This window comes from Bradyrhizobium sp. 61 (assembly GCF_023073075.1).
Taxonomy (GTDB): Bacteria; Pseudomonadota; Alphaproteobacteria; order Rhizobiales; family Xanthobacteraceae; genus Bradyrhizobium; species Bradyrhizobium barranii.
In genome coordinates this window covers 111825-167483 of the sequence record NZ_JADPIU010000050.1, presented here as the reverse complement: position 1 = coordinate 167483, position 55659 = coordinate 111825, and the positions used below count along the sequence as shown (strand labels likewise).

Sequence of the window (55659 nt, the reverse complement as noted above, 5' to 3'; positions counted from 1 at the left end):
GGCGACGACTGGGTGATCAACGGCCAGAAGATCTGGACGTCGGGGGCGCATTATTCCGACTACGGCATCCTGCTCACGCGCACCGATCCGACCGTGCCCAAGCACAAGGGTCTCACCATGTTCTTCCTGGACATGAAGAGCCCGGGCGTCGAGGTACGGCCGATCAAGCAGGCGAGCGGTGCATCCGACTTCAACGAGGTCTATTTCACAAACGTCCGCATTCCCGATCATCAGCGTCTCGGCGAGGTCGGTGACGGCTGGAACGTCTCGCTGACCACGTTGATGAACGAGCGCAGCGCGATCGGCGCGGCCGTCTCGACCGGTTTCCCGGAGCTGTTCGAATATTGCTCCAGCCTGATGCTCGACGACGGCCCGGCGATCGAGGATCGTGCGGTGCGCTCGAAACTTGCGAACTGGGCGGCGAAGGCGAGCGGGCTGAAGTACACCAGCATGCGCGCGATCTCGGCGCTGTCGAAGGGCGACCGCCCGGGTCCGGAGAATTCCATCGGCAAGCTGGTGGCGGGCTCGATGATCCAGGACGTCGCGACCTACGCGCTGGACCTGCAGGGTGCGAGCGGCGTGATCAGCGGCGAGGATGCTGAACTCGTCGGCCGTTTCCAGGCGATGCTCTTGCGCGCGCCGGGCACGCGCGTCGAAGGCGGCACCGACGAGATCATGCGCAACATCATCGCCGAGCGGGTGCTGGGCCTGCCCGGCGATATCAGGGTCGACAAGGACGTGCCGTTCAACAAGATCCCGACGAAGGGAAGAGGTTAGAATCGTAGGGTGGGCAAAGGCGCGTAGCGCCGTGCCCACCAATTCTGTCGAGAACGAGGGAAGGTGGTGGGCACGCTTCGCTTTGCCCACCCTACGCACCGAGCAAGAATTGAGAGGTTCGCCATGAATTTCGACGACACCCCGCAGGAAGCCGCTTTCCGCGAGACCGCGCGCAAATGGGTCGAGGCCAACGCGCCGAAGGAGCTACATGCTGAGCTGTCAAAATCCTCGCTCGGCCGCATCCGGCTTGCCAATCACGACATCGTCGATGTTGGCAAGGCCTGGCAGAAGAAGAAGTTCGAAGGCAATTGGGCCTGCCTGCACTGGCCGAAGGAATATGGCGGCCGCGACGCCACGCCGATCGAGAAGGTGATCTGGCAGCAGGAGGAGGGCGTCTACGGCAAGTTGACGCAGCCGTTCCAGATCGGCGAGGGCATGTGCGGCCCGACCGTGATGGCTTTTGGCAGCGAGGACGCCAAGCGCCGCCATCTGCCGAAGCTCGCCTCCGGCGAAGAGATCTGGTGCCAGCTGTTCTCCGAACCGTCCGCCGGCTCCGACGTCGCGGGCCTGCGCACGCGCGCGGAGAAGAAGGGCGACAATTGGGTCGTCAACGGCCAGAAGATCTGGACCTCGGGCGCGCATTATTCCGACTTCGGTCTGTTGATCGCGCGCACCGATCCGAATGTGCCCAAGCACAAGGGTCTCACCATGTTCTTCCTGGACATGAAGAGCCCGGGCGTCGAAGTGCGGCCGATCAAGCAGGCCAACGGCATGCAGGAGTTCAACGAGGTCTATTTCACCGATGTGGTGATATCAGACAGCCAGCGCCTCGGCGCCGTCGGCGAGGGCTGGAGCGTGTCGCTGACGACGCTGATGAACGAGCGGATGTCGATCGGCTCGCGGCTTGCGACCGGCGTCCCTGAAATGTTCGAGTTCTGCTCCAATCTGATGCTCGAGGACGGGCTCGCCATCGACGATCCCGCCGTGCGCTCGAAACTCGCGGGCTGGGCGGTGAAGTCGAGCGGGCTGAAATACACCAGCTACCGCGCGATCTCGGCGCTCTCGAAAGGCGATCGGCCGGGGCCGGAGAATTCGATCGGCAAGCTCGTCTCGGGCATGATGCTCCAGGACATCGCGACCTACGCCATGAACCTCCAGGGCGCGGCCGGTGTTCTCACCGGCGCGGACGAGGAGACGGTGCAGGGCCAGTTCCAGCAGATGCTGCTGTCCTCGCCCTCGATGCGCATCGCCGGCGGCACCGACGAGATCTTGCGCAACATCATCGCCGAGCGTGTGCTGGGATTGCCGGGCGACATCCGCGTCGACAAGGACGTGCCGTATAACAAGATCCCGACGAAGGGTCGGTGATCCAGCCGATCGCTGTATCGCGTAGGGTGGGCAAAGCGAAGCGTGCCCACCATATGCAGATGCGCCGGGGTAAGTCTGTCGGTGGGCACGGCGCTATCGCGCCTTTGCCCACCCTACGAGGAGCGCGAGCTAATTCATGGATGCAAAAGTGAGCCAGACCCAGGACCGCATCGGCGTGCTCGAAGAGCTCCTCAACGAGCGCTACTCCGTCCGTGCCTTCCTGCCCAAGCAAGTCGACCGTGCGACCATGGAGCATGTGCTGGCCACCGCGCAGCGCACCGCGTCCTGGTGCAACAGCCAGCCCTGGCAGGTCATCATCGCCAGCGGCGAGGCCAAGGAGCGTTTTCGCCAGTTGATCTACAAGGAGGCCTCAGGCGGCCTCGGCGACGACTACGACTTCACCCCGCCGCGCGAATATGTCGGTGTCTATCTCGAGCGCCGCCGCGAGAGCGGTTTTCAGCTCTACAACACGCTCGGCATCGCCCGCGGCGACAGAAGCGCCTACGCAAAGCAGGCGCTGGAGAACTACAATTTCTTCGGCGCGCCGCATGTCGCGATCATCCACACCAACGAGCCGCTCGGCATCTACGGTGCGATCGATTGCGGCGCCTATGTCTCGAATTTCATGCTGGCCGCGCAGGCGCTCGGGCTCGGTACCATTCCACAGGCGGCGCTGGCGCGCCACTCCGGCCTGATCCGCCGCCACTTCAACCTGCCCGACGATCGCCGCGTGGTCTGCGGCATCTCGTTCGGCTATGCCGACGACGCCCACAAGGTCAACAGCTACCGCACCTCGCGCGCGAGCGTCGCCGACACCGCCACGTTCGCGGACGAATGAGCCCGTCTCGCGCCCGCCATCCGGCTTTCACACACGCGTAAAGGCGGCCGCAGAAACGGCCGCCTTCACATTCGTCTCGGTCCGGTTGACGCGGCCGTTATCCGCCGCTGCCGCCGATCACGGCGCGCACGGTCTCGTCGGGCCCGAAGTCCTCGGCACCATCGACATAAAGCAGCGCAGCGAGCTTCGAGCGCGCACGATTGACGCGGCTCTTGATCGTGCCGACGGCACAGCCGCAGATCGAAGCTGCGTCCTCATAGGAGAAGCCGGAGGCGCCGACGAGGATCAAGGCCTCGCGCTGGTCCTGCGGAAGCTTCTCGAGCGCGCCGCGGAACTCCTCGAACTCGAGATGCGCGTTCTGCGACGGCTGCGTCTTCAGCGTCTTGGCATAGTTGCCCTCGGCATCCTCCACCTCCCGCCGCCGCTTGCGATAGTCGGAGCGGAACAGGTTGCGAAGGATCGTGAACAGCCACGCCGGCAGGTTTGAGCCGGGCTGGAACGAGTCGATGTTGGCGAGCGCACGCAGAAGCGTTTCCTGCACCAGATCGTCGGCGCGGTCGGCATTGCCGCTCAGCGAGATCGCGAACGCGCGCAGACTTGGCACGGCCGCGAGGATGTCGTCACGCAGGGAGTCCGTGAGAGGCATTAATCCCTCCCATTGTTGTCGTTGGAGCCCCCAGCCCCATTCTCGTTTTGAGATCCGCCTCCCGGCGCATCAAGCTTCTTGATCAGTTCCGCGAACCGGTCCGGAACCCCCTGCCGCACCACGTCGTCGTACATGGCGCGCAGCTGGTGGCCGATCCGGGACTGAATCTCCGGAGTGAGGCCTCCCTTGCCGGGGGTCGTGCTTTTGCTGGCTTGAGACTTGAGATCTTTCATGACCTGTTCCACGTTTCCCCGAGTTAAGTAACTGTAAAATCGAGAAGTTCTCTCAACCGGGAGCCGTTCCCTGAATAGGCACAATTCCAGGTTCGACAAAAAGTTCCCAGATAAGCGGAACTTTTCTTGGCGTGAGGCGTAGACAGCCCAGCAGGGGAACCCGGGCCTCCCCGCTTGTTGCCTGGTTCGTCAAGGTTGGCCCGAAGATGAATGGAGTGGGGATGTCCCGTTCGCAGCTTGTTGCTGAACACTTGCCGTTGTTGCGCCGGTACGCGCGCGCCCTGACGGGCAGCCAGGCCTCCGGTGACGCCTATGTCGCAGCCATGTTGGAAGCGATGCTCGGAGATCCGTCCGTGCTCGACGAGAGCCATGGTCCGCGCGCCGGCCTGTTCCGGCTGTTCACCCAGATATGGAATTCGGTCTCCGTCAACGACGATGCCGAGGTGACGACCTTGCCGATGCCGCCGGAGCGGCGGCTGTCGAACATCACCCCGCTGCCGCGGCAGGCGTTCCTGCTGCTCTCGCTCGAGGGATTCTCGGAAGAGGAAGTCGGCTACATCCTCGGCACCGACGTCGCCGAGACGCGGCGGCTTGCTGATGCCGCGGGACGCGAGATGGCGGCCGAGATCGCGACCGACGTGCTGATCATCGAGGACGAGACCTTCATCGCCATGGACCTCGAGAGCCTGGTGAAGAATCTCGGTCACAATGTCGTCGGCGTCGCGCGCACCCATGCCGATGCGGTGGCGCTGGCCAAGAACAAGCGGCCGGGCCTGATTCTCGCCGACATCCAGCTCGCCGACGGCTCGTCGGGCCTGGACGCCGTCAACGAGCTGCTCCGTACCTTCGAGGTGCCGGTGGTGTTCATCACCGCCTATCCGGAGCGCTTCCTGACCGGCGAGCGCCCCGAGCCGGCGTTCCTGATCTCAAAGCCGTTCCAGCCCGCGATGGTGTCGGCGGTGGCGAGCCAGGCGCTGTTCTTTCAGCGCAACTCACGCAACCGCGCGCCGAAGGCGCCGGCGGCGTAAGCAAGCTTCCATTGGAACGGAAAATGGCGCGCCGCAAAGCGCGCCATTTTTTCGTTCGCCCACCCCTGCTCAACAACCTCGGCAGATGCTGTTGAGCTTGGCCTTCAACTTGGGTTCGTCCGCCCATGGCTCGACCAAGCGTTGCACTCCGTCGAGAGTCATGAAGATGGTCATCCGCTGGAGGTCGTCCTTGGCCTCGGAAGGCGGCTTCGGAAATGGTTCGCTTCGCTCCACCATTTTGAGAGCTGCCGCATCCAGGGGCGGGGAGCCTGTGCTTTCCACCAAAGCGTGCGAGATCAATTGGCCTGAGCGATTGATCACGAATGTGACGCCGGCATTGCCTATCTGACCCATCGCCTCCGGAGGAAGCACCCTGTGGCGCCAGACATGTTCAGTGGCCGCCTTGCGCCAGGCGGCCATGGCATCGTCATCCGTGAGCACGGGACTCGGCCTTAGCACTAACCCGGAAGGCTGCATCAGGAATTGACGGCGGTCGAAGACAATCGGCACTGTCAACGTGAATGACTCATCCTTGAGCTCCGAAGGCGGCGCCGGAAAGGGTTGGGCACGGGCGACGATCTGCAGCGCGGCAACGTCGAGCGGCCGAGAGCCGGTGCTCACGGCCAGAGCCTGCGAGATCAACCTGCCAGACCGGTCGATGACGAATGTGACCCTGGCTTCGCCGGTTTGCCCTAGTGCTTCAGCCGGAAATTGCCTGTAGCTGGCTATGTGGGCCGACAGCCTCGCCTTCCAGGCCGTCGCGCGTTCGGTCTGCACATCTGTCTGTGCGTGTATGGGGAAAACCGCCAACCATCCGAGAAGCGCGGCCAACAAGGGGAATTTCATCTGCATCGGTGCGGATACTAATCTCGGTCAGGTTGATTGCAAGGCTCGTTACCCGTATCGCGTTCACGCGGCTGTGGGCAATTCGAAGGGCCGGGAAGCCCGCTTGACGGCGGTCAAATTGCCTCGTTCATACGTCGGGTCGATGACATCAGTCGCGACCTCGAGCCGCCAGGAGATTTTTCATCATGGACCAGCAACTCCTCGATCGCCTCGCCATCCGCGACCTCGTCGAGAACTGGGCGGTGTGGCGCGACGCCGGCGACTGGGAGCGTTTCGCCACGGTCTGGCATGACGAGGGCTGGATGTCCGCCACCTGGTTTCAGGGGCCGGCGCGGGATTTCATGCGGGTCAGTCAGGAGGGGTTTGCCAAGGGCGTGCGCATCCTGCATTTCCTCGGCGGCACCAGCATTGATCTCGCAGGCGCGCGCGCCATTGCGCAAACCAAGATGACGATCTCGCAGCGTGCCCTGGTGCATGACGTGCTCTGCGACGTCGTCTGCACCGGTCGCTTCTACGATTTCCTGGAGAAGCGGCATGACCAATCAGGTATTGGCCAATGGGGCATCGTCCGCCGCCAGCCGATCTACGAGAAGGACCGGATCGATCCGGTCGATCCCGCCGCGACGCTTCAACTCGACCAAAAAGCGCTCGCCGCACTGCCCGAAGGCTACCGCCACCTCGCCTACATGCAGGAATTGATCGGCTACAAGGTCAAGCGCGACATGCCGGGCCTGATCGGCACTGAAGTCGAGAAGCTCTATGGCGAGGGGCGGGACTGGCTCGCGGGGAAGCCGAAGTGAGGCTCAGACAAAAGTAAGGCGCGACTGGCATCACCACAGTCGCGCCCTACGTCGCCGGCTTATGGGGCAGGGGGGAATAGCCGGCTGTTGAGACGACTCTCGGGCCTGAGAGTCGTTCCAGGCGGGTGAAAATTTTTTTGTGCGGCCTTTTTATGCGCCCTACCGTGAATTTCGCACACGGTTAAGTGATCTTAACGGCTGAGAACTGCCGGTCCTCCCATCGCGTTGTTCCCGTGATCGCCATGGGGCGAGGGATCGACAGCCATGTTGCAGATGCAAAAGGTATTTTTGGGTGTTGTCGCGATTGCCGCGACGCTTGGTGCCGTCCAGGTCGGTGCCGTCCAGCTGGCCTCTGGCCATGATCTGGCCGACCGCTGGCAGGCGGTCGCCGACAGGCCCACGCAAGATGCGGGTCACAACGTCAACCGTTCCGGCAAGGCCGACCGGTTCGCCGACGTCAAGCAGGCCCCGGTTCCCACCCGCACCGTGTCGATGCGGCTGAACGATCTGGCCGAGACGTCGGTGCTGCTGCGGGTCCGCGCGGTCATCGAGACCGGCAACGCCAAGCCGCCGGTGCTGCTCCAGAACCGGAAGCAGGGTCCCAAGAGGCCGACGATTGCCTGCGAGCCGATGGTCAGCTCCCTGACCGAGGTCGCAAAGCTGCTCCAGCCCGGCCGCTGTGTGACCTGATTCTTCTTCGCCGCCCCTGGCCGCCACGGACAAATCGCCTTCCCGCCGGGAGGGCGATAGTTCACGTCCACTTGATCCCCTATCCCCTCGCGTTATATCCCGGGTTTCTTTCCCCTTTGATTGACCGGGTAAACGCATGACGACGTCAGATACGGCCGCGCATACGCAGCCTTTCCAGGCCGAGGTTTCCGAGCTTTTGCACCTCATGGTGCACTCCGTCTATTCCGAGACCGACATCTTCCTGCGCGAGCTCGTCTCCAACGCATCGGACGCCTGCGACAAACTGCGCTATGAAGCCATCGCCAGCCCGGCGCTGCTGGGCGAGGGCGACGCGCTCAAGATCCGGATCATCCCCAACAAGACGGCCGGAACGCTCACGATCGCCGACAACGGCATCGGCATGGAGCGCCAGGAGCTGATCGACCATCTCGGCACCATTGCCCGCTCCGGCACCAAGGCGTTCGTCTCGAAGCTGAAGGAGGCCAAGGACGGCCTCGGCCTGATCGGCCAGTTCGGGGTCGGCTTCTATTCCGCCTTCATGGTCGCCGAGAAGATCGTCGTCGTCAGCCGGCGTGCTGGCGAGAGCGACGTGTGGAGCTGGACGTCCTCCGGCGGCTCCGGCTTCGAGATCGCGCACGCAAGCGATGAGGAAGTGGCGCGCGTGGCACGCGGCACCGAGATCGTCCTGCACCTGAAGGACGACGCCAAGAAGTATCTCGAGACCTACGAGATCGAGCGCATCGTCAGTGCCTATTCCGACAACATCCTGTTCCCGATCGGGCTGGTGCCGGAAGAGGGCGAGCCGCGCCAGATCAACTCGGCGAGCGCGCTGTGGCAGCGTTCCAAGTCCGAGCTGACGGCCGAGGACTACAAGAAGGCCTATCAGCAGATCGCCTCCGCCTTCGACGATCCCGCGATGACGCTGCACTACCGCGCGGAAGGCCGCTATTCCTACGCCGTGCTGCTGTTCGCGCCGTCGACGAAGCCGTTCGACCTGTTCGAGCCGAACCGCAAGGGCCGGGTGAAGCTTTACGTCCGCCGCGTCTTCATCACCGACGATGCCGATCTGCTGCCCGGCTATCTCCGCTTCATCCGCGGCGTGGTCGACAGCGAAGATCTCCCGCTCAACATCTCGCGCGAGATGCTCCAGAACAATCCGCAGCTCGCGCAGATCCGGAAAGCCGTGGCGACCCGAGTCGTGTCCGAGCTGGAAAGCCTTGCCGACAAGGACCCGGAGAATTTTGCCAGGATCTGGGACGCCTTCGGCGCAGTGCTGAAAGAAGGCATCTACGAGGATTTCGAGCGGCGCGAAAAGCTGCTGTCCTTGTCGCGCTTCACCACCACCTCGGGCGAGAAGCGTTCGCTGAAGGACGTCATCGCCGGTTTCAAGCCGAACCAGACCGAGATCTATTATCTCGTCGGCGACAGCATCGAGCGGCTGAAGTCCAATCCGCGGCTGGAAGCCGCGACCGCGCGCGGCATCGAGGTGCTGCTGCTGTCGGATCCGGTCGACGCCTTCTGGACCTCGATGCCATCGGAGTTCGACGGCAAGCCGCTGAAATCGCTGAGCCAGGGCGATCTCAATCTCGACCTGATCCCGCGCACCGACGAGGCCGACGAGGCGAAGCAGGACGAGCCGGCCGCAGACGAGGCCGCCACCATCGCGGTGATCAAGGCCGCGCTCGGCGAGCGCGTCAGCGACGTCAAGGTCTCGACGCGCCTCACCAGCTCCGCCTCCTGTCTCGTCGCCGACAGCCAGGGCCCGAGCCGCGAGCTCGAGCGCATTCTGTCGCAGCAGAACCGCGGCATGCGCACCAAGCCGATCCTCGAGATCAATCTGCGCCATCCGCTGGTAACGGCGATCACCAGGGCGCAGGCCGGCTCCAGGGCGGTCGACGATCTCAGCCTGCTCCTGCTCGAACAGGCGCAGATCCTGGACGGCGAATTGCCCGAAGACCCTGCCGCGTTTGCGGCAAGGCTCAACCGGCTGGTCCTGCAGGGGCTGGGCGGGTAGCGCGCGCAGCGCACCCTGCTCACCTTGCCGTCATCCGCCGGAGGAACAGTCGCCTCCGGCGTGGTGTTATGCCATAGGAGGACGTCGGCATCAGATCCGACGCCGCCATCGATTCGAGGATGTCTCCATGCGCCTGCCTGTCCTGACCCTCACCGCGATTGCCACGCTGTTCGTGGCGGCAGATGCCGACGCCCAGACCTATGATCCACGCTATCCGGTGTGCATGCACGTCTATACTTCGGGCGGCCGGGGCGGTGGCGGCGACTATTACGACTGCTCCTTCACCTCGATCCCGCAGTGCCGGGCCACGGCGTCGGGCCGCGCGGCGAGCTGCGATGTCAATCCCTATTACGCCTACAACGAACCGCCGCCGCCCCCGCGCAAGCGTCACAAGAAGGTGCAGTAGTTGTTCGCGATGCGGCACGCAGCAACATCCCTCATGCGTTTCTCATCCGGCCTGATCATCACCGTCGGCGCGCTGACCGCAGCTGCGCCGTCGCATGCGCAGACCTTTGATCCCAGCTTTCCCGTCTGCATGCACGTCTATTCCGGCGCGAACGGTGGCGGCGGGGAGTGGTACGATTGCTCCTTCACGTCGCTGCCGCAGTGCCGCGCCACGGCGTCGGGCCGCGCCGCGACCTGCGATCTCAATCCGTATTATCCGGTCAACGTTGCGCCGCCGCGCCTACGCTACAGGCGAGGCGGCTAGCGCCCACCGCCCGTTCAGCTGCGAATCCGGCGGAGCATGCAGAACTAGGTGCCGTGAGGCGCCTAGTTGGCAGCGGCGACGATCGCGTCGGTCAATTGCCACGTCATCTTGTCCGTGGTCCAGTCGCTGGCGTGCAGCCTGTCATCATCGCCCGGGTCGACCATGCGGTCGAACGAAATCCTCGCGACATCGTACCAGCCCTTCATCAGCCCGAAGCGACGAAAGACGTTGACGCCCTTCACATCCGCGATCTCGCTGATCGCCTCGACCATGGCCTCCGTCTTTTTGCGCTTGGCCGGTGTCAGCAGCGCCGGCACATATTGAAGGTCCATCAGGATCACGTCGATCCGCTCGGCGTCGAGCAGCCGGTCGACACCTTCGCGGATGGCCTTCTTGGTGTCCGCGAACGAGGGGCCGCCGGCTTGCCACACCGAATTGGTGCCGACCTGCCAGATGACGAGATCGGGATTCAGATCGAAGACGTCATGGTCGAACCGCTTGAGCTCAGCACGGGCCTCTTCGCCGCCGACACCCCGGTTGATCACTTCGACCGCGACATTTGGAAATCGTATCCGAAGATTCGCCAGCAGCCGCTGCGGATAGGGAGCGATGCCTCCTTCGCCCGCCGTGGTCGACGAGCCGATCGCAACCACCCTGGCCTGCCCACCCTCCACGCGGCCGGCGAAATTCTTCAGGCGCTGATCGAACGGCGCGGCCTGCACCGGAAACTCTGACGGATCGTGAGCCACGGGACGTCTCCCTTTCGTAGCCATGACAACGCAGGGTAGAAAAGCATAGCCCGTTTACCAGGGGGCGCCTAGCCTCGGTGAGGCCGGATCGCTACCCCGTCCTGACTCCCGACAACTTCGACCACCTTGCGCCAGCGGTCGGTCTCCGCCGTCTGCATGCCGCCGAACTCGCCCGCGTCGGATGGCTAGAGTTAATCACGTACTAACCTGGCTTTACCTTGTCTCTTAACACCTGGGCAGGGCGTGCGAGCTAAGCTTGAGGAAACAGCAGATACGTTCCGAGAGAATGGACGGCATGACCACCCGCGTCATTGAGCAACCGAAAGTCGCGCGCGCACCTTCGGCTTCAAAGATCTGGCTGAAGGCGATCGAGCTCACCGCGCGCATCGAGACGCTGCCGGGCCGGCTGTTCGCCGACGTCGTCGACGATTGGGCGCAGCGTCAGCCCGCTCGCACCGCGCTGGTCGCAGATGAGACAACGATCGACTACGCAGGCCTCTCGAAGCGCATCAACCGCTATGCGCGCTGGGCGCGCTCGGCCGGCGTGGCCAAGGGTGATGCCGTCGCGCTGATCATGCCGAACGGCATCGACTATGTTGCCGCGTGGCTCGGCATCAGCCGGGTCGGCGGCGTGGTCGCGCTGATCAACACCAAGCTCGTCGGCCAGTCGCTCGCGCATTGCGTCGATGTAGCCAGGCCGTCGCACATCATCGTCGCGTACGAGCTCATGGAAGCGTTGGACGGCGCGTCGCCGCACCTGAAGACAGAAGCAAAAGTCTGGACCCATGGCGATGCCCGCAGCGAGCGCGCGATCGACGTCGCACTTGCCGCGCTCGAGGACGGGCCGCTCTCGCCGGACGAGCATGGCGACGTGACGATCAACGACCGGGCCCTGCTGATCTACACCTCCGGGACCACCGGCCTTCCGAAGGCGGCGAGCATCAGCCACCGCCGCATCCTCAACTGGGGCTTCTGGTTCGCCGGCCTCACCGGCGCCAGCCCGCAGGACCGGCTCTATGACTGCCTGCCGCTGTTCCACTCGGTCGGCGGCATCGTCGCGCCGTGCAGCATGCTCGCCGCCGGCGGTTCGGTGGTGATCGCGGAGAAATTCTCGGCCTCGAACTTCTGGCCCGACATCGTGCGGCACGATTGCACGCTGTTCCAGTACATCGGCGAGCTCTGCCGCTACCTTCTGAAGGCGGCGCCGTCCGAATACGAGAACCGTCACCGCCTGCGGCTCGTCTGCGGCAACGGCCTGCGCGGCGACATCTGGGAGGATTTCCAGAACCGCTTCGCCATTCCGCGCATCCTCGAATTCTATGCGGCGACGGAAGGCAATTTCTCGCTGTTCAACGTCGAGGGCCAGCCGGGTGCGATTGGTCGCGTTCCGCCATTGCTCGCGCATCGCTTTCCGGCGGGGCTCGTCAAGCTCGATCCTGATAGTGGTGCACCGCTGCGCAACGAAGAGGGCTTTTGCGTTGCCTGCGCCAGGGGCGAGGCTGGCGAAGCCATCGGCCGCATCGGCACCGCGGATGAAGGCGGCGGCCGCTTCGAGGGCTATACCGACGCCGGCGAAACCGAGAAGAAGATTTTGCGCGACGTCTTCGCCAAGGGTGATGCCTGGTTCCGCACCGGCGATCTGATGCGGCTCGACGACAAGGGTTTCTTCCATTTCGTCGACCGTATCGGCGACACCTTTCGTTGGAAGGGTGAGAACGTCGCGACATCGGAAGTCAACGACGCCGTGCGCGATTTCACCGGCGTGATCGATGCCACCACCTATGGCGTCAGCATCCCCGGCACCGACGGCCGCGCCGGCATGAGCGCCATCGTCGTCAACGAGGGGTTTGACATCGAGGGGCTACCCGCCCATCTCGCGCAGCGTTTGCCGGCTTACGCCCGCCCCGTCTTCATCCGTATCTCGCGCGAGCTCGACGCGACCGAGACGTTCAAGCAGAAGAAGGGCGAGCTGGCTCGCGAGGGCTTTGATCCGGGGCTGATAAGCGATCCGCTGTTCATGCTCGACCCGAAATCCGGCGCCTACATCGCCTTGGACGCGGACGTGCACGCAGGGATCATCGATGGCGCGATCAGGCTCTAGCCGCACGAAAATCCGCCAGATAGGTCCAATTTTATCTGAATTGTCCAAGAAGCCATTTACTTCTGTCGGGTAAACAACACGGGCCTTGGGGAGGCGGTCATCAAGAGCCGCTGCAACACGAACCATCAATAACAAGAGTGAGCCAGCCATGTCGGTAAGGTCTAAGGTCATCGAAGCGATCCAGCAGATCGCCAAGGAGCAGCACGTCACGCTTCCTGCACTCTCGGACGATCTGTCCCTGCACGAGACGGGTTTCGATTCCCTCGCCTTCGCAATTCTGGTGGCGCGCCTCGAGGACGAGACCGGCGTCGATCCCTTCACCATTTCCGAGGACGTAGCGTTCCCCGCCACCGTGGGCGATTTCGTGCGGGCCTACGAAAATGTCCCCGCGTGAGATTTTCGCGCTTCGCGACTATCTGAGCCCGGAGCTCAAGGGCCGCACGATCTCCGATACCCATCATGTGGTGTCGCTGACGGATGTCCTGGGGCATACGGTTCTGGGCGGCCGCCTGCGTGAGCTGGCGGGCCGCTCTGTCCTGCTGAAGCTGTCGGACCAGCTCAAATCGGGCCTCGCCATGATCGAGCTCGATGGTGTCGCGCGGCGCATGCTGCTGTGCCCGCCCGATCTCAATCCGGCGCATCTCGATGCGCTGATCGCGGACGCCGAGATCGATGCCGTCGTCACCGACGAGCCCGCGCAATGGGCCGCAAAGGCGGTCGTGCTCGTCGTCACCGCGCAATTGCCGCTTCAGGCCGCCACGCCGGCCAGGACCGAACGCGCCACCGAATGGCTGATGCTGACGTCCGGCACGTCGGGCGTACCAAAAATCGCCGGCCATACGCTGGAAGCATTGACGGGCGCCATCGTCGCCGAAGGCCCTGCGCGCGGACCCGCGCCGGTCTGGGCGACATTCTACGATATTCGCCGCTATGGCGGCCTGCAGATTTTCCTGCGCGCGGTTCTCTCCGGCGGCTCGATGGTGCTGTCCGATCCGCATGAAGTGCTCGGCGACCACGTCGCGCGCCTGAACGCGCGCAACGTGTCGCATATCTCCGGCACGCCCTCGCACTGGCGCAAGCTCTTGATGAGCGGCTCGGCCGCACAGTTCGCGCCGGGATACGTCCGTCTGTCCGGCGAGATCGCCGATCAAGCGGTGCTCGACGGGTTGAAAGCAGCGTTCCCCAATTCTTCCGTCGGTCACGCCTATGCCTCGACCGAGGCGGGCGTCGGCTTTGCCGTCAATGACGGGCTGGAGGGCTTTCCGGCCGATTATCTCGGCAACCGCAACGGTGTCGAGATGAAGGTCGTTGACGGCTCGCTGCGCATCCGCTCGACGCGCACGGCGCATGCTTACATCGGCCGCAATGCGGCCGCGCTGACCGATGACGACGGGTTCGTCGACAGCGGCGACATCGTCGAGTTGCGCGGTGACCGCTATTATTTCGTCGGCCGCCGCGGCGGCATCATCAATATCGGCGGGCTGAAGGTTCACCCCGAGGAGATCGAGGCGGTCATCAACCGCCATGCCGACGTGCGGATGTCGCGGGCGAAATCGCGCCGCAGCCCGATCACCGGCGGCATCGTCGTCGCGGACGTGATCCTTGCCGACGGCACCGATCAGGCGCGGGTGAAGGAGATCCGCGACCAGATCCTGGATCGGTGCCGCGCGCAGCTCGCTTCTCACAAGGTGCCGGCGGTGATCCGCTTCGTCGAGGCGCTCGACGTCACTCCGGCCGGCAAACTGGCGCGCACCGATGCATAATGTCCTCGTCACCGGCGGCAGCCGCGGCATCGGCCTTGCGATCGGCAAGCGGCTGGCTGATGCCGGTTATAATGTGATTGCGGCGGCACGGCGCGAGAGCGAAGAGCTCAGGGCGGCGATCGGCCTCTCCGAAGGGCGCCTGCATTTCCGCGCCTGCGATCTCGCCGTGATCGACGCGATCCCGGCGTTCGCGAAGCTTATCCGCGACGAGTTCGGCCCGATCTACGGCCTCGTCAACAATGCTGGCCTCGGCACCGAAGGCCTGCTCGCCACCATGCACAATTCCGAGATCGAGGCGCTGGTGCAGCTCAACGTGCTGTCGCCGATCATCCTCACCAAATATGTCGCGCGCCAGATGATGGCGGACGGTGCCGGCCGCATCATCAACATCTCCTCGATCATCGCGACCACGGGCTATAACGGCCTGTCCGTCTACGGCGCGACCAAGGCCGCCGCCACCGGCTTCACCCGCTCGCTCGCGCGCGAGGTCGGCAAGCTCGGCATCACCGTGAACGCGATCGCGCCTGGTTTCATCGACACCGAGCTAACCCACAATCTCTCCGACGAAGGACGCAAGCGCATCGCCGGCCGCAGCGCGCTGCGTCGCCTGCCGGAGACCGACGATGTCGCGCGCATGGTGGAATATCTGCTCGGTGAGGGCGGCCGCAACGTCACCGGCACCGTATTCACGATCGATGCCGGGAATACGGCGTAAGCGGAACTCCGCCGCCACGATTGAGTTGATCCGTCGCGATGACATCAAGCCGGATTTGGTCGTAAGATGCCCCGCAATCGATTGGCTTACGTCAATCGATCTGCCCTAATCGAGAGGGAGCAGTCGATGGCCACTTCAAACATGACCGCTTCAAATCAAGCTCGGATCGAGGAGCCTCGCGCGAAGCCGGACGATGTCCATTGCCCCCCGATGACGCATCAGAATTCCGGCGGACACGGTCATGAAATGTATCCGCAGCAATTTGTGCGCCTGGTCGGCTGCCACGACCTCTCTCTCGACGCCCTGCGCAAGCGCGAGGACGAAAAGCTGCACTAGGCGTTCACTTCGGCAGGTCAATCCGCTCGCGTGAAAATTCCGGCGGCCCTTCGGTCAGGCGGCGTATGCGGCGTTCGCGTTCGTCCGTTGGCAATGCGGGGTCGAGCAGCCGCTCGATCTCGTGCACGGCCAGCGCCTCGATCCTGGTGGCGTCGGATGCGACCGGCTGGGCCGACGAGAATGCCGGGGGCGCGACCTTCAGGCCCAGTTCGACCAGCTTGCAGATCGCAGCCGAACGCGACAGGTGATGAGCTTCAGCCCAGGCGTCGACGGCCGCGGTCAGTGCTTCCGGCATCTTCACCGCGCTGAGCGGATCGAGCCCCGTGCGCCGGCGCACCGGAGCCGTCGAGTCCTTGTTGCCGAAGTCGGGCACTTCGATCATCCCATGTAATCTCTGGATATGCCCCTACCATAGCCGCTCTTCCGGCCGGCTGTTTGACGCCGATCAATGACGGACTGCGGCATTTGCAGCGTGGCGCGATCTTGTTGTCGGGGTGCATTTCGGCCAATGATCGGGAATCGAAAGAGGAGCGCCGGCCGGCGAACCCGGATCGATCCTGCCTCGTATCTTCCTCGGACGCGCTTCCCAACCATCCGGCATCACTCGATGACATCAGGCGAATCCTTCTACGGCAGCATTCCCGTCTTTCGCGGCTTCACCAGCCTGATGGACCCCGCGCTCTATTCGCCATTACCTGACGACTGGAGCATCGGCGTTGCCGACATCGTCGATTCCACCAAGGCGATTGCGGCGCAGCGCTACAAGGCGGTCAACATGGCCGGTGCCGCCGTGATCGCGGCGGTGACGAACGCATTGGAGGGACGCGAATTCCCCTTCGTGTTCGGCGGCGACGGCGCGAGCTTTGCGGTCGCGCCTTCCGATGTCGAGACCGCCCGCGACGCGCTGGCCGCGACCGCGACCTGGGTGCGGGAAGATCTCGATCTCAAGATGCGCGTCGCGCTGGTGCCGGTGAGTGCGATCCGCGCGCAAGGGCTCGACGTGCGCGTCGCACGCTTCGGTCCGTCGGCCAATCTGTCCTATGCGATGTTTTCCGGCGGCGGGCTCGCCTGGGCCGACGCCGCCATGAAGCGCGGCGAGTTCGCGGTCGCCGAGTCGCCCGCCGGCACGCAGCCCGATCTTTCCGGCCTGTCCTGCCGCTTCGAGGTGATGCCGTCCGCGCGCGGCCTGATCCTTTCGGTGCTGGTGATGCCGGCGCGCGGTGCCGATCCGCAAGCCTTCCGCAAGGTGATCGAGGACATCATTCATCTCGTCGAGCGCAGCCCGGATGGCGGCCGCCCGGTGCCGCCGCAGGGGCCGCCGCTGAAATGGCCGCCGCAGGGGCTGGAATTCGAAGCCCGCACCAGGCGTGGCGGCCCGCTGATTGCGCGTCGCGCCAGCGTCCTGGCCTACACGCTGTTCGTCTATCTGATCATGCGTTTCGACCTCAACGTCGGCGGCTTCGTGCCAAACATCTACAAGCGCCAGGTGGTCGAGAATTCAGACTTCCGCAAATACGACGATGGCCTGCGCATGATCCTCGACTGCACCCCGCAGCTCGAGCGCGCCTTGAGCGACCGTCTCGCGGCTGCGGCGCGCGAGGGCATCGTGCGCTACGGCCTCTATCAGCAGGACGCCGCGATGATGACCTGCTTCACGCCGTCGGCGTTGCGCAGCGACCACGTCCATTTCATCGACGGTGCGCGCGGCGGCTACGCGTCGGCGGCGACGGCGTTGAAGGCGATGATGGCGGGCGCGAGCTAGCGTCCCGCGCGCGTCCAGGTCTCGCCGCCGCACAGCGCGCCGACGCAGCCTTCGACCCGCAGCGAATCCGCACCAGTCACGGAGACGTTGCTCGCATAGGTGCTGCCGTCATCGGCATTATAGATCTGGCCCGACCATTTGTTCGGCCCTGAGGGCTCCATGCTGCTGAACAGCGGCAGGCCGATCATCGCGCGTTTGGCGAGCGCAGGATTGGGATTCTTGCTGTCGGTCGCAGGCTGGCCGGTCGCGGTGTCATAGGGCTCGCGCAGCCAGACGATATGGCCGCAGATGCCGCCGCCGCATTTGCTGATCTTGACGCGCGCATCGCCGGCCTGGGTCAGCCAGGTCCCATCGGCGCTCTGCGCGTGGGCGGCAGTCGCACCAAACAGCGTAGTCAGGATGACGGAAAGGATGGCGAATCTGCCGAACATAGAGAGCCCCCGAAAATGGAGGCGCCTCAATAGCAGTCCGGCAGGATAGTGCAACGCTGGATGGAATCACATTCCTGCGTTTATCTGCCCGCTTATTTGCCTGCGCTCATTTGCCCCAGCGGGCGAAGGCGACCGAGGTTGCGGTCGAAAGTCCGAACACGACCATGGCGCCGCCGACCAGTGCGAACAAGGTCCAGGCCGGCGCCTGCGCCGTCATGAGACCGACGCCGCCGATCGCGACGATCAGCAGCCGCGCCGTGGAGGCCAGCACCGGACCGCCGACGCGCGCTGCGCCTTGCGAGGAAAAATACAGCGACACGCCCATGCCGAAGAACACGAAGGCCGGACCGGCCCAGTGGAAATAGCTGTGCGCCGCCGCGGTGACGCCGGGATCCCCGGTGAAGAGCGATACCCACAGCGCCGGATCAAGCGCGATGACGAGGCCGATCAGGCCGACGGTCAATCCCGAAGCCGCGGCCGCGGTCCAGGCGACACGCCGCGCGCGTTTCACATGTCCGGCGCCCATCGCCATGCCGACCATCGGCACCGAGGCGATGCCGAAGGCGAAGGTGATCGGGATCAGCAGGAATTCCAGCCGCGAGCCGATGCCGTAGCCGGCCAGCATCTCGGTGCCGAAGGTCGCGAGGATTTTTGTGAAGATCAGAATCGTGAGCACGGTCTGGAGTGGCGACAGGCAGGCGACCGCGCCGACCTTGAGGATGTCCAGGAACATCGCGCGTTCGAAATGGAAGGCGCGGACCTTCAGCGGCAGCCGGCTGCGGCCGGACAGCAGATACCAGAGGAAGAAGATCGCCGCGCAGGTGAAGGCGATCAACTGGCCGGCGGCGACACCGGGCATGCCGAATTGCTTCACGCCGAACAGGCCGAGCCCCAGCGTGCCGCCGAGCGCGATCTGGAGCGCGCTCGCCCCGATCAGAATCATCGAAGGCAGGCGCATGTCGCCGGTGCCGCGGATCACCGAGGCCAGTGTGTTGACGAGCCAGATCGCGACCGCGCCGGAGAACAGCATTTGCGAATAGCCGCTGGCTTCCTCGAGCACGCGCTCGCGTCCGCCGAGCAGCGTGAAGAAGCTGCTGCCGAAGGCGAGCATCATCACCGTGAAGAACAGTCCGCCGCAGAGGCCGATGATGGCGGCATGCAGCGCCAGCGTCGCGGCGCGGTCACGATCGCCTGCGCCGAGCGCGCGGCTGATCGCGGACGAAACGCCACCGCCCATTGCGCCCGCGCTCATCATCTGCGTCAGCATCGCGAACGGAAACACCAGCGCGATCGCCGCCAGCGGAATGGTGCCGAGCCGGCCGATATAGGAGGTCTCGGCAATCGCAACCAGCGTGCTGCCGACCATCGCGATCATGTTGGGGATCGCGAGCCGCAGCAGTGTCGGCAGGATCGGCGCCGTCAACAGGCTCGCAATGGGGGAAGCGACCGGTGCACGTGGCGGCGCGGCGTCTGCGGAGGCGTCGATCGTCATGTTCACCGGGCGGAATATTGGATGACGATCGACATCTTATCGGGCGCAGCATCTTCGCGCCAGTCCTCCCCTCACGCAGGGCTCACCAGGGCAGGCCGCATAGGTCGATGGTGCCCAGCGTCGGCGCGCGGACGATGTTGAAGACGTACGGCGCCATGTAGTCGAAGCGGATCCGACCCTCCGGCTGCTCGCAATAGACCTCGCCCTTGAAGGGCAGCCAGCTGCGGGCTTCGTAGAACGCAAAATTGTTCGATTCGGAGAACAGCAGCCCGAAACGGACCGCCTCGTTGGCGCGCATGGTGTGGATGGCTGCGTCGATCGCCATGGTCGCGTAGCCGCGGCCGCGCCGGTCCTCGCGGGTGCAGACCCCGCCGATGCCGCCGATGTGAACCTTCTGTCCATTCCAGGTGACGGTACGGAAGTAGATGCCGACGTGGCAGACGAGGCCGTCCTCGGGCGTCTCGATCAGCACGCGAAGGTCGGCATTGGCCCATTTAACGTGGCTCCACGACGGCTTCTCGGCGGCGTCGCGTCCCCAGACCGCACTGAGCAGGGGCTGTGCGATCCGCCACGAAGCGTCGCCGTTCAGGATGTCGATCTCGATGCTCATTGCCTTCTCTTTCGCATCTCCGCGCCGTGGTGCGTTCGTTCTGCCATAAGCGCCTCAAAGGCAATGATATTTTACGGCCTGTCGAAGCGCGCCCCACGATGCGTCGATTTTATGCAATCCGGCCAATCGGCCGCATCACGCATTTTCGCAAATTGGCGGTATTTAACGGCGGTGGAACCTTCTATAAGAGTCCCCGTTAAGCCAGTTCCCCATCAGTCGCGGACAACAACCCATGACCTTTACGCTGCCCCCACTCCCTTACGCCTATGACGCCCTCGGCCAGTTCATGTCGAAGGAGACGCTGGAATTCCACCACGACAAGCATCATCAGGCCTACGTCACCAACGGCAACAACGCGCTTAAGGGCACCGAATGGGAAGGCAAGTCCCTTGAGGAGATCGTCAAGGGCTCGTTCGGCAAGAACCCGGCCGTATTCAACAATGCCGGCCAGCACTACAACCACATCCACTTCTGGAGCTGGATGAAGCCCAATGGCGGCGGCACCAAGCTGCCGGGCAAGCTCGAGAAGAAGATCAACGAGGACCTCGGCGGCTTCGAGAAGTTCAAGACGGACTTCCAGGCGGCCGGCGTTGGCCAGTTCGGCTCCGGCTGGGCCTGGCTCCAGGTCAAGAACGGCAAGCTCGAGATCGCCAAGACCCCGAACGGCGAGAATCCGCTGGTGCACGGCGCCACCCCGATCCTCGGCGTGGACGTCTGGGAGCACTCCTACTACATCGACTATCGCAATCGCCGTCCGGACTATCTGAAGGCGTTCGTCGAGAACCTCGTGAACTGGGAATACGTCGAGTCCCTGTTCGACAAGGCCTGAGCCATCACACTTTCCGGGTGCGGCGTCGCCGCTCCGGGATGACGAACTCGAAAAGGCGGTCGCATGCGCGGCCGCCTTTTTGCTGTGCGGAATTCGGTTGCTGCTTCGCATGGGCCTGCGCGAGGTGCGCATCGCTTCCCGTCATCGTACTGTTTGCATCGCGTGGGCGGCGCCCTTAATCAGGATGGGCATCACCCTCGAGCCCACCGAGCCCGTTGTCAGAGCCTTCCCCGAACAATCCGGCGCCTGCCGAGGACGCGGAGTCCGAGCCGCGGCCGGGGCGTGTGCGCAAGCCGATCGGCTGGTCGACCATCATCATCGCGGTGCTGGTGGCGGTGAGCGCGGGCCTGGTCTGGCGGCGTGATGGCACAGACGGTGTCCTGGAGATTCTCACGCACGACCTCTCGCTGTTCGGCGGCATCCTGCCGCGCGTGCTGGCGGGCTGCTTGCTCGGGGCCTTCATCTCCGAAATCCTGCCGCACGAAAAAGTCTCGCGCTCGCTCGGGCCGAAATCCGGCCTGATGGGCCTTTTGATCGGCACCGCCTTCGGCGCGATCCTGCCGGGCGGACCCTTCACCGCCTATCCTGTGGCGAGCGCGCTGCTCGCTGTCGGCGCCGATTTCGGCGCCACCATCGCCATGGTCGTGAGCTGGACCCTGATCGGGTACGGCCGCGCGGTAGCCTGGGAAATCCCGATCATGGGCACCGACTTCACGCTGTGGCGGATCCTGATCTCGTTGCCGCTGCCGGTGCTCGCCGGCGCGCTCGGCCGCTTCGTCTATGTCCGGATCTATCCGCAGCCGGCCGCGAAGGACGACGAGAATTGAGCGCCGCGCTTCTGATCGACATCCTGCTGTGGGGCTCGGTGTTCGGCGTCGGCCTGATCGCCTTCCGCCGCGGCCCGCCGGTGTTCAAGGCCTCGCTCCGCGAAGGCTCCATGGACTTCATCAACATCGTGCCGCGCATTGCGCTCGGCGTGATCGGCTCCGGCTACATCGCCGCCATCATCCCGCAGGAGGTGATCACCGGCTGGCTCGGGCCGGACAGCGGCTGGCTCGGGGTTGCGACCGCCGTGGTCGCCGGCGCCGCCACGCCCGGCGGACCCGTGATCGGCTTCTCCATCGGCACGGTGGCGCTGAAGTCGGGCGGCGGGGTGCCGCAGGTGGTTGCCTACGTCGTCGCCTGGGCCTTATTTGCCTTCCAGCGGGTGATTTTATGGGAAATCCCGTTCATGCCGGCCCGGTTCGTCTGGTTCCGCTGCGCCGTCTCGGTGCCGTTCCCGTTCGTCGCCGCCGCCATCGCGATGGTGATCGGCAAGCCCTGAGCCGGCCGTGGACAGGGGTAATGTTATAATATAACGTCGCTGGTATGGTTCCCGCCGCGTCCCACGCTCATCACCACGACCACGTTCATGGCCAGTCCCATGACCATTCTCATGGCGACGGGCATTCGCATGGGCACGATCATACCCACGCCCATGTCCATGATGCGGCCTCGCCCCATCCGGCCCAGGACGCGCCTTGGTCGATCCTGCGCATGACCATGGCCGGCCGCCTCGCGGCCGCGCTTGCCGTCTGCGCCGTGCTCTGGGGCGTGGTCTTCCTGGCGATGAGGTGACCATGGCGGCCGTGCACTTCCATAATGTCACGCTCGGCTACGACCGGCATCCGGCCGTGCATCATCTCAACGGCGAGGTCGCCTCCGGTGCGCTGGTCGCCGTGATCGGCCCGAACGGCGCCGGCAAGTCGACGCTGTTGCGCGGCATCGTCGGCATCCTCCGGCCGCTCGACGGCAGCATCCATCTCGGCGGGCTCGATAGCCGCGATATCGCCTATCTGCCGCAGAGCGCGGAGATCGACCGCAGCTTCCCGATCTCGGTGTTCGACTTCGTCGGCACCGGGCTGTGGCGCGACGCGGGCCTGTTCGGGGGCATCGGCAAGGCTGCGCGGGAGAAGATCCTGCGCGCGATCGCTTCCGTCGGCCTCAACGGCTTCGAGAACCGCCCCATAGGCACGCTCTCGGGTGGGCAGATGCAGCGCATCTTGTTCGCGCGCGTGCTGCTCCAGGACGCGCGCCTGATCGTGCTCGACGAGCCCTTCAACGCCATCGACAGCAAGACCACGGCCGATCTGCTCGCGCTGGTGAAGCACTGGCACGGCGAGGGCCGCACCGTGCTCGCCGCGCTGCACGACATGGAAATGGTGCGCAACCATTTCACCGAAACGCTGGTGCTGGCGCGGGGCCCCGTGGCCTGGGGACCGACGGCGGAGGTGCTGACGCCGGAAAACCTGCTGGTCGCGATGCGGATGTGCGAGGCTTTTGACGATAGTGCCACGGCTTGCGCCGAGGACGGACGCTCGCGGGCGGCGTGATCACAGATGATCTATGACGCGCTGATCGGCCCGTTCACCGAATTCGAGTTCATGCGGCGCGCGCTTGCCGCCGTGATCGCGCTGTCGCTGGCGGGCGCACCGATCGGCGTGTTCCTGATGCTGCGGCGCATGAGCCTCGTCGGCGACGCCATGGCGCATGCGATCCTGCCCGGCGCGGCCGTCGGCTTCCTGCTCTCCGGCCTCAATCTGTTCGCGATGACCGCCGGCGGCCTGGTTGCAGGATTTGCGGTTGCGATCCTCGCCGGCGTGGTCGCGCGTTCGACCGGGCTCAAGGAGGACGCCTCGCTTGCGACCTTCTATCTGGCCTCGCTGGCGCTGGGTGTGACCATCGTCTCGATCAAGGGCACCAATATCGACCTCTTGCACGTGCTGTTCGGCAACATCCTCGCGATGGACGACCAGACCCTGCTGGTGGTGGCCTTCAACGCCACGGTGACGCTGCTGGTGCTCGCGGTGATCTATCGCCCGCTGGTGATCGAGAGCGTCGATCCCCTGTTCCTGCGCACCGTCAGCCGTGCCGGCGGCCCCGCGCATCTCGCCTTCCTCGCGCTCGTCGTGATCAATCTCGTCAACGGCTTTCAGGCGCTCGGCACCTTGCTGGCGGTGGGCCTGATGATCCTGCCGGCCGGCATTGCCCGGTTCTGGTCGCGCGATCTCACGGTCATGATCTGCATCGCCGTCGTCGCTGCCGCCGTCGCGGGCTATGCGGGCCTCGTGCTGTCGTTTCAGACCCGCGTGCCGTCGGGTCCTGCGATCATTCTGGTGGCGACGGTGCTTTACATCGTCTCGGTCCTGTTCGGCCGCGTCGGTGGTATCGTCCGGCAGATGTTTCCCGGCCGGCATCTGGAAGCGTGACGATGCGGCGTCTCCTGCTTTGTGTGCTCCTGCTGATCGCCTCGCCGCTGCATGCGGCCGAGCGGCTCAACGTCGTCGCGAGCTTCTCGATCCTCGGCGATTTCGTCCGGAACGTTGGCGGCGATCGGGTCGACGTCACGACGTTGGTCGGCCCCGACAGCGACGTCCACGTCTACACGCCCGCGCCAAGCGATGCGAAGCGGATTGCGGATGCAAAGCTCGTCATCGTCAACGGGCTCGGCCTCGAAGGCTGGCTGCCCCGTCTGGTGCAGTCCGCAGGAAGCAAGGCGCAGGTGGTCACCGTGAGTGCCGGCATCGTACCGCTGAAGCTCGGCTCGGCCGCGGATCCGCATGCCTGGCAGTCCGTCCCCAACGCCAGGATCTATGTGAGCGACATCGCCAATGCGTTGGCCGCGACCGACCCTGACGACGCCGAGTTCTTCCGCGCCCGGGCAAAGGCCTATCTGGACACGCTCGAAGCGCTCGACCGCGAGGTGCGGGAGGCCGTGGCGAAAATCCCACTGGGCCGGCGCAAGGTGATCTCCACCCACGACGCCTTCGGCTATTTCGCCGCCGAATATGGTGTCCAGTTCGTGGCCCCCTTGGGGGTCTCCACGGAGACCGAGCCCAGCGCGCGGGACATCGCCGCCATCATCGGCCAGATCAAGGCCCAAAAGATCCCGGCCGTGTTCCTGGAAAACATCAGCGATGACCGCCTGATCCGGCGGATCGCGGCCGAGACCGGGGCCAAGGTCGGCGGGACCCTGATTTCGGACGGTTTGACCGGCGAAAAGGGGCTTGCACCCACTTACATTGATATGGTCAGGCACAATATAAAGGCCCTGACCAGCGCGCTTGACCACTAGGGCAGGGGGCCACCCCGCCTCGCGTCGCGCGGAAAAGCCCGACCCGGAGTTGTCATGTCTGAAGCGTCCCAAAAAATTCCCGTGACCGTGCTGACCGGCTATCTCGGCGCCGGCAAGACCACGCTGCTGAACCGCATCCTGTCGGAAAACCACGGCAAGAAATACGCCGTCATCGTCAATGAATTCGGCGAGATCGGCATCGACAATGACCTCATCATCGGCGCCGATGAGGAAGTGTTCGAGATGAACAACGGCTGCATCTGCTGCACCGTGCGCGGCGACCTCGTGCGCATCATGGACGGCCTGATGAAGCGCAAGGGCAAGTTCGACGCCATCATCGTCGAGACTACCGGCCTTGCCGATCCCGCGCCCGTGGCCCAGACCTTCTTCGTCGACGAAGACGTGCAGAAGAACGCGCGGCTCGACGCGGTCGTCACGGTCGCCGACGCCAAATGGCTGTCGGACCGGCTCAAGGACGCGCCCGAGGCCAAGAACCAGATCGCGTTCGCCGACGTCATCGTGCTGAACAAGACCGATCTCGTCACCAAGCCGGAGCTTGCCGAGGTCGAGGCCCGCATCCGCGCCATCAACCCCTATGCCAAGTTGCATCGCACCGAGCGCTGCTCGGTCGCCCTGGCGGACGTGCTCGACCGCGGCGCCTTCGACCTCGACCGCATCCTCGACATCGAGCCGGACTTTTTAAATGCCGATGATCATGACCACGACCATGATCATCACGGCCACGACCATCACCACCATGATCACGGCCACGGCCTGAAGCACTATCACGACGAGGACATGCAGTCGCTCTCGCTCAAGACCGACAAGCCGCTTGATCCGAACATGTTCATGCCCTGGCTCCAGAACCTGGTGCAGGTGGAGGGCGGCAAGATCCTGCGCTCCAAGGGCATCCTTGCCTTCCACGACGATGATGACCGCTATGTCTTCCAGGGCGTCCACATGATGCTGGAGGGCAACCACCAGCGGAAGTGGAAGGACGGCGAGCCGCGCGAGAGCCGCCTCGTCTTCATCGGTCGCGAATTGCCGGAAAAGGCCATTCGCGAGGGCTTTGAGAGCTGCATCGTCTCGTGATGAAAGAGTTTACGCCGGCCCCCGATTCCGCCTCGATCGTCTCCGTCACCGATCGCGTCAAGCCTGTTACGCTCGGGATGGGCGTGACCTCGGTGTATTTCCTTGGGCCCCGCGCCGCCTTCGTCGGCGGCGAGGAGAATGTCGCGTTCGTCGACGCCAAGGGCGAGATCACGACGGTCGCCGTGCATAGTAGCGGCATTCTGTCGACCGCCTCCGATGGCAAGCGCCTCGTCATGGGCGGCGACGACGGCAAGGTCGTGTCGCTCGACGCCAAGGGTGAGGTGACGCTGCTCGCCACCGACCCTAAGCGGCGCTGGATCGACGCGGTGGCGCTGCATCCCGACGGGGCCTATGCCTGGTCGGCCGGCAAGACGGCCACCGTCAAGAGCGGCAAGACCGAGGAGAAGTCGCTCGAGGTGCCCTCGACCGTCGGCGGTCTCGCGTTCGCGCCGAAGGGCCTGCGGCTCGCGATCGCCCATTACAACGGCGCGACGCTGTGGTTTCCAAACATGGAAGGCTCCGCCGAATTCCTGCCCTGGGCCGGCTCGCATCTCGGCGTCACCTTCAGCCCCGACAACAAATTCCTGGTCACCACGATGCACGAGGCGGCGCTGCACGGCTGGCGGCTTGCCGACAACAGGCACATGCGCATGACCGGCTATCCCGGTCGCGTCCGCTCGATGTCATGGAGCGCGGGCGGCAAAGGGTTGGCGACTTCGGGTGCCGACACAGTCATCATCTGGCCGTTCGGCAGCAAGGACGGCCCGATGGGCAAGGAGCCCGCGATGCTCGCGCCGCTGCAGGCGCGCGTGTCGGTGGTCGCCTGCCATCCCAAGAACGACATTCTCGCCGCCGGTTACAGCGATGGCACCGTGCTGATGGTGCGGCTCGAGGACGGCGCCGAGATCCTCGTTCGCCGCAATGGCACGCCTCCGGTCGCCGCGATTGCCTGGAACGCCAAGGGCACGCTGCTGGCCTTCGCCGACGAGAACGGCGACGGCGGACTGCTGGAGCTGTGAGGCCGATTATCCACGGCCTCTCCCCGTTATGTTATTTTTTGTTAACGTGTAACATAACCGACAAGCAGCCTCTGTAGGGTCGCAGATGCAGAGCGCGCGGCGTGCAATTTCGAATTGCCGCCGCGCGATCGAATGTGCCTGGCGCCGGTTTGTCCGGGGCCAGTGTGCATTTCGAATCCTCGCATCAACACGCGCCACCGCAGGGAATTCAGATGCCCGTCATCCCCGATCTTCCGACCATCACCAGCATCACAGCGACCGATCCGACCCAGACCGACGCCGGAACGGTGCACTACACCGTCACGTTCTCGAAGCCTGTTCTTGGCGTCACGATTGATCAGTTCAGCCTTGCAACGAGTGGCAGCATCGGCGGCGCGGGCATCACCGACGTGACACCGGTCGCCGGCAGCAACCTTTCGAGCTATACGGTCACGGTGAATACCGGATTCGGCTCCGGCTCGGTGGCGCTCCAGTTCACGGGAAGCAACGTCCACGATACCAATGGTTACTATGTCGGACCGTACCAATCCGAATCGAAGCTGACCGTAAACAGCCCGACGTCCTTCGCGATCGGCGACGTCAACGGAGACGGGAAGCTGGACGTCGTAATGGGGACAAACTTTTTCGTCAACCCGAGCTACGTCAGCGTGGCGCTGAACGACGGCACCGGTCACTTCTCCTCAGCCTCGAACACCTCGAGCCCAGGCCTATTGCCCTTGCTGGCGCTTGCCGATCTGAATGGCGACGGCAAGCTGGACATCACACGGGTCACCCTCGACGGTACCGTGACTGTTCGTCTCGGCAACGGTAACGGCACGTTCGGGGCCAACACGAGCTATTCCGCCGGCAGCGGCGTCTATCAAACACCTAAAGTGATCGACGTGACCGGCGATGGCGTGCTCGACATCGTCGTCGGCAGCACGGTCCTGCCAGGAAATGGCAACGGTACGTTTGGGACTGCCATCACCACGAATCTCGGCGTCGGCTCCATCGCCTATGGCGACTTCAATAGAGACGGCAAGCTCGACCTCGTGACGAGGAATTCGACCAATCTGGCAATAGCGCTGAGCTTCGGCAATGGTGACGGCACGTTCCAGGCTCCGTCGTCCCCGGTCGGGACGGCGACATCTGTCCTCACCGGCGATTTCAACGGTGACGGCAAGCTCGACATGGCGGCCGTCAGCAGCGCCACAATCTCGATCCTGCTCGGCAACGGCGACGGCACTTTCACCTCGTCCGGGACGACTCTTCAGGCGGCGGGTACGATCGGATCCGGCGCGGTCGCCGACATCAACGGCGATGGCGTGGCTGATCTCGTGGTCGTCGGAACCAACAACACGCTCTCGACCTTCTTCGGTCACGGCGACGGCACGTTCGGGCAAGTGAGGATCTCGCCGCTCGACAAGACCGCCGGGCAGATCGGCGCCGGTGACCTGAACGGCGACGGCAAGGCCGACGTTCTGGTCGGATATCAATTCGGCACCAATCCTTTCACTCAAAGTTCGGGCACCGATATCCTGCTGACCGGTTCATCCAGCGAGACGGGACCGGCGTACACGATCGTACGGACGTCGCCGGCTCTGACCATCACCGACGGGGACGTCACCCTCGGCGCCGACGGCAACAATTACATCAACGCGGCGCATTTCCATGGTGGGGCGACGACGTTGGCCGGCACCGGCAATGCCGGCGACACCATCTCGGTCACCGACGCCATGACTCACGCAGTCGTCGGCACGGCCACGGTCGGCCAGAACGGCACGTGGAGCCTCGGCGTGTCCGGCCTGCAGGACGGCACCACTTACAGCTATGTCGCGGCTGCGACCGACTCCCACGGCAACAGCAGCGTCGGCCCGGCGTTCACCTTCACGGTCGATGCGACCGCATCGCTCGGGATCACGGGCATCAATTTGTCGGCCGACTCGTCGGTGTCAAACCCGAAGGTCACCCTGCAGGGGACGACCGACGTGCCGGCGCAGGTGACCGTCTCGATCGGAGGGACCGACGTGATCGTCTCCAGCGCGACCGGATCGTGGCAGTTCAATAGCCAGGTCGTGCCATACGGATTGACGACGATAACCGACAAGCAGTCCCTGTAGGGTCGCAGATGTAGAGAGCACGGCGTGCAATTTCGAATTGCTGCCGCGCGATCAGTTGCGCTTGGCGTCGGCCTGTCCGGAGCCGGCGTGCAATTCGAATCCTCGCATCAAGCGCCACGCCAGGGAATCCCCATGCCACTCATCCCCGTTCTTCCGACGCTCGTCAGCATCACAGGCACCGATCCGTCGTCGACCGACGCGTCCGTCGTGCACTACACCGTCACCTTTTCGAAGCCGGTGTCCGGCGTCACGGTCGATCAGTTCACCCTCGCCACGACGGGGAGCATCAATGGTGCCGGCATCACGGACATCACGCCGGTGGCTGGCAGCAACGGCGCGAGCTACACGGTCACGGTCAACACCGGCTCGGGCAGCGGTTCGCTGGGGCTGCAACTGACCGGCACCAATGTGCACGATTCCAGCGGCTATTATGTCGGGCCGTTCCAGTCCGAAACGCAGATGAGCGGTCCGCGCTTCAGCATCATCAACACGGCGGCGGTCGGCGACGTCAACGGCGATGGCAAGCAGGATATGGTGTACATCCGAACCGTCAGCGCTTCTGCATACTTTCTTGATGTCAGGACCAATGACGGCACGGGCCAGTTCACGCAAACCTCGCTGACCGGCGCCTCGGAGCTGGAATCGTCGATTCGACTCGGCGACGTCAACGGCGACGGCAAGCTGGACGTCCTGATGGGCAACATCTTCACCGGGACGCTGGACGTCAGGCTGGGCAATGGCGACGGCACGTTCGCGGCGGCGACGAAGTATGCGACGGGTGGCAGCACTGGCGGCAATATCAGGGCGTTTGCCGACTTCAACGGCGACGGCAGGGCCGACGTGATCATGTCGAACAACATCGGCACGTCGCTGCTGCTCGGTAACGGCGATGGTTCTTTCGGATCGCCCATTGCCACGAATGCCTCCAACGCCTTCGCGAGCGGAGATTTCAACGGCGATGGAAAGATCGATCTGCTTGTGCAGGACTCGTCAAGTTCGCCGGTTGCCGTGCGGCTTGGCAACGGGGATGGCACGTTCCAATCCCCGATCACGGCCGGCACCTCATCCAGAACGATCAGCGGCGACTTCAACGGCGACGGCAAGCTTGATCTTGCACTCGGAACCAACAACTCGATTGCGATCCTGCTCGGCAACGGCGACGGCACCTTCGCGTCGCCACAGACCTTCCTGACACCGGCGCCCATCTGGAACTTGGCGGCCGCGGACTTCAATGGCGACGGTAAAACGGACCTCGCCGTGGTCGCTAGCAGCAACAATACGCTTTCGACCTTTTACAGTCGCGGTGACGGCACGTTCGGCCCGGCGGTGACGTTGCCGCTCGCCTCGGGCGCCAACGGAATCACCGTCGGTGACCTCAATGGAGACGGAAAAGCCGACGTGGTGGTGGAGTGGACAACGAGCAACTCCTCGACCGGCGAGGATGTTTTCCTCACCGCGCCGAATTCGACCACCACGCAATATACGATCAGCCGCACGCCTCCGGCCCTGACGATCGTCGATGCGGACGTGACGCCGGGTGCGGACGGCAACAATTACATCAACGCGGCGCACTTCCATGGCGGGATGACGACCCTGTCCGGCTCCGGCAATGCCGGAGACACCGTCACGGTCACGAATGCCGGCGACAATTCCGTCGTTGGCGTCACCACGGTTGGCAGCGATGGCAGTTGGAGCCTCGGCGTGTCCGGCCTCCAGGACGGCTCGACCTACAGCTACGCCGCGACCGCCACGGATAGCCAGGGCAACCACAGCAATCCCGGGCCCGCATTCACCTTTACGGTCGATGCGACCGCGCCCGTCCTCGCGATCACGAGCATCGAAAATTCCGATGCAACGCCCTTTTCGATCACCGTCCGGGGCACGCTCGACGTGGCCGACGCGACCTCCGCGCTCACCTTGTCGTTTGGTCCAACGGATCACGCGGTCACCAGCGCCGCCGATGGCACTTGGCGGCTGGACAATCTGTCTCCGGCAACCGGACTTTCCTATGTGACGGCCCGTCTGCGCGACGCCGCCGGCAATACCGGCGTGTCGCAATCGATCCCTCTCGCCTTTGGCTACACGCTGGCGAGCGGCGCCTCACTTGAGAACGCGATCGTCGCGGCGGCCTCCTCGTCCTTCAACCCGAGCCTTGTTGTCCGCGGCACCTCGGTCGGGGCGACCGTCTTGCGCAACGGAATCGAAGAAGACTACGGCATCTCGACCGGATCGGTGGTCAAGAACGGCGGCCAGCAGCATGTTTTTGGCACCGGCACGACCGGCGCGATGATCGAAGCCGGCGGCTATCAGGACATCCGCGCCGGTGGGCGTGCGACAGATACCCTGTTGTACGGTTTCGGGCAGGTCTACGCTAACGGCACCTCGGCCCACGCCACGATCAAGGCTGGCGGACAGCAGTCCGTTGCCGCCGGCGGCCGCGACGTCAACTCGACGATCGACGGCGGAACGCAATATCTGAGCGGAACGGCGACGGGCACGACGGTGGGCGCCGGCGGCAATCAATACGACTACGGCACGGCGAACGGCGTCGTGGTCCAGAGTGGCGGCTCCCAGCACGTCTATCAGGGCGGTAGCGCCGCCGGAACGACGGTCGCGGCGGGTGGCTACCAGGATGTTTATCAAGGTACCGTCACCGATACCGTGCTCGACGGCAATCAGCAGGTGCTCGGCAATGGCCACGCTGCCGGCACCGTCATCAATGCCGGTGGGCGACAATATGTCGGCTCCGGTGGGGCGACAACGGGCACGACGATCGCAGCCGGCGGCTTCCAATACGTGGACGCCGGCGCCACCGACGGCAGCGCGACGATCAATGGCGGCTTTCAGTTCGTCGCAGGTGCTGCGACCGCAACGACCGTCAGCGGCGGTGGCGAGCAGGATGTGGGGGCGGGCGGCAACGTCTCGAACGCGCATCTGGATGGCGGCAGCGAGCATGTCTACGCTGGCGGCCTGCTCCAGAACGTCGATTTCGGCGGCTCCGGCGGCGCAACGCTGGTGCTGGACATGCCGGCGGGCCTGACCGGCTCGATCGCCAATTTCGGCGCCGATGACTCCATCGACTTCCGCAACACCGTGATCAGCAGCCTCGATGTCGACAGCGCGAACAATCTGACGGTCACGACCGACGGCGGCCAGAGCTACTCCTGGGCTCTGCTGGCGCAATACTCGGCCTCGTCCTTCGCGCTCTCGGCCGACGGCAATGGCGGCACAGTGCTGAGCTATACGCCGCCCCAGCAGACGTTGCTCGCGGCCGCTCACTAAGGCGGAGAAAACAAGACGACCGGGCATCGGCTTCCACAGCCGGTGCCCGTTCAAATTGACCTCGTCGGCACTCTCGCATAGATCGTTTGCCAACCCGTGCGAGGGACCATGCGGTTTTTGACGACCTTCCAGATTGCTGACTTCGCGGACACGCTGGTCAGCCTGTTCACGGCCTTCGTGCTGGGCACCCTGATCGGCGCCGAGCGGCAGTACCGCCAGCGCACCGCGGGCCTGCGCACCAACGTGCTGGTCGCGGTCGGTGCTGCCGCCTTCGTCGATCTCGCGATGCACCTGACCGGTGCCGACGGCGCGGTCCGCGTGATCTCCTATGTCGTATCAGGCATCGGCTTCCTCGGCGCCGGCGTCATCATGAAGCAGGGCATGGACGTGCGCGGGCTCAACACCGCGGCGACGCTGTGGGCCTCGGCCGCGGTCGGCTCCTGTGCCGGCGCCGACATGGTCGCGCAGGCGGCCGCGCTGACCGTGTTCGTCATCGCCGGCAACACCATGCTGCGCCCGCTGGTCAACGCCATCAACCGCATTCCGCTGAACGAGAAGGCCTCGGAGGCGACCTACTACTTCAAGCTCGCCGTGGCGGCCGACGCCCTGCCCGACATGCGCGACCGCCTCGCTGAAAAGCTGGAGGCCGCGAAATATCCGGTGGCCGATATCGACGTGGTTGAGATCGGGGATGACATTCTCGAGGTCGTCGCAAAGCTGGTTGCGACCGCAGTCGATCCGAACGAGCTGAACGCGGTGGCGACCGATCTCCAGCACCTGCCGGGCGTGCGCCACGCCACCTGGGAAGTCAGCACCTCAGACTGAGCGCGGCGTTTTGGCGCGCGAAGGCACGGTTCCCGCCTCGTCCGCCATGGAACCGCAGTCGGGCAAGTTCGTTGATCCCGCGGATAAAGGCGGTGATCGACATGCCCGGCCCAAATGACAAGCGCAGACTGAAACGCGACCTGATGATCGCCTGCTCGCTGTTCGCAGCAGGCGCCGTGGTGTCAGGTCTATCGCTGGCGCAGATCCGGGCCGAAAGCCGGACGCAGACGGCGCAGGCGACGCAACCGCTCCAGGGCACGCCGTCCAGCGATCAGGACAAGACGCCCGCGCAGGCCAAGCCCGGTGGCGACCGGCCGACCACGCCGGCCCCCGAGCCCGCGCGCCCCGATCCGCAGACGCAGGGTGCGGCGACCAAGCCGGCACTGCCGGCGGCGCCCGCGGAGAAGATCGCGCCCCCGATCAAGGAGAAGTAGCCCGGCGGCCGGCGTATTGTGACGCGCATTTGATCTCGCCTCGGCAACCGGCCCGTTCCATAATCTGTCGCGCCAACGACAGATGGGGCCTCCCATGAAGATCGAAGACGTCCGCCGCACCGCCTATTCGATGCCGCTCACCAACCCGGCATTCCCGCCGGGGCCATATCGCTTCTTCGACCGCGAATATTTCATCATCACCTACAGGACCGATCCCGAAGCCCTCGCCGCCATCGTGCCCGAGCCGCTTGAGGTGGCGGAGCCGGTGGTGAAATACGAATTCATCCGCATGCCCGACTCGACCGGATTCGGCGACTACACCGAAACCGGGCAGGTGATCCCGGTCCGCTTCAAGGGCGAGGAGGGCGGCTACACCCACGCGATGTATCTGGACGACGAGGCCCCGATCGCCGGCGGCCGCGAGCTGTGGGGCTTTCCGAAAAAGCTCGCAAGGCCCAAGATCGAGATCGAGAGCGACGTCCTGGTCGGCTCGCTGCATTACGGCTCGGTCCTCTGCGCTTCGGCCACGATGGGCTACAAGCACCGCAAGGTCGACCACGACACGGTGCTGAAGTCGATGGCGGCGCCGAACTTCATCCTGAAGATCATCCCGCATGTCGACGGCAGCCCGCGGATCTGCGAGCTGGTGCGGTTTCATCTCGATGACGTCGTGCTGAAGGAAGCTTGGACCGGCCCTGCCGCGCTCGGGCTGTTTCCCCACGCACTCTGCGACGTCGCCCGCCTGCCGGTGCGCGAGGTGGTCTCCGCGCTGCATTTCAAAGCGGACCTGACGCTCGGGCTCGGTAGCGTGGCGTTCGATTACTTGGCGAAATAGGTCGGCAAAAAGAAATGCCCGGCACAAGGCCGGGCATCGCTATCAACCGGAAGCGCTGAGAGGTCAGCGCACCAGGACATTCCGGAACTGCCAGGGATCGCTCGTGTCGATGTCTTCCGGGAACAGTCCCGGACGATCCGTCAGCGGCGTCCAGTCGGTGTAGTAACCCTTCACCGGGCCGAGATACGGCAGCTGGATCTCCAGCAGACGATCGAAATCCATCTCGTCGGCTTCGACGATGCCTTCGTTCGGGTTTTCCAGCGCCCACACCATGCCGCCGAGCACGGCGGAGGTCACCTGCAGGCCGGTGGCGTTCTGATAGGGCGCGAGTTGGCGGGTCTCTTCGATGGAGAGCTGCGAGCCGTACCAATAGGCATTGTTGTCGTGGCCGAACAGCAGCACGCCGAGCTCGTCGATGCCGTCGACGATCTCGTTCTCATCGAGGATGTGGTGCTTTTCCTGCATCTTCGCGGCGCGGCCGAACATTTCGTGCAGCGACAGCACGGCATCGTCAGCCGGATGGTAGGCGTAGTGGCAGGTCGGCCGGTAGACCGCCGTGCCCGATGCGTCACGCACCGTGAAGTAATCGGAGATCGAGATCGACTCGTTGTGGGTGACGAGGAAGCCATACTGCGCGCCGCGGGTCGGGCACCAGGTGCGCACGCGCGTGTTGGCGCCGGGCTGCATCAGATAGATGGCCGCGCCGCAGCCGGCTTCGTGGGTGCGCGCATTCTCGGGCTTCCATTTTTCATGGGTGCCCCAGCCGAGCTCGGACGGCTGAACGCCTTCCGACAGGAAGCCTTCCACCGACCAGGTGTTGACGAAGACGTCAGGCTCTTTCGGCGACTTGGAGCGCTGGGTGTCGCGTTCGGCGATGTGGATGCCCTTGATGCCGGCCTGCCGCATAAGGTCCGCCCACTCGGCCTTTGTCTTCGGCTTGGGGGCATTGAGCTTCAGATCGGCGGCGACATTGAGCAGCGCCTGCTTGACGAAAAAGGAGACCATGCCGGGATTGGCGCCACAGCAGGAGACGGCCGTCGTCGAGCCGGCGGGGCGCGCCTTCTTGGCGGCCAGCGTTACTTCGCGAAGCGCGTAATTGGAGCGCGCTTCCGGGCCCTTCGAGGAATCGAAATAGAAGCCGAGCCAAGGCTCGTTGACGGTGTCGATATAGAGCGCGCCGAGCTCATTGCAGAGCTCCATGATGTCGGTGGAGCCGGTATCGACCGAGAGATTGACGCAAAAGCCCTGGCCGCCGCCTTCGGTGAGCAGCGGGGTCAGCAACTCGCGGTAATTGTCCCTGGTCACGGCCTTCTGGATGAAGCGGACGTTCTGCTTCTCGCAATGCGCCTTGCGTCCCTCGTCCTTAGGATCGATCACGGTGACGCGCGACTTGTCGTAATCGAGATGCCGCTCGATCATCGGCAGCGTGCCTTTGCCGATGGAGCCGAAGCCGACCATGACGATGGGACCAGTGATCTTCGCGTAGATCTGCGAGGGGTGGCTCATGGGATGGTTTCTCCGGAACGTGCTGGCAGACAAAGGGTGGGGGGGGGGTGGATCAGGCGCTGCGGCGCTTGGCGGTGACTTCGATCTCGACCTTCATCTCGGGCTTGGCGAGCGCGCTGACGACAAGCAGTGTCGCAGCCGGCCTGATGTCGCCGAGAACCTCGCCGCAGACGGCGAAGTGGGCATCGATGTAGCTGGCGTCGGTGACGTAGTAGGTCGCACGGACGATATCGGCCATCTCGAATCCGCCCTCCTTCAGGGCGGCTTCGATGGTCTTGAAGCAGTTGCGTGACTGGCTCGTGACATCGGCCGGCATCGTCATCGTCGTGTAGTCATAGCCGGTGGTTCCGGCGACAAAGGCGAACTCGCCGTCGATCACGGCGCGGCTGTAGCCGACGGTCTTCTCGAGGGGAGAGCCGGTGGAGATCAGGCGACGGGACATGGTCGTGGGCCTCGACTGAAGGGGGTGTTTGGCGGGTTAAAGGGCGTTTCTCAGGCCCGCGCAACCCCAAAGGAACGGGCACGCGCGAGCATCGCCGCGGAACGCGGCTTAAGTCGTCGCCATCATGGCAATCCCTTAGGCCGCGTGCGCCTGGAGGGCGCGAACTACCCTCCGTTTGGGCAGGGCCGTGCCGGTCGGCACGATCATCCCCTCAACGCCATCCAGCGCACCGGCCTGGAATTCGATCGCCAGCAGGCGATCGCGCTCGAACGGGCCGGGCAGCATCAATGCGCCGGTCTTCTCGGGCGAGAAGCCGAAGCGGGCGTAATAGGGGGCATCGCCGAGCAGGATCACGGCGGCATGCCCGCGTGCCCGGGCGGCGGCCAGCGCTTGATGCATCAGCGCGGCGCCGATCCCGAGCTCGCGGAAGGCAGGGTCCACCGCCAGCGGTCCGAGGACCAAAGCGGGCCTGCCTCCGGCGCTGACGTGCCACAGCCGCACGGTTCCCACGAGTGTCCCCTCGCGCACAGCCGACAGGGCAAGGCCTGCGGCAGGTGCACGTCCGTCGCGCAGGCGCTGGCAGGTGCGGTCATGGCGGTTCTCGCCAAAGCTTGCATCCAGCAGCGCTTCACGGGCGGCGACGTCGGCAGCACGTTCCGCACGGATCGCGAACGGAGCGGCTTTCGAAGTGAGGGCGACTTGTGGCTTCCGAAAAGCAGTCATGGCGCGTCAGTCCCCGCTTGAACCCGCGTGCGAGAAGCACGCCGGCTCAAGACGTCGTCAGAATGGCAATGTCAGGAAGGGAGCCGGCGGACCGGCTCCCGGGTTCGTCAGGCCTCGGAAAAGAGAGGCTGCTTAGATGTGGTACGTCTTCAGCGGCGGGATGCCATTGAACGCCACCGCCGAGTAGGTCGACGTATAGGCCCCAGTGCCTTCGATCAGCAGCTTGTCGCCGATCTCGAGCGTGACGGGGAGCGGATACGGGCTCTTCTCGTACAGCACGTCGGCGCTGTCGCAGGTCGGGCCTGCGAGCACGCACGGCGTCATGTCCGCGCCGTCATGCGGGGTGCGGATGGCGTAGCGGATCGACTCGTCCATCGTCTCGGCGAGACCGCCGAACTTGCCGATGTCCAGGTACACCCAGCGCACCTCGTCCTCGTCGCTCTTCTTCGAGATGAGCACGACCTCGGATTCGATGATGCCGGCATTGCCCACCATGCCGCGGCCCGGCTCGATGATGGTCTCCGGAATCTGGTTGCCGAAGTGCTTGCGCAGCGCGCGGAAGATCGAGCGGCCGTAGGTGACGACCGGCGGCACGTCCTTCAGGTACTTGGTCGGGAAGCCGCCGCCCATGTTGACCATGGAGAGGTTGATGCCGCGCTCGGCGCAGTCGCGGAACACCTGCGAGGCCATCGCCAGCGCACGGTCCCACGCCTTCACCTTGCGCTGCTGCGAGCCGACATGGAAGGAGATGCCGCACGGCTCCAGGCCCAGGCGCTTGGCAACGTCGAGCACGTCGACAGCCATTTCCGGGTCGCAGCCGAACTTGCGCGACAGCGGCCATTCGGCGCCGGCGCAGTCATAGAGGATGCGGCAGAACACCTTCGCGCCGGGAGCGGCACGGGCGACCTTCTCGACCTCAGGAACGCAGTCGACCGCGAACAGCCGGATGCCGAGCGCGAAGGCGCGCGCGATGTCGCGCTCCTTCTTGATCGTGTTGCCGAAGGAGATGCGGTCGGGCGTCGCACCCGCGGCCAGCGCCATTTCGATCTCGGCGACCGTCGCGGTGTCGAAGCAGGAGCCCATGGACGCCAGCAGCGAGAGCACTTCCGGCGCCGGGTTCGCCTTGACGGCATAGAACACGCGGCTATCGGGCAGCGCCTTGGCAAAGGTCTGGTAATTGTCGCGCACGACCTCGAGGTCGACCACGAGGCAAGGCTCGGTGTCCCGGCCCTCGCTGCGGCGGTTGCGCAGGAATTCCTGAATACGTTCGGTCATAGCACTCTCCCAAACGGCCCAGCGACGGGGATCCGTTCAAAAAATGTCGTCGGATGAGAGCGCTCCGGCCAGATCACGCGATGGAGGCGTGACGAGCCAAAGACTCACATCAGACTGTGCTGCCGTGGATTGGTTGGGAATTTCCCGCCCGCACACCTGGCAATGAAGGACAAGCCTTTTCAGTAGCCCGCGCCGGCGTTGGACTGCCGGTAGAGACCAAAAAAGCCCGATCCGTCGTTGCTTTAAGTCGCGTCCCCCGTTGAGAGCGGGGTGCGCCGGTTCGCCTCCGGCTGCCAGTCACGGTTGCAAAAAGTGAAGTCACCTTCGACTAGGCATCTCTTTGAGAGAGATGCTGGACGCTCCGGGTTTGCTTCCTCGTCCGACCTTTCGGTCTCGCGACTTCCGCACTTCCGAAGAGCCCCTCGGCTTCTTCACCCCTTGGCGGCTGTCCGGCCTCTTGTCCGGATACCTACCGACTGACACACGACCACAGGCACGTGCGAAATTGGGCAAGAGCGCACATAAGCGTTTTGACTCAGCTTCGCAAGAATTTTTTTAGGCTGAGGACAGAATTGCCTAACATCTGCTTGCGCAGTGTTGCGCGAGCGGCGCGGAAGATGAACGCGCGTTAAGTTTTCTCAGCCGTGCGCGCGTCTTGCGCGCGCGAGGAAGCGTCAGCGGCGCTTCGTGAACGGCTCGACGCGCTGAGCCGCGCGGATGAACGCGGTCATCACGAGCACGCCGAGCGCGAACAGCACAGCCTGTAGGATGTGCGTGCCCTGCTCGCCGAGCCCGAACAGGATCGCGAGCGCCCAGCCGCCGGCGAACGCGGCGCCGAACACCTCGGCGCCGATCAGGATGGCCGCGCTGACGACAGTGATGACGCTCGGCCAGACGATCTGACGGGAAGAGGAGACAGGCGCGTTCATGAGCTTTGGGGTCCGTGGCTTCGAGGGCCGCAATCTCCCCGAAAAGGCGGCCGGGAGCAAGGGCAAATGGCCCAAAAAAGCCCCATCGCGTGCTATAGCTGACCCCAACAATCGAGCCACAAAAACCGGGACTTGCGATGTCAGACCCCCGCCAAACCACGGACCCCGAGACCAACCCGCTGCTGAAGGCCTGGGTGACGCCGTTTGCGACCCCGCCCTTCGACGAGGTCAAGCCCGAGCACTTTCTGCCGGCCTTCGAGCAGGCCTTCGCCGATCACTCCGCGGAGATCGCGGCGATCACCAACGATCCGGCGGCCGCCGACTTCGCCAACACCATCACGGCGCTGGAGCGCTCCGGCAAGCTCCTCACCAAGGTCGCGGCGGTCTTCTACGACCTCGTCTCGGCGCATTCCAACCCGGCCATCCTGGAGATCGACAAGGAGGTCTCCTTGCGGATGGCGCGGCACTGGAATCCGATCATGATGAACGCCGTGCTGTTTGGTCGCATCGCCCATCTGCACGAGAACCGCGCCAGTCTTGGTCTTTCGCCCGAGCAGCTCCGGCTGCTGGAGCGCACCTACACCCGTTTCCACCGTTCCGGTGCCGGCCTCTCCGAAGAGGCGAAGGCGCGGATGGCGGAGATCAACGAGAAGCTCGCCCAACTTGGCACCGGCTTCAGCCACCACCTGCTTGGCGACGAGCAGGAGTGGTTCATGGAGTTGGGGGAGGCCGACCGCGAGGGCCTGCCGGAGAGCTTCGTCGCAGCCGCCAAGGCTGCGGCGGAAGAGCGCGGCATGGACGGCAAGGCCATCGTCACGCTGTCGCGCTCCTCGACCGAGCCGTTCCTGAAGAGCTCGGCCCGCCGCGACCTGCGCGAGAAGGTCTACAAGGCCTTCACGGCGCGCGGCGACAACGGCAATGCCAACGACAACAACGGCACCATCGTCGAGATCCTGCAACTGCGCGAGGAGAGCGCCAAGCTTCTGGGCTATCCGACCTTCGCCGCCTACCGGCTCGAGGATTCCATGGCCAAGACGCCGGATGCGGTGCGCGGCCTGCTGGAGCGGGTCTGGAAGCCGGCGCGTGCGCGTGCGCTCTCCGACCGCGACGAGATGCAGGCGCTGATCACGGAAGAGGGCGGCAATTTCAAGCTCGCGCCCTGGGACTGGCGCTTCTATGCCGAAAAGCTCCGCCTCCAGCGCGCCAATTTCGACGACGCCGCGATCAAGCCCTATCTCACGCTCGATCACATGATCGCCGCCGCCTTCGACTGCGCCACCCGCCTGTTCGGCATCACCTTCGAGGAGCGCAAGGACGTTCCGGCCTGGCACCCGGACGTCCGGGTCTGGGAGGTGAAGGGGCCGGACGGCAAGCACAAGGCGCTGTTCTACGGCGACTACTACGCCCGGCCGTCGAAGCGCTCCGGGGCGTGGATGACCTCGCTACGCGACCAGCAGAAGCTCGACGGCGAGATCGCGCCGCTCGTCATCAATGTCTGCAACTTCGCCAAGGGCGCGAACGGCGAGCCCTCGCTGCTCTCGCCCGACGATGCCCGCACCCTGTTCCACGAGTTCGGCCACGGCCTGCACGGCATGCTCTCCAATGTGACCTATCCGTCACTGTCGGGCACCGCGGTGTTCACCGACTTCGTCGAGCTGCCCTCCCAGCTCTACGAGCACTGGCAGGAGCGGCCCGAGGTGTTGCAGCAGTTCGCCCGCCACTACCAGACCGGCGAGCCGCTGCCGGACGACCTGCTCCAGCGCTTCCTCGCCGCGCGAAAGTTCAACCAGGGCTTTGCCACGGTCGAGTTCGTCTCCTCGGCGCTGGTCGATCTCGAATTCCACACCCAGCCGGCTTCCGCCGCGCAGGATGTTCGCGCCTTCGAGAAGAAGGAGCTGGAGAAGATCGGAATGCCCGAGGAGATCTCGCTCCGCCACCGGCCCACGCAGTTCGGCCACATCTTCTCCGGCGACCATTATGCCTCCGGTTACTACAGCTACATGTGGTCGGAGGTGATGGACGCCGACGCCTTCGGCGCCTTCGAGGAGGCCGGCGACATCTTCGATCCTGCGGTGGCAAAGCGCCTGCACGACGACATCTACTCCTCGGGCGGATCGGTCGATCCCGAGGCCGCCTATGAAGCCTTCCGCGGCCGCCCGCCGGAGCCCGACGCGCTGCTGCGCCGGCGCGGCCTGCTCGACGGCGCGAAGGCAGCCTGATGGGCATGCGTGCCCTGTTCGGCCTGTTGCTCGCCGCTGCGATGACGTTCGCAGCCGGCGCGGCGAGGGCGCATCCGCATGTCTGGATCACCGCGACCAGCGAGCTGCTCTACGCGCCTGACGGCTCGATCACCGGCGTCCGCCACGCCTGGACCTTTGATGACATGTTCTCGGCCTATGCCCTGCAGGGGCTCGAGAGCAGGACCAAGGGCGCCTATACGCGCGAGGAGCTCGGGCCGCTGGCGCAGACCAATGTCGAGTCGCTGAAGGAATACGCCTACTTCACCTTCGCGCGAGCCGACGGCAAAAAGGAGCGATTCCAGGAGCCGGTCGACTACTTCCTCGATTACAAGGATACCGTGCTGACCCTGCACTTCACCTTGCCGCTGAAGAACCCGGTCAAGCCCAAGCAGCTGGTGCTCGAAGTGTTCGACCGCTCCTACTTCATCGACTTCCAGATGGCCAAGGACAATCCGGTCAAGCTGGTCGGCGCGCCCGCCGGCTGCCAGATGAAGCTCGATCGTCCCAACGACGGCTCCGCCGCCGCGCAGAAGCTCAACGAGCAGACCTTCCTGAACGGTGAGAACTCGAATTTCGGCATGATGTTCGCCAACAAGATCACGGTGGATTGCCCTTGAAGCCGCAACTCTCCCCGTTCGCACGCGGGCTGCTTGCCTGCGCTGCGGCTGTCGTCGTGCTGGGTGTGGCGGACGCCGCGCTTCACGATCTCCTCGCGCAAAATCCGTTCGGTGCACCACGCCCGGCGCAGGCCGCGGAGCCCGAGGCCAGCGGCGTCATTGGCTGGCTGTTGGCAAAGCAGTCGGAATTCTATCGCCAGATGTCGGCGACCATCCGCGCCGCCAAGTCCGACGGCTCGGCGGTGTGGACGCTGCTCTTCATCTCCTTTGCCTATGGCATCTTCCACGCCGCCGGCCCCGGCCACGGCAAGGCGGTGATCGCCTCCTATCTCGTCGCCAACCGCGAGACCGCGCGGCGCGGCATCGCGCTGTCGTTTGCCTCGGCGCTGATGCAGTCGCTGGTGGCGATCCTGATCGTCGGCATCTCGGCCTGGGTGCTGAACGCCACCGCCAAGACCATGTGCAAGGCGGAAGGCGCGATCGAGATCGCGAGCTACGGCCTGATCGCGCTGTTCGGCCTGCGGCTGGTCTGGGTCAAGGGCCGCACGTTCATCCGCGCGCTGCAGGCGGTCCAGCCGGTGCCGGCGATCGCCGGCGTGCCGCATGACCATCATGATCACGGCCATCACCATCACCATGATGCCCATGATCATCACGACCACGACCACGATCACGGTCACGGTCACGATCACCATCATCACGACCATGGTCACGCCCATCACCACCATGCGCACGACCACGTCCATGACGAGCATTGCGGCCATTCCCACGGTCCGACGCCGAGCGAGCTCGCCGGTCCCGGCGGCTGGCGGCGCGGGTTCGCTGCAATCCTGACCGTCGGCATCCGGCCCTGCTCGGGTGCGATCCTGGTGCTGGTGTTCGCGCTGGCGCAGGGCCTGTTCTGGGCCGGCATCGCCGCGACCTTGCTGATGGGGCTCGGCACCGCCATTACGGTCGCGGCCATCGCCGTTGTCGCCGTCTCCGCCAAGGACATCGCCGCCCGCCTCAGCGCCGGGCGCGACGGCGGCGGCGCGCTGTTCATGCGCGGCATCGAATTCGGCGCCGCCGGCCTCGTGCTGCTGTTCGGCGCGGGCCTGTTGTTCGGCTACGTCGCCGCCGAACGGACGACGTGTTTCTAAGGTTGCTCTTTCCCTCCCCCCTTGTGGGGGAGGGTGGCTCGCCGCGTAGCGGCGAGACGGGTGAGGGGTATCTCTCCGCGAGCAAACCTCTCACGATTAAATCGTGCGGAGAGATACCCCTCATCCGTCGCGCTACGCGCGCCACCTTCTCCCACAAGGGGAGAAGGAAGAAAGATCACACCGGCAAGAACCGCTTCAGCGCCGGCATGAAGAAGATCCCGAGATTGATCGCAAAGCCGATGCTCCAGAGGATCGACCGCAGCGTCGGGCGGTTGCCGAGATAGGTCAGCACGTAGGCGATCCGCACGATCAGGAACAGCACGGCGAGCTCGTCGATCAGCCGCTGCGGCGAATCCCGGAATTCGGCAAGCAGCACCGCGAAGGCGAGGAACGGAAAGGTCTCGATGCCGTTCTGGTGGGCACCAAGCGCGCGCTGCGCCAGCGCATCCTCGAAGAAGGCGGGGTCGCGCGGCCGGGAATTGTCGAAGATGCGAAACCGCGTCCATTTGATCGAGACGATCGTCGCCAGATAAAGCAGCAGCGCTCCCAATACGCAGAATTCCGCGAGTGTCATCAGCCCCTCCCCGCTTGGGCGCGACCCTAGCGAAATCGACCTCATCTTGACAAGTTCGGAGCAACGCGCGACGCAACTGATCATGACGACAATTGCCCCCATCGCAGCGCAAAAGCCCGCCGTCCGGTCCAGCCTGCGGCGCGTCGGCGTGCTCCTGGTCAATCTCGGCACGCCCGATACGGCCGATGCGCCCGGCGTGCGGGTCTATCTCAAGGAGTTCCTCTCGGACGCCCGCGTCATCGAGGACCAGGGGCTGGTCTGGCAGTTCGTGCTCAACGGCATCATCCTGCGCAGCCGTCCCCGCACCAAGGCGCTGGACTATCAGAAGATCTGGAACAATGAGCGGAACGAGTCGCCGCTGAAGACCATCACGCGCTCGCAGAGTGACAAGCTTGCGGCCGCACTGTCTGACAGCGACCACGTTGTCGTGGACTGGGCGATGCGCTACGGCAATCCCTCGATCAAGTCCGGCATCGACGCGCTGATCGCGAAGGGGTGCGACCGCATCCTCGCCGTGCCGCTCTATCCGCAATATTCCGCCTCGACCTCGGCGACGGTCTGCGACGAAGTGTTCCGCGTGCTCGCCCGCTTGCGTAACCAGCCGACCCTGCGGGTGACGCCGCCTTACTACGAGGACGAGGCCTATATCGAGGCGCTAGCGATCTCGATCGAGACGCATTTGGCGACGCTGCCGTTCACGCCGGAGCTGATCGTGGCGTCCTTCCACGGCATGCCGAAATCCTATGTCGACAAGGGCGATCCCTATCAGTCCCACTGCGTCGCCACGACCGAGGCGCTGCGCCGCCGGCTCGGCATGGACGAGACGAAACTGCTGCTGACCTTCCAGTCGCGCTTCGGCAATGACGAGTGGCTCCAGCCCTACACCGACAAGACCATGGAGCGCCTGGCCAAGGAAGGCGTGCGCCGCATCGCGGTGGTGACGCCGGGCTTCGCCGCCGACTGCCTGGAGACGCTGGAGGAGATCACGCAGGAGAATGCCGAGATCTTCAAGCATAATGGCGGCGAGCAGTTTTCCGCGATCCCCTGTCTCAACGACAGCGATCCCGGCATGGACGTGATCCGCACCCTGGTGCTGCGCGAGCTTCAGGGCTGGATCTGATGGTGTCTCCCATGAACCGCCGCGAGACTTTGGCGCTTCTTGGGACGATCGCCGCGCTGCCGGCCTCGGTGCTGGCGCAGCAGCCGAACGCCACGCGGCGGCTCGGCGTGCTCTCGGTCACGGCCGCGGATGACGCGATCGGGCAGGCCCGCAGCACGATCCTGGTCGAGACGCTCGCCGCCCATGGCTGGAAGGAGCACGACAACCTCAGGATCGATTGGCGCAGCGGCGCCGGCGACCGGGCACGCATCGCGCGCCTCGCCGACGAACTCGTGGCGCTCAAGCCGGACATCCTGCTCGCGGTCGGCACGCCCTCGGTCGAGGAGCTGCGCCAGCGCACCACGGCGATTCCGATCGTGTTCGCCGTCGTCACCGATCCCGTCAGCCAGGGCTTTGTCAAAAACCTCGCTCATCCCGGCGGCAACATCACCGGCTTCACCGATTACGACGGCCCGCTCGCCGGCAAATGGCTGGAGATGCTGACGCAGGTCACGCCAAAAGTGTCCCGCGTCTTCGTCGTCTACAATCCTGCCACCGCGCCGTTCGCGCCCCTGATGTTGCGCACGATCGAGGACGCCGCACGGACGCTTCACGTGACGGTCGAGGCAGCGCCGGTCCATGACTCCGGCTCGATCGCCGCGCTGGCTTCGCGGAAGGACGGCGGCCTGCTGGTGCTGCCGGACTTCTTCACCATGGCCAATCGTGCCCAGCTCCTGGCTGCAATCGGTGAAGCCCGCGTGCCGGCGGTGTTTTGGAGCCGCACCTTCGTCGACGAGGGCGGGCTGATGTCCTACAGCACCGACAGCGCCGAGCAGCTCCGCCGCGCTGCCAACTACATCGATCGCATCCTGAAGGGCGCGCAGGCAGCCGACCTGCCGGTCCAGAATCCCACCAAGTTCGAGCTGGCGATCAACCTGAAGACGGCGAGGGCGCTGGGGTTGACGATGTCGCCCTTGCTGCTTGCGCTCGCCAACACCGTGGTTGAATAGGGGCGCCGAAGCTACCTTCAACTGGTGATTCCGGAATTCCTGGGGCAGAATGACGGTGGGGATGTTGCCGCGAGCGATGCGGCTCGAACGGGGCGGGCGCGATTACATGCGGGGATTGTTGCTTGTAGCCGTCGTGGCCTGCGGACTCGCTGGCTGCAACACGACCGGGGACGTAGCGTCGACCATGTATCCGGAAGCGGTGCGGGCCGGCGGTGCCGTCAAGAGTGATACGGCCATTGTCCTGGTCGCAAACGGCGGCAGCGAGACGATCAACTATCTTCAGTTCGTTCACAACGGTTTTCCCGCGATCAATGCGCGAGGGATCAGCCTTGCTCCGGACGGCTTTGTTGCGATTCCGGTCGCTGTCGGAACGACGGGGCTTGAGCTGCAAAACTATACGACGACGGGGCGCCCAGGCACCTATCTCCCGAATGGCGCGTCGATGGGATTCGTGCCGGTGCATACGCCCAAGATCGATCTTCCCGCCCCCGGACTGTATTACGTTGCGACCGTCTTTCCGGGGCAGCAACGCAGTTTCGAGACAAGGCCGACGGCCGCCCAACTGGCGAAGCTGCGAAAGGAGCGGCCCGAGCTCGCCGCGCTGAAGCCGGTGAATTTTACATGGTCCAACTAGGACACCGGTCGTTGCTAGGTTGCCTCCGTGCCCTTTCAAGGGCTTTCTCACAATACTTATCGGCGATCGTTCCGCCTCCGTACTTCTTGTGGAAATGTCGCCCCGCGCCGACGTAAATGGTGACCGCTGAACCGGTAAGGTCACGTTCCCGACCAATGACAGCGCCGGAAGGGGCTTTCCCGCCTTGGAGGAAATATGAGCGGTTTCGATGTTTTCGCGATTGTTCTGGTGTTGCTCGTCATCGTCACGCTGGTCGCCGGCGTGAAGACGGTGCCGCAGGGCTATGACTGGACCATCGAACGGTTCGGCAAATACACTCAGACGCTGAGCCCCGGGCTCAATCTGATCGTGCCCTATTTCGATCGCGTCGGACGCAAGATCAACATGATGGAGCAGGTGATCGACATTCCCGAGCAGGAGGTCATCACCAAGGACAACGCCACCGTGACGGTGGACGGCGTCGCCTTCTACCAGGTGTTCGATGCCGCCAAGGCGAGCTACGAGGTCTCCAACCTGACCCAGGCCATCACGGTCCTGACCATGACCAACATCCGGTCGGTGATGGGAGCGATGGATCTCGACCAGGTGCTGTCGCATCGCGACGAGATCAACGAGCGCCTGCTCCGCGTCGTCGACGCCGCGGTCTCGCCCTGGGGCCTCAAGGTCAACCGCATCGAGATCAAGGACATCGTGCCGCCCGCCGACCTCGTCGAAGCCATGGGCCGGCAGATGAAGGCCGAGCGCGTTAAGCGCGCCGACATTCTGGCCGCCGAAGGCCAGCGCCAGTCCGAGATCCTGCGCGCCGAGGGCGCCAAGCAGGGGCAGATCCTTCAGGCCGAAGGCCGCAAGGAAGCTGCGTTCCGCGACGCCGAGGCCCGCGAACGTTCCGCCGAGGCCGAGGCGAAGGCGACGCAGATGGTCAGTGAGGCCATCTCCAAGGGAGACGTCGCCGCGCTGAACTATTTCATCGCCGACAAGTATATCAAGGCGTTCGGGCAACTGGCCGACTCGCCGAACCAGAAGGTCATCATGCTTCCGGTCGAAGCGATGAGCATGCTGGGCTCACTCGCCGGCATCGGCGAGATCGCCAAGGCAACGTTCGGCGAAAGCGCGGCGTCCGCGGCCGCTGCCGCCCGCCGCGGCGGCTCGGTGCCGACGACCGGCCCCACGCCGCCGGCGGTACCGCCGCGGCAGGGGTAATCAAAGCGCATGCACTTTCGAAAAGTGCATGCGGCAATTTAAAGCGCATGCCCCGGAAAAGTGGGGACCGGTTTTCCGATCAGGGCATACGCCAGCATAAAGAGGTCGTGTCATGACCGACATGTTCGTATCGCTCGGCACCTGGAACTGGCTGATCTTCGGCTTCATCCTGATGGCGCTGGAGGTGCTGGCGCCGGGCGTATTCCTGTTCTGGCTCGGGCTCGCCGCGCTGCTGGTCGGCCTGATCTCCTTTGCTGTCGCCGTGTCGTGGCAGATCCAGCTCGTGATGTTCGCAATCTTCGCTGCCGCCGCCGTGCCGGTGTGGCGCCGGCTCGCGCGGCCGAAGCTGGACGCAAGCACCAGCCCCTTCCTGAACAAGCGCAGCGAGGCATTGCTCGGCCGCGAGTTCACGCTGGAGAAGCCGATCATCGACGGCAACGGCACCGTGCGCCTCGGCGACACGGTGTGGCGCGTGGCCGGGCCGGATACGCCGGCCGGGACGCGGGTGAAGGTGGTGCAGGTTGACGGTGCGAATTTGACGGTCGCGGAGGCGTAGTTTGTTTCCCTCCCCCCTTGTGGGGGAGGGTGGCTCGCCGCAAAGCGGCGAGCCGGGTGAGGGGTATCTCTCGGCTTGTGAATCTCTTACTTCTGAATTCGCGGAAGCAACCCCTCATCCGGCGCTTCGCGCCACCTTCTCCCACAGAGGGAGAAGGAAGATTGGAGCGCGCGGCTGCGTCCAGATTTTACCTCTTCCACCTCTCCGCAAACCGGTGCAGCGGCATGAACGTCTCGCACAGCTCGCGCCCAAGCGCCGTCAGCCCGTAACCTCCACCGTCGCCCAGCTCCACGAACCCCGCATCGCGCAGCTCCGTCAGCCGCGCCTGCAGCACCGTCGGCGAGGCCTCGTCGCAGGCCGTGCGCAACGCGCGGGAGGTGAGGGCTTGGTCGCGCAATTCCCACAGGATCCGCAGGCTCCAGCGCCGGCCGAGGAGATCGAGCAGCGCCATGATCGGCCGGCCGGTGCGCGAGCCGCGCACGGTCCGGCTCCCTGATGCTGCCTGCTTCGCCATCCCGGCCCTCTTGCGTGGTGCTACAAATAATGTAGCGTCTTGCTACGATAATTGTAGCAACGGAGACAGCTGATGTCCCAGGCCACGCCGCGCATCGCGCCGCTCGTCCCGCCTTATCCCCCGGAGATCCAGGCGCAATTCGACCGCGTCATGCGCGGCGCCCCGCCATTGGCGCTGTTCCGGGTGATGGCGGGCCACGCCCGCGCCTGGGACAAGTTCCGCGCCGGCGGCCTGCTCGATCCCGGTCCGCTTTCCCTGCGCCAGCGCGAGATCGTGATCGACCGCACCTGCGCGCTGACCGGATGCGAATATGAATGGGGCGTGCATGTCGCGATCTTCGCCGGGCCGGCGCGGCTCAGCGAAGATGAGGTGCACGCGACCGCGCGGGGCGATGCGACGTCACCGTGCTGGTCGCCGGCGGAGCAGGCGCTGATCGCGGCGGTCGATGCGCTGCATCACCGCGCGACGTTGGACGACGCCGAATTCGCCGCGCTGTCGGCACATTACGACGAGACCCAGATCCTGGAGATCATGCTGCTGTGCGGCTTCTACCGCACGGTGTCGTATCTGGCGAACGGGCTGAAGCTGCCGCTGGAGGAGAAGGCTGCGCGGTTTCCGGTGGTCTAACCGCCGTCATTGCGAGCGTAGCAGTGCCGCTCTTAGTTCCTCATCCTGAGGAGCGCGGAACGCGCGTCTCGAAGGATGAAGGCCCGGCCGGTGGCCTCGCCCTTCGAGACGCGCGCCGTTGGCGCGCTCCTCAGGGTGAGGGTCAAGACAGCGGCCCTACGCCACGCCCGCCCGCAGCAGATCGTGCAGGTGCACGATGCCCACCACCTTGTCGGCTTCGGTCACCACCAGCGTGGTGATCTTGCTTGTGTTCAGCACCTCGATCATCTCGCTGGCGAGCATCGAGGGCGGCACGGTCTTCGGCTGCCTGGTCATGATGTCGTCGACCGACACCGTCAGAAGATCCGGCCGCATGTGGCGGCGCAGATCGCCGTCGGTGATGATGCCCGCGATTCCGCCGGCATCGTCGACGATGCAGACGCACCCCAGGCCCTTGGCCGACATCTCCATCACCGCGTCCGACATCTTGGTGCCGAGCGGCTTGAGCGGGATCTCGGCGCCCGTGCGCATGTAGTCGCGGACGAATTTCAGCATCGCGCCGAGCTTGCCGCCCGGGTGGAAATGCGCGAACTCCAGCGCGGTGAAGCCGCGGCCTTCGAGCAGCGCGATCGCGATGGCATCGCCGATCGCGACCTGCATCATCGTCGACGTGGTCGGCGCCAGATTGTGCGGGCAGGCCTCGCGCGCCTTCGGCAACTCGATCACGATGTCGGCGGCCTGGCCCAGCGAGGACGCCGCGTTCGACGTCACCGCGATCATCGGGATCGCGAAGCGCGCCGAATAGTTCACGAGGGTCTTCATCTCCGGCTGCTCGCCGGACCAGGACAGCGCCATGATGACGTCGTCGGTGGTGATCATGCCGAGGTCGCCATGGGCGGCTTCCGCGGTGTGGACGAAGAAGGCCGGCGTGCCGGTCGAGGCCAGCGTCGCCGCGATCTTGCGCGCCATGTGGCCGGACTTGCCGAGGCCGGTGACGATGACGCGGCCCTTGGCGTTGCGGATCAGGTCGACCGCCTTGGCGAAGGTCGCGCCCAGCGGACCGCGCAGGGCGGCGGCGAGCGCATTGATGCCGCCGCTCTCCGTCTCCAGCGTGCGGAGCGCGGATTCGACGCTGTCGGGAGTAGGGCCGGATGATGGGGTCATCAGCGGTTTCGAGCTCGACATGTTCAGGTCCAGGGAGGAGGGGCGCTCGCCCGTTGGCGCCTGCTTAGCATGGCCAGACCGGCGAGGCGACGAGAGCGCCAGGGCCCTCAACCGGTCATTAACCATAATTGTTTTAACTCCATTAACGATGGTTCCCGCCCGCCGGCGGAGGTCGTCGCGAAAGTGCTTGATTTCGTTGGAGTTATTACATCGTGGGGGCGCCTCCAGGCACGGGCCGGAGCAAACGCGGGCATTTCCTGCGCGCGGCTTTGCCGTGCCTGGCGCTGACCGCCCTCGGAAGCGCGCCGGCGGCCGCCCAGAGCCTCACGCCCGACCTGTTCAATCCCAACCGCGGCGGCTTTGCCGCGCCCGACACGCTGCCGACGCGCCGCACGGCGGGCGTGCCGCAGGCGCCGTTGGATGCGCTCCCGGCGCTGCCCGATCCCAATGCCGATCCGCGCAAGCGCCAGCAGGCGCCGGCGACCTCGCGCGTCGGCCAGGTGCCGACCTACGGCCTGCCGGCCGCCAACGGCGCCAGCGGCTCCGGCTACGACTCGCTCAACCGCAAGCGGCAGCAGCCAAAGCTCTATCCTGGGCAGCCGAAGCCGAAGCGCCCGGTCGGACCCGGCTCGCCGGTGCCGCCGGCAACGCCGGACCGGACGCTCGGGCCGCCGCGCATCGCGCCGCCACCGTCGGAAACCGCAAACAAGGCGCCGGTGCCGCGGGCGATGGCGGGCACCGTGCCCGGCCAGCCGCTGCGCCGCCGCCTCAAGGCCGACGACGATGCGTTCGGAGCGGTCGGCGACTATGCCGGCAGCTTCCTGATCAAGGGCGGGCTCGAGCTCTCGGCCGGCTACGACACCAATCCGGCGCGCCTGAACAAGCCGGTCGGCTCGCCGGCCTATGTCGTCGCGCCCGATCTTCTCGTGATGTCCGACTGGGAGCGCCACGCGCTGGTCGCGGATCTGCGCGGCTCGTTCTCCGGCTACACCAACAACATGCCGGCGACGATCGACGGCTTCGCCTCGCCGTCGCCGGTCGAGATCGATCGCCCCGACTTCACCGGTCATGTCGACGGTCGTTTTGACGTCAGTCGCGACCTCAAGCTCACCTCGCAGTTCCGGCTGCGGGTCGCGACCGACAATCCCGGCAGCCCGAACGTGCAGGCGGGCCTGCAGAAATATCCGATCTACGCCAGCTATGGCACCACGATCGGCTTCGACCAGACCTTTAATCGCTTCCAGGTGGCCGCCGGCGCCACCGTCGATCGCACCGCCTACACCGATTCCAAGCTGACCGACGGCTCGACCTTCAGCAACGACGACCGCGACTTCAACCAGTATGGCGGCATCGGTCGTTTCTCCTACGACCTCAAGCCGGGGCTGAAGCCGTTCGTCGAGATCGAAGGCGACAGTCGCGTGCACGACCAGCCCGCCGACCGCAACGGCTATTTCCGCGATTCATCGGGTGGCTACGCCAAGGTCGGCTCGAGCTTCGAGTTCTCGCGCATCCTGATCGGTGAGATCTCGGTCGGCTATACCGCGCGCAATTATGTCGACCCGCGCCTCAGCCAGCTCGCGGGCTTCCTCACCGCGGGCTCGCTGATCTGGAATGCGAGCGGCCTGACCACGGTTAAATTCGCCACCGACACGCAGATCGCGGAGTCCACGGTCCCCGGCTCCTCCGGCGTGCTGGTGCACACCTACGGGATCGAGGTCGATCACGACTTCCGCCGCTGGCTCACCGCCGTCGGCAAGTTCACCTACGGCACCTACGACTACCAGAACCAGAATCGCAACGACAAAACCTACTCGCTCGAAGGCAATCTGATCTACAAGCTCAACCGCAACATCTGGATCAAGGGCACGCTGCGCCACGACATCCTGAACTCGAACCAGCCGGGTTCGAGCTCGCAGGGAACGGTGATGATGGTGGGGGTGAGGTTGCAGAATTAGAGGGCGGCGGTGCGTCGCGTTTGAGCGTATGCATGTGCGGCTTAGTTGGCTCCGCTCTCGCCACTTACTCCGCTGTCATGCCCCGGCTTGACCGGGGCATCCAGTACGCCGCGGCCTATCGTTTCAATTTCAACTGTCTCTGGAATGCTGGATCGCCCGGTCAAGCCGGGCGATGACAACGTTTGTTGAACTGGCAGCAGAACTAGCCGCAGGTTACCGCGGCAGATCCGTCTTCCCCATCAGGAACGTGTCGATCGACCGCGCACACAGCCGGCCCTCGCGGATCGCCCACACCACCAGCGACTGGCCGCGGCGCATGTCGCCGGCGGTGAACACGTTCGGGCGCGAGGTCTGGTAGTCGAGCGTGTTGGCCTTGACGTTGCCGCGCGGGTCGAGATCGACCGAGAGCAGCTTGAGCAGGCCCTCGTGCACGGGATGCACGAAACCCATCGCGAGCAGGATGAGCTCGGCATCGAGCTCGAACTCGGTGCCGGCAATCGGCTTGAACTTGTCGTCGACGCGCACGCAGTGCAGCTTCTTGACTTGGCCGTTCTCGCCGGAAAACTTCTGCGTCAGCACGGCGTATTCGCGGACCGCGCCTTCGGCCTGGCTGGAGGAGGTGCGCATCTTGAGCGGCCAGTTCGGCCAGGTCAGGCCCTTGTTCTCGCGCTCGGGCGGGGCGGGCATGATCTCGAGCTGGGTGACCGAGAGCGCACCCTGGCGCAGCGAGGTGCCGATGCAGTCAGAGCCGGTGTCGCCGCCGCCGATGACGACGACATGCTTGCCGCCGGCCAGGATCTCCTGGACGCCGCCGAGCGGCTCCTCGGAGACGCGGCGGTTCTGCTGCGGCAGGAAGTCCATGGCGTAGTGGATGCCTTGGAGGTCGCGGCCGGGGATCGGCAGGTCGCGCGGGGCTTCTGCGCCGCCGGTCAGCGCGACGGCATCGTAATCGTTGAGCATCTCGCGCGGGTCGACATTGCCGTCAGCGCCGACATGGCTGTTGTAGTGGAAGGTGACGCCTTCGCCTTCCATCTGCTTGACGCGGCGGTCGATGACGCCCTTCTCCATCTTGAAGTCGGGGATGCCGTAGCGCAGCAGGCCGCCGGCCTTGGCGAACTTCTCGAACAGATGCACGTCGTGGCCGGCGCGCGCGAGCTGCTGCGCGCAGGCCATCCCGGCCGGACCCGAGCCGATCACCGCGACCTTCTTGCCGGTCTTGACGGTCGCCACTTCCGGCTTCAGCCAGCCATTGTCCCAGGCGCGGTCGACGATCGCGCATTCGATGGTCTTGATGGTGACGGGGTTGTCGTCGATGTTGAGCGTGCAGGACGCTTCGCACGGCGCCGGGCAGATGCGCCCCGTGAACTCCGGGAAATTGTTGGTCGAGTGCAGGTTGCGCGAGGCCTCTTCCCAATTGCCCTGATAGACGAGGTCGTTGAAGTCGGGGATCTGGTTGTTGACCGGGCAGCCGGGCGTGCCGGGCGCCACCGAGCCCGTGCCGTGGCAATAGGGGATGCCGCAATTCATGCAGCGCGCGGCCTGATCGCGCGTTTCCTTCTCGGTCAAGGGAACGACGAACTCGTTGTAATGCTTCACGCGCTCGGCGACCGGGGTGTACTTGCGGTCATGCCGTTCGATTTCGAGAAAACCCGTGATCTTGCCCATTAAACCCGAAGTCCCTGCCGCTTAAATTCGTCTTCTCTCTAGCCAGACCCTCATCCTGAGGAGCGGCGCACTGGCGCCGCGTCGCGAAGGATGAAAGGCCCCGCTGGTGACCTCATGGTTCGAGACGCAGCTATCGCGCTCCTCACCATGAGGGCTTATCGCTCTACGCGCCGATCGCGATTTTCGGCTCGGCGTCCGCGTTGGCGGCCATTTCGCGCAGCGCGCGCCGGTACTCGACCGGCATCACCTTGCGGAATTTGGGCAGCCAGTCCTTCCAGTTGGCAAGGATGTCGGCGGCGCGCTTGGAGCCGGTCGCTTTGGCATGGCGCGAGATCAGGACGTGCAAGCGCTCGACGTCGGAGTCGAGCAGGTTCTTGAACACGTCGACCCGGCCGTGCGCCTCGAGGTCACCCGAGTGGTTATAGGTGCCGGCGTTGATCAGCTCTTCCGACAGCACCGGCTCGAGCTCGACCATCGACATGTTGCAAAGCTTGTCGAAGTCGCCGGTCTCGTCGAGCACATAGGCGATGCCGCCGGACATGCCGGCCGCGAAGTTGCGCCCGGTCTTGCCGAGCACGACCACGATGCCGCCGGTCATGTATTCACAGCAATGATCGCCGGCGCCTTCGACGACCGCCACCGCACCCGAGTTGCGCACGGCGAAACGCTCGCCGGCGACGCCGCGGAAGTAGCACTCGCCCTGGATGGCGCCATACATCACCGTGTTGCCGACGATGATGCTCTCCTCCGGCACGATGCCGCTGTTGGCGGGGGGCTTGACGATGATCTTGCCGCCCGAGAGGCCCTTGCCGACATAGTCGTTGGCTTCGCCTTCGAGTTCGAAGGTGACGCCTTGCGCCAGCCACGCGCCGAACGCCTGGCCGGCGGTGCCCTTGAGGCCGACATGGATCGTGTCGTGCGGCAGGCCGGCATGACCGTAGATCTTGGCGACCGCGCCCGACAGCATCGCGCCCGCGGAGCGGTTGGTGCTGTTGATCCTTGCCTCGATCTTCACCGGCGCGCCGCGGTCGAGCGCAGGCGTCGCCTTCTCGATCAGCGTGCGGTCGAGCACCGCCTCCAGATGATGGTTCTGGCGCTCGGAGTGATAGATCTTCTGGCCCTTCTCTTCCTTCTGCTTGACGAAGAGCTTCGAGAAATCGAGGCCCTTGGCCTTCCAGTGCGCGACCAGCCTGGTCTGGTCGAGCAGCTGAACCTGGCCGATCATCTCGTTGAAGGTGCGGAAGCCGAGCGATGCCATGATTTCGCGGACTTCCTCGGCGACGAAGAAGAAGTAGTTGATCACGTGCTCGGGCTGGCCGGTGAAGCGCTTGCGCAGGACGGGGTCCTGGGTCGCGACGCCGACCGGGCAGGTGT

Annotated in this window: 57 protein-coding genes (2 of these 57 running past the window's edge); 39 read left to right on the top strand and 18 right to left on the bottom strand. The window is 64.9% G+C overall.

Annotated features, from left to right (window positions below):
* The 3 genes from IVB46_RS14845 to IVB46_RS14835 form a co-directional block, all read left to right on the top strand.
* Positions 1–777 carry the 3' portion of an acyl-CoA dehydrogenase gene (locus IVB46_RS14845; RefSeq protein WP_247315832.1) on the top strand. Its footprint begins 468 nt before the window's first position, so only the last 777 of its 1245 coding nucleotides appear in the window; the start codon falls outside the window, past its left edge; the stop codon is at positions 775–777.
* A 123-nt stretch (positions 778–900) separates the two neighbouring features.
* Positions 901–2145 (top strand): acyl-CoA dehydrogenase, encoded by a 1245-nt coding sequence (locus tag IVB46_RS14840; RefSeq protein ID WP_247315831.1) that lies wholly within the window; start codon positions 901–903, stop codon positions 2143–2145.
* Between the two features lie 136 nt (positions 2146–2281).
* Positions 2282–2983 carry a nitroreductase gene (locus IVB46_RS14835; RefSeq protein ID WP_247315829.1) on the top strand — a complete coding sequence of 234 codons (702 nt, stop codon included), beginning with the start codon at positions 2282–2284 and terminating at the stop codon, positions 2981–2983.
* A gap of 97 nt (positions 2984–3080) precedes the next feature.
* Here the strand turns inward: IVB46_RS14835 and IVB46_RS14830 are convergent, their stop codons facing one another.
* Complete coding sequence (locus IVB46_RS14830; RefSeq protein WP_014491704.1) at positions 3081–3629, bottom strand: sigma-70 family RNA polymerase sigma factor; 549 nt, start codon at positions 3627–3629, stop codon at positions 3081–3083.
* Entirely contained in the window at positions 3629–3862 is a 234-nt protein-coding gene (locus IVB46_RS14825) for a NepR family anti-sigma factor (RefSeq protein WP_045004093.1), read from the bottom strand. The genes IVB46_RS14830 and IVB46_RS14825 overlap by 1 nt, the downstream gene beginning before the upstream one ends.
* Positions 3863–4083: 221 nt before the next feature.
* Here IVB46_RS14825 and IVB46_RS14820 point away from each other — a divergent pair, with 221 nt between their 5' ends.
* Positions 4084–4890, top strand: coding sequence for a response regulator (locus tag IVB46_RS14820; RefSeq protein WP_014491706.1), 807 nt, complete (start codon positions 4084–4086; stop codon positions 4888–4890).
* Positions 4891–4959: 69 nt separating this feature from the next.
* On the opposite strand, the gene IVB46_RS14815 is transcribed toward IVB46_RS14820, so the two are convergent.
* Positions 4960–5742 (bottom strand): energy transducer TonB, encoded by a 783-nt coding sequence (locus tag IVB46_RS14815; protein ID WP_071909373.1) that lies wholly within the window; start codon positions 5740–5742, stop codon positions 4960–4962.
* Between the two features lie 179 nt (positions 5743–5921).
* Here IVB46_RS14815 and IVB46_RS14810 point away from each other — a divergent pair, with 179 nt between their 5' ends.
* The 5 genes from IVB46_RS14810 to IVB46_RS14790 all read left to right on the top strand — a co-directional run bounded on the left by IVB46_RS14810 (position 5922) and on the right by IVB46_RS14790 (position 9949).
* Positions 5922–6536, top strand: coding sequence for a nuclear transport factor 2 family protein (locus IVB46_RS14810; RefSeq protein WP_247315825.1), 615 nt, complete (start codon positions 5922–5924; stop codon positions 6534–6536).
* Between the two features lie 264 nt (positions 6537–6800).
* Positions 6801–7226, top strand: a complete 426-nt coding sequence (locus IVB46_RS14805) for a hypothetical protein (RefSeq protein ID WP_071909388.1) — start codon at positions 6801–6803, stop codon at positions 7224–7226.
* A gap of 136 nt (positions 7227–7362) precedes the next feature.
* Entirely contained in the window at positions 7363–9240 is a 1878-nt protein-coding gene (htpG, locus tag IVB46_RS14800; RefSeq protein WP_247343034.1) for a molecular chaperone HtpG, read from the top strand.
* Between the two features lie 127 nt (positions 9241–9367).
* Positions 9368–9646, top strand: a complete 279-nt coding sequence (locus IVB46_RS14795) for a DUF3551 domain-containing protein (protein WP_063985742.1) — start codon at positions 9368–9370, stop codon at positions 9644–9646.
* A 33-nt stretch (positions 9647–9679) separates the two neighbouring features.
* Positions 9680–9949, top strand: a complete 270-nt coding sequence (locus tag IVB46_RS14790; protein WP_247315819.1) for a DUF3551 domain-containing protein — start codon at positions 9680–9682, stop codon at positions 9947–9949.
* Between the two features lie 62 nt (positions 9950–10011).
* Here the strand turns inward: IVB46_RS14790 and IVB46_RS14785 are convergent, their stop codons facing one another.
* A complete protein-coding gene (locus IVB46_RS14785) occupies positions 10012–10698 on the bottom strand; it encodes a GDSL-type esterase/lipase family protein (protein ID WP_247315817.1) in 687 nt (228 codons plus the stop codon).
* Positions 10699–10984: 286 nt separating this feature from the next.
* On the opposite strand from IVB46_RS14785, the gene IVB46_RS14780 reads away from it, so the two are divergent.
* The 5 genes from IVB46_RS14780 (at position 10985) to IVB46_RS14760 (ending at position 15613) form a co-directional block, all read left to right on the top strand.
* Positions 10985–12799 (top strand): long-chain-acyl-CoA synthetase, encoded by a 1815-nt coding sequence (locus IVB46_RS14780; RefSeq protein ID WP_247315814.1) that lies wholly within the window; start codon positions 10985–10987, stop codon positions 12797–12799.
* 148 nt (positions 12800–12947) lie between these two features.
* Entirely contained in the window at positions 12948–13193 is a 246-nt protein-coding gene (locus tag IVB46_RS14775; RefSeq protein ID WP_014491754.1) for an acyl carrier protein, read from the top strand.
* Positions 13180–14562 (top strand): class I adenylate-forming enzyme family protein, encoded by a 1383-nt coding sequence (locus tag IVB46_RS14770; RefSeq protein ID WP_247315812.1) that lies wholly within the window; start codon positions 13180–13182, stop codon positions 14560–14562. Before IVB46_RS14775 ends, IVB46_RS14770 begins: the two co-directional genes overlap by 14 nt.
* Positions 14555–15277, top strand: coding sequence for an SDR family NAD(P)-dependent oxidoreductase (locus IVB46_RS14765; protein ID WP_247315810.1), 723 nt, complete (start codon positions 14555–14557; stop codon positions 15275–15277). Before IVB46_RS14770 ends, IVB46_RS14765 begins: the two co-directional genes overlap by 8 nt.
* 126 nt (positions 15278–15403) lie before the next feature.
* A complete protein-coding gene (locus IVB46_RS14760) occupies positions 15404–15613 on the top strand; it encodes a hypothetical protein (protein ID WP_155794867.1) in 210 nt (69 codons plus the stop codon).
* A 4-nt stretch (positions 15614–15617) separates the two neighbouring features.
* On the opposite strand, the gene IVB46_RS14755 is transcribed toward IVB46_RS14760, so the two are convergent.
* Positions 15618–15995 (bottom strand): hypothetical protein, encoded by a 378-nt coding sequence (locus tag IVB46_RS14755; protein WP_166349001.1) that lies wholly within the window; start codon positions 15993–15995, stop codon positions 15618–15620.
* Between the two features lie 225 nt (positions 15996–16220).
* Here IVB46_RS14755 and IVB46_RS14750 point away from each other — a divergent pair, with 225 nt between their 5' ends.
* On the top strand, positions 16221–17375 hold the full coding sequence (locus tag IVB46_RS14750) for a DUF3095 domain-containing protein (protein WP_247315808.1): 1155 nt from the start codon (positions 16221–16223) through the stop codon (positions 17373–17375).
* Here IVB46_RS14750 and IVB46_RS14745 read toward each other — a convergent pair.
* The 3 genes from IVB46_RS14745 to IVB46_RS14735 form a co-directional block, all read right to left on the bottom strand.
* Positions 17372–17806 (bottom strand): DUF2147 domain-containing protein, encoded by a 435-nt coding sequence (locus IVB46_RS14745; RefSeq protein ID WP_247315806.1) that lies wholly within the window; start codon positions 17804–17806, stop codon positions 17372–17374. The genes IVB46_RS14750 and IVB46_RS14745 overlap by 4 nt on opposite strands.
* Before the next feature lie 106 nt (positions 17807–17912).
* Positions 17913–19298, bottom strand: a complete 1386-nt coding sequence (locus tag IVB46_RS14740; RefSeq protein WP_247315805.1) for an MATE family efflux transporter — start codon at positions 19296–19298, stop codon at positions 17913–17915.
* 82 nt (positions 19299–19380) lie between these two features.
* Positions 19381–19908, bottom strand: coding sequence for a GNAT family N-acetyltransferase (locus IVB46_RS14735; protein WP_063985731.1), 528 nt, complete (start codon positions 19906–19908; stop codon positions 19381–19383).
* Between the two features lie 232 nt (positions 19909–20140).
* On the opposite strand from IVB46_RS14735, the gene IVB46_RS14730 reads away from it, so the two are divergent.
* From IVB46_RS14730 to IVB46_RS14665, 14 genes are all read left to right on the top strand, one after another.
* On the top strand, positions 20141–20737 hold the full coding sequence (locus tag IVB46_RS14730) for a superoxide dismutase (protein ID WP_063985730.1): 597 nt from the start codon (positions 20141–20143) through the stop codon (positions 20735–20737).
* 215 nt (positions 20738–20952) lie between these two features.
* Complete coding sequence (locus IVB46_RS14725; RefSeq protein ID WP_247315803.1) at positions 20953–21564, top strand: permease; 612 nt, start codon at positions 20953–20955, stop codon at positions 21562–21564.
* Complete coding sequence (locus IVB46_RS14720; protein ID WP_008138982.1) at positions 21561–22061, top strand: hypothetical protein; 501 nt, start codon at positions 21561–21563, stop codon at positions 22059–22061. The genes IVB46_RS14725 and IVB46_RS14720 overlap by 4 nt, the downstream gene beginning before the upstream one ends.
* 44 nt (positions 22062–22105) lie before the next feature.
* The gene (locus tag IVB46_RS14715; protein ID WP_063985728.1) at positions 22106–22354 is read left to right on the top strand and encodes a hypothetical protein; all 249 of its coding nucleotides are present in this window, start codon (positions 22106–22108) and stop codon (positions 22352–22354) included.
* A gap of 2 nt (positions 22355–22356) precedes the next feature.
* The gene (locus tag IVB46_RS14710) at positions 22357–23109 is read left to right on the top strand and encodes an ABC transporter ATP-binding protein (protein WP_063985727.1); all 753 of its coding nucleotides are present in this window, start codon (positions 22357–22359) and stop codon (positions 23107–23109) included.
* A gap of 6 nt (positions 23110–23115) precedes the next feature.
* The gene (locus IVB46_RS14705) at positions 23116–23985 is read left to right on the top strand and encodes a metal ABC transporter permease (protein ID WP_247315801.1); all 870 of its coding nucleotides are present in this window, start codon (positions 23116–23118) and stop codon (positions 23983–23985) included.
* Between the two features lie 2 nt (positions 23986–23987).
* Positions 23988–24851: a metal ABC transporter substrate-binding protein gene (locus IVB46_RS14700; protein WP_247315799.1), complete on the top strand. Its 864-nt coding sequence runs from the start codon at positions 23988–23990 to the stop codon at positions 24849–24851.
* Positions 24852–24905: 54 nt separating this feature from the next.
* Positions 24906–25943 (top strand): GTP-binding protein, encoded by a 1038-nt coding sequence (locus IVB46_RS14695; protein WP_247315797.1) that lies wholly within the window; start codon positions 24906–24908, stop codon positions 25941–25943.
* Positions 25943–26962: a WD40 repeat domain-containing protein gene (locus IVB46_RS14690; protein WP_247315793.1), complete on the top strand. Its 1020-nt coding sequence runs from the start codon at positions 25943–25945 to the stop codon at positions 26960–26962. The genes IVB46_RS14695 and IVB46_RS14690 overlap by 1 nt, the downstream gene beginning before the upstream one ends.
* 212 nt (positions 26963–27174) lie before the next feature.
* Complete coding sequence (locus tag IVB46_RS14685) at positions 27175–29061, top strand: FG-GAP-like repeat-containing protein (protein WP_247343030.1); 1887 nt, start codon at positions 27175–27177, stop codon at positions 29059–29061.
* A 132-nt stretch (positions 29062–29193) separates the two neighbouring features.
* The gene (locus IVB46_RS14680) at positions 29194–32343 is read left to right on the top strand and encodes an FG-GAP-like repeat-containing protein (RefSeq protein ID WP_247315789.1); all 3150 of its coding nucleotides are present in this window, start codon (positions 29194–29196) and stop codon (positions 32341–32343) included.
* 108 nt (positions 32344–32451) lie between these two features.
* Entirely contained in the window at positions 32452–33168 is a 717-nt protein-coding gene (locus IVB46_RS14675) for an MgtC/SapB family protein (protein ID WP_028148118.1), read from the top strand.
* Positions 33169–33269: 101 nt separating this feature from the next.
* The gene (locus tag IVB46_RS14670; protein ID WP_247315787.1) at positions 33270–33602 is read left to right on the top strand and encodes a hypothetical protein; all 333 of its coding nucleotides are present in this window, start codon (positions 33270–33272) and stop codon (positions 33600–33602) included.
* 94 nt (positions 33603–33696) lie between these two features.
* Positions 33697–34437 (top strand): acetoacetate decarboxylase, encoded by a 741-nt coding sequence (locus IVB46_RS14665; protein ID WP_071909407.1) that lies wholly within the window; start codon positions 33697–33699, stop codon positions 34435–34437.
* 63 nt (positions 34438–34500) lie between these two features.
* Here IVB46_RS14665 and IVB46_RS14660 read toward each other — a convergent pair whose 3' ends face one another.
* From IVB46_RS14660 to IVB46_RS14640, 5 genes are all read right to left on the bottom strand, one after another.
* On the bottom strand, positions 34501–35943 hold the full coding sequence (locus IVB46_RS14660) for a homospermidine synthase (RefSeq protein ID WP_247315785.1): 1443 nt from the start codon (positions 35941–35943) through the stop codon (positions 34501–34503).
* A 52-nt stretch (positions 35944–35995) separates the two neighbouring features.
* A complete protein-coding gene (locus tag IVB46_RS14655; RefSeq protein WP_085398473.1) occupies positions 35996–36385 on the bottom strand; it encodes a RidA family protein in 390 nt (129 codons plus the stop codon).
* 135 nt (positions 36386–36520) lie between these two features.
* Entirely contained in the window at positions 36521–37108 is a 588-nt protein-coding gene (locus IVB46_RS14650) for an N-acetyltransferase (RefSeq protein ID WP_247315781.1), read from the bottom strand.
* A gap of 132 nt (positions 37109–37240) precedes the next feature.
* A complete protein-coding gene (locus IVB46_RS14645) occupies positions 37241–38383 on the bottom strand; it encodes a type III PLP-dependent enzyme (protein WP_063985715.1) in 1143 nt (380 codons plus the stop codon).
* Between the two features lie 674 nt (positions 38384–39057).
* Positions 39058–39312 (bottom strand): hypothetical protein, encoded by a 255-nt coding sequence (locus IVB46_RS14640; RefSeq protein ID WP_063985714.1) that lies wholly within the window; start codon positions 39310–39312, stop codon positions 39058–39060.
* Between the two features lie 137 nt (positions 39313–39449).
* Between IVB46_RS14640 and IVB46_RS14635 the strand changes: the two genes are divergently transcribed.
* Genes IVB46_RS14635 through IVB46_RS14625 form a run of 3 tightly spaced genes read left to right on the top strand, consistent with a single transcriptional unit; the run spans position 39450 to position 43308 of the window.
* Positions 39450–41531: a M3 family metallopeptidase gene (locus IVB46_RS14635; protein WP_247315780.1), complete on the top strand. Its 2082-nt coding sequence runs from the start codon at positions 39450–39452 to the stop codon at positions 41529–41531.
* Positions 41531–42169 (top strand): DUF1007 family protein, encoded by a 639-nt coding sequence (locus tag IVB46_RS14630; RefSeq protein ID WP_247315778.1) that lies wholly within the window; start codon positions 41531–41533, stop codon positions 42167–42169. The genes IVB46_RS14635 and IVB46_RS14630 overlap by 1 nt, the downstream gene beginning before the upstream one ends.
* Positions 42166–43308, top strand: a complete 1143-nt coding sequence (locus IVB46_RS14625) for a nickel/cobalt transporter (protein ID WP_247315776.1) — start codon at positions 42166–42168, stop codon at positions 43306–43308. Before IVB46_RS14630 ends, IVB46_RS14625 begins: the two co-directional genes overlap by 4 nt.
* Positions 43309–43483: 175 nt before the next feature.
* Here the strand turns inward: IVB46_RS14625 and IVB46_RS14620 are convergent, their stop codons facing one another.
* Complete coding sequence (locus tag IVB46_RS14620; protein ID WP_247315773.1) at positions 43484–43882, bottom strand: MAPEG family protein; 399 nt, start codon at positions 43880–43882, stop codon at positions 43484–43486.
* A gap of 82 nt (positions 43883–43964) precedes the next feature.
* Here IVB46_RS14620 and hemH point away from each other — a divergent pair, with 82 nt between their 5' ends.
* The 5 genes from hemH (at position 43965) to IVB46_RS14595 (ending at position 48381) form a co-directional block, all read left to right on the top strand.
* Positions 43965–45002, top strand: coding sequence for a ferrochelatase (hemH, locus tag IVB46_RS14615; RefSeq protein WP_247343027.1), 1038 nt, complete (start codon positions 43965–43967; stop codon positions 45000–45002).
* Between the two features lie 11 nt (positions 45003–45013).
* Positions 45014–45991: an ABC transporter substrate-binding protein gene (locus IVB46_RS14610; protein WP_247343023.1), complete on the top strand. Its 978-nt coding sequence runs from the start codon at positions 45014–45016 to the stop codon at positions 45989–45991.
* Positions 45992–46067: 76 nt separating this feature from the next.
* Positions 46068–46625 (top strand): hypothetical protein, encoded by a 558-nt coding sequence (locus IVB46_RS14605; RefSeq protein WP_247343020.1) that lies wholly within the window; start codon positions 46068–46070, stop codon positions 46623–46625.
* Between the two features lie 195 nt (positions 46626–46820).
* The gene (locus IVB46_RS14600; protein WP_071909416.1) at positions 46821–47825 is read left to right on the top strand and encodes an SPFH domain-containing protein; all 1005 of its coding nucleotides are present in this window, start codon (positions 46821–46823) and stop codon (positions 47823–47825) included.
* 112 nt (positions 47826–47937) lie between these two features.
* Positions 47938–48381, top strand: a complete 444-nt coding sequence (locus tag IVB46_RS14595; protein WP_247315763.1) for an NfeD family protein — start codon at positions 47938–47940, stop codon at positions 48379–48381.
* Between the two features lie 187 nt (positions 48382–48568).
* Here IVB46_RS14595 and IVB46_RS14590 read toward each other — a convergent pair whose 3' ends face one another.
* Positions 48569–48895 (bottom strand): helix-turn-helix domain-containing protein, encoded by a 327-nt coding sequence (locus IVB46_RS14590; RefSeq protein WP_063985704.1) that lies wholly within the window; start codon positions 48893–48895, stop codon positions 48569–48571.
* Positions 48896–48967: 72 nt separating this feature from the next.
* Here IVB46_RS14590 and IVB46_RS14585 point away from each other — a divergent pair, with 72 nt between their 5' ends.
* Positions 48968–49522 carry a carboxymuconolactone decarboxylase family protein gene (locus IVB46_RS14585; protein WP_247315760.1) on the top strand — a complete coding sequence of 185 codons (555 nt, stop codon included), beginning with the start codon at positions 48968–48970 and terminating at the stop codon, positions 49520–49522.
* 156 nt (positions 49523–49678) lie between these two features.
* Here IVB46_RS14585 and IVB46_RS14580 read toward each other — a convergent pair whose 3' ends face one another.
* Positions 49679–50686 carry a KpsF/GutQ family sugar-phosphate isomerase gene (locus IVB46_RS14580; RefSeq protein ID WP_247315758.1) on the bottom strand — a complete coding sequence of 336 codons (1008 nt, stop codon included), beginning with the start codon at positions 50684–50686 and terminating at the stop codon, positions 49679–49681.
* Positions 50687–50877: 191 nt separating this feature from the next.
* Between IVB46_RS14580 and IVB46_RS14575 the strand changes: the two genes are divergently transcribed.
* Positions 50878–52620: an outer membrane beta-barrel protein gene (locus IVB46_RS14575; protein ID WP_247315756.1), complete on the top strand. Its 1743-nt coding sequence runs from the start codon at positions 50878–50880 to the stop codon at positions 52618–52620.
* A gap of 213 nt (positions 52621–52833) precedes the next feature.
* On the opposite strand, the gene IVB46_RS14570 is transcribed toward IVB46_RS14575, so the two are convergent.
* Positions 52834–54285, bottom strand: coding sequence for a glutamate synthase subunit beta (locus IVB46_RS14570; RefSeq protein ID WP_247315754.1), 1452 nt, complete (start codon positions 54283–54285; stop codon positions 52834–52836).
* A gap of 163 nt (positions 54286–54448) precedes the next feature.
* A protein-coding gene (gene gltB / locus IVB46_RS14565) for a glutamate synthase large subunit (protein WP_247315752.1) crosses the window boundary here: on the bottom strand, positions 54449–55659 show its end. Its footprint extends 3523 nt past the window's final position; 1211 of the gene's 4734 nt are visible here — the last part of the coding sequence; its start codon lies off the right edge, out of view; the stop codon is at positions 54449–54451.

Excerpts from the sequence above, each read along its gene's own strand:
- IVB46_RS14610 (WP_247343023.1), top strand. The coding sequence starts at position 45,014 with ATGAACCGCCGCGAGACTTTGGCGCTTCTTGGGACGATCGCCGCGCTG.
- IVB46_RS14665 (WP_071909407.1), top strand. The coding sequence starts at position 33,697 with ATGAAGATCGAAGACGTCCGCCGCACCGCCTATTCGATGCCGCTCACC.
- IVB46_RS14685 (WP_247343030.1), top strand. The coding sequence starts at position 27,175 with ATGCCCGTCATCCCCGATCTTCCGACCATCACCAGCATCACAGCGACC.
- IVB46_RS14715 (WP_063985728.1), top strand. The coding sequence starts at position 22,106 with ATGGTTCCCGCCGCGTCCCACGCTCATCACCACGACCACGTTCATGGC.
- IVB46_RS14635 (WP_247315780.1), top strand. The coding sequence starts at position 39,450 with ATGTCAGACCCCCGCCAAACCACGGACCCCGAGACCAACCCGCTGCTG.
- IVB46_RS14745 (WP_247315806.1), bottom strand. The coding sequence starts at position 17,806 with ATGTTCGGCAGATTCGCCATCCTTTCCGTCATCCTGACTACGCTGTTT.
- IVB46_RS14585 (WP_247315760.1), top strand. The coding sequence starts at position 48,968 with ATGTCCCAGGCCACGCCGCGCATCGCGCCGCTCGTCCCGCCTTATCCC.
- IVB46_RS14670 (WP_247315787.1), top strand. The coding sequence starts at position 33,270 with ATGCCCGGCCCAAATGACAAGCGCAGACTGAAACGCGACCTGATGATC.
- IVB46_RS14650 (WP_247315781.1), bottom strand. The coding sequence starts at position 37,108 with ATGACTGCTTTTCGGAAGCCACAAGTCGCCCTCACTTCGAAAGCCGCT.
- IVB46_RS14765 (WP_247315810.1), top strand. The coding sequence starts at position 14,555 with ATGCATAATGTCCTCGTCACCGGCGGCAGCCGCGGCATCGGCCTTGCG.
- IVB46_RS14705 (WP_247315801.1), top strand. The coding sequence starts at position 23,116 with ATGATCTATGACGCGCTGATCGGCCCGTTCACCGAATTCGAGTTCATG.
- IVB46_RS14600 (WP_071909416.1), top strand. The coding sequence starts at position 46,821 with ATGAGCGGTTTCGATGTTTTCGCGATTGTTCTGGTGTTGCTCGTCATC.
- hemH (WP_247343027.1), top strand. The coding sequence starts at position 43,965 with ATGACGACAATTGCCCCCATCGCAGCGCAAAAGCCCGCCGTCCGGTCC.
- IVB46_RS14755 (WP_166349001.1), bottom strand. The coding sequence starts at position 15,995 with ATGATCGAAGTGCCCGACTTCGGCAACAAGGACTCGACGGCTCCGGTG.
- IVB46_RS14605 (WP_247343020.1), top strand. The coding sequence starts at position 46,068 with ATGCGGCTCGAACGGGGCGGGCGCGATTACATGCGGGGATTGTTGCTT.
- IVB46_RS14775 (WP_014491754.1), top strand. The coding sequence starts at position 12,948 with ATGTCGGTAAGGTCTAAGGTCATCGAAGCGATCCAGCAGATCGCCAAG.
- IVB46_RS14835 (WP_247315829.1), top strand. The coding sequence starts at position 2,282 with ATGGATGCAAAAGTGAGCCAGACCCAGGACCGCATCGGCGTGCTCGAA.
- IVB46_RS14590 (WP_063985704.1), bottom strand. The coding sequence starts at position 48,895 with ATGGCGAAGCAGGCAGCATCAGGGAGCCGGACCGTGCGCGGCTCGCGC.
- IVB46_RS14680 (WP_247315789.1), top strand. The coding sequence starts at position 29,194 with ATGCCACTCATCCCCGTTCTTCCGACGCTCGTCAGCATCACAGGCACC.
- IVB46_RS14675 (WP_028148118.1), top strand. The coding sequence starts at position 32,452 with ATGCGGTTTTTGACGACCTTCCAGATTGCTGACTTCGCGGACACGCTG.
- IVB46_RS14750 (WP_247315808.1), top strand. The coding sequence starts at position 16,221 with ATGACATCAGGCGAATCCTTCTACGGCAGCATTCCCGTCTTTCGCGGC.
- IVB46_RS14805 (WP_071909388.1), top strand. The coding sequence starts at position 6,801 with ATGTTGCAGATGCAAAAGGTATTTTTGGGTGTTGTCGCGATTGCCGCG.
- IVB46_RS14570 (WP_247315754.1), bottom strand. The coding sequence starts at position 54,285 with ATGGGCAAGATCACGGGTTTTCTCGAAATCGAACGGCATGACCGCAAG.
- IVB46_RS14690 (WP_247315793.1), top strand. The coding sequence starts at position 25,943 with ATGAAAGAGTTTACGCCGGCCCCCGATTCCGCCTCGATCGTCTCCGTC.
- IVB46_RS14795 (WP_063985742.1), top strand. The coding sequence starts at position 9,368 with ATGCGCCTGCCTGTCCTGACCCTCACCGCGATTGCCACGCTGTTCGTG.
- IVB46_RS14760 (WP_155794867.1), top strand. The coding sequence starts at position 15,404 with ATGGCCACTTCAAACATGACCGCTTCAAATCAAGCTCGGATCGAGGAG.
- htpG (WP_247343034.1), top strand. The coding sequence starts at position 7,363 with ATGACGACGTCAGATACGGCCGCGCATACGCAGCCTTTCCAGGCCGAG.
- IVB46_RS14810 (WP_247315825.1), top strand. The coding sequence starts at position 5,922 with ATGGACCAGCAACTCCTCGATCGCCTCGCCATCCGCGACCTCGTCGAG.
- IVB46_RS14695 (WP_247315797.1), top strand. The coding sequence starts at position 24,906 with ATGTCTGAAGCGTCCCAAAAAATTCCCGTGACCGTGCTGACCGGCTAT.
- IVB46_RS14830 (WP_014491704.1), bottom strand. The coding sequence starts at position 3,629 with ATGCCTCTCACGGACTCCCTGCGTGACGACATCCTCGCGGCCGTGCCA.
- IVB46_RS14820 (WP_014491706.1), top strand. The coding sequence starts at position 4,084 with ATGTCCCGTTCGCAGCTTGTTGCTGAACACTTGCCGTTGTTGCGCCGG.
- IVB46_RS14815 (WP_071909373.1), bottom strand. The coding sequence starts at position 5,742 with ATGCAGATGAAATTCCCCTTGTTGGCCGCGCTTCTCGGATGGTTGGCG.
- IVB46_RS14730 (WP_063985730.1), top strand. The coding sequence starts at position 20,141 with ATGACCTTTACGCTGCCCCCACTCCCTTACGCCTATGACGCCCTCGGC.
- IVB46_RS14595 (WP_247315763.1), top strand. The coding sequence starts at position 47,938 with ATGACCGACATGTTCGTATCGCTCGGCACCTGGAACTGGCTGATCTTC.
- IVB46_RS14645 (WP_063985715.1), bottom strand. The coding sequence starts at position 38,383 with ATGACCGAACGTATTCAGGAATTCCTGCGCAACCGCCGCAGCGAGGGC.
- IVB46_RS14790 (WP_247315819.1), top strand. The coding sequence starts at position 9,680 with ATGCGTTTCTCATCCGGCCTGATCATCACCGTCGGCGCGCTGACCGCA.
- IVB46_RS14825 (WP_045004093.1), bottom strand. The coding sequence starts at position 3,862 with ATGAAAGATCTCAAGTCTCAAGCCAGCAAAAGCACGACCCCCGGCAAG.
- IVB46_RS14620 (WP_247315773.1), bottom strand. The coding sequence starts at position 43,882 with ATGACACTCGCGGAATTCTGCGTATTGGGAGCGCTGCTGCTTTATCTG.
- IVB46_RS14660 (WP_247315785.1), bottom strand. The coding sequence starts at position 35,943 with ATGAGCCACCCCTCGCAGATCTACGCGAAGATCACTGGTCCCATCGTC.
- IVB46_RS14655 (WP_085398473.1), bottom strand. The coding sequence starts at position 36,385 with ATGTCCCGTCGCCTGATCTCCACCGGCTCTCCCCTCGAGAAGACCGTC.
- IVB46_RS14780 (WP_247315814.1), top strand. The coding sequence starts at position 10,985 with ATGGACGGCATGACCACCCGCGTCATTGAGCAACCGAAAGTCGCGCGC.
- IVB46_RS14710 (WP_063985727.1), top strand. The coding sequence starts at position 22,357 with ATGGCGGCCGTGCACTTCCATAATGTCACGCTCGGCTACGACCGGCAT.
- IVB46_RS14700 (WP_247315799.1), top strand. The coding sequence starts at position 23,988 with ATGCGGCGTCTCCTGCTTTGTGTGCTCCTGCTGATCGCCTCGCCGCTG.
- IVB46_RS14770 (WP_247315812.1), top strand. The coding sequence starts at position 13,180 with ATGTCCCCGCGTGAGATTTTCGCGCTTCGCGACTATCTGAGCCCGGAG.
- IVB46_RS14640 (WP_063985714.1), bottom strand. The coding sequence starts at position 39,312 with ATGAACGCGCCTGTCTCCTCTTCCCGTCAGATCGTCTGGCCGAGCGTC.
- IVB46_RS14735 (WP_063985731.1), bottom strand. The coding sequence starts at position 19,908 with ATGAGCATCGAGATCGACATCCTGAACGGCGACGCTTCGTGGCGGATC.
- IVB46_RS14630 (WP_247315778.1), top strand. The coding sequence starts at position 41,531 with ATGGGCATGCGTGCCCTGTTCGGCCTGTTGCTCGCCGCTGCGATGACG.
- IVB46_RS14740 (WP_247315805.1), bottom strand. The coding sequence starts at position 19,298 with ATGACGATCGACGCCTCCGCAGACGCCGCGCCGCCACGTGCACCGGTC.
- IVB46_RS14580 (WP_247315758.1), bottom strand. The coding sequence starts at position 50,686 with ATGTCGAGCTCGAAACCGCTGATGACCCCATCATCCGGCCCTACTCCC.
- IVB46_RS14840 (WP_247315831.1), top strand. The coding sequence starts at position 901 with ATGAATTTCGACGACACCCCGCAGGAAGCCGCTTTCCGCGAGACCGCG.